This is a genomic window from Streptomyces sp. ADI95-16 (genome assembly GCF_003721495.1).
Classification (GTDB): domain Bacteria; phylum Actinomycetota; class Actinomycetes; order Streptomycetales; family Streptomycetaceae; genus Streptomyces; species Streptomyces goshikiensis.
In genome coordinates, this window is record NZ_CP033581.1 from 6494362 (window position 1) to 6552032 (window position 57671).

Consider the following 57671-nt stretch of genomic DNA (forward strand, 5'->3'; position numbering starts at 1 on the left):
CGGTTTCGGCGGCAACCTCTCGTACGCGGGCCAGGTCATCCGCTGCCCGTAGCGGCGGACCGCACCACCAGGCGAGACGCCCCGTCTCGCGATGGCATACGACGCATGCGTGCAGGTCAGCGCGGCCGCGTCGAAGCCCCCCGGCCCGATTACCTGGTCGGAACCACCCCCAACCTTTGCTATTGTTGTCCATGTCGCCGCGGGAAACCGGGGCCGACCACCTGGTCCGGGTGGCGGAATGGCAGACGCGCTAGCTTGAGGTGCTAGTGCCCTTTATCGGGCGTGGGGGTTCAAGTCCCCCCTCGGACACAAAAGCGAGAACCCCACTTCGGTGGGGTTCTTTGCGTTTCCGGGCCCGGCCCCGCGACTGCTGCGCGATGCCGGGCCCCCAGCTGTTGTCATTCCACGGTCTGTCAGGTGCTGACCTCCGAGTGCGCCGGCGCCGGTGGCCGAACGCCCGTGAGCGACTCCGCGCGAGCGAGTAGGCGCGGGGCCAGGTCCGGATACCAGCCACGGGCGACGGCTTGCAGCATCTCCGCCAGGGCCGCGAGTTCTCCGATTCGGCCGGCAGGCGTGTCCAGGACCGAAGCGAACTCCTTCCGGATGCGCTCCGCCACCTCGGGAACGAGCAGGCTGTTGGCATGGAGGAGACCCGCGTCGTAGCCGTAGGGCACCAGGCCCCACCGTTCCCAGTCCAGCAGGGTCAGGGGCACGGTCGTGAGGTTGCCCCAGTGCAGGTCACCGTGACCGGTCACCCGCTTCACCTTGGCCGGGGCCGGGATGCCGAGGAATTGGGGGAAGGCATGTTCGATCCACCCGTCCCGGACAGTGACCTTCACTCCCTCCGCCTCAGTGAGCAGGGCCAGGGCTCGGCGCAGGTCGGCCCACCACTCGTCAGGCAACTGGGGATCGTGGTCCAGGTCGGCCCGCTCTGGAGATACGACGGGGTGCGTCACGTGGTCGAGGACCTCGGCCTCGAAGGCCCACTCGCCGTCAGCCCAGTCGTGTACCTCGTACAGGCGCGGTCGCGGGACAGCGTCAGGCACCAGCAAGGAGGCCCCCACGATGCCCTCCCCCTGTTTCCTGCCCGCGTTCCTCTTGGCGGTCCGGCCGACCCGTAGCCACCGGTCCCCTGCCTGCCGACCGAGGGTGACACCCTGGAACCCCCATGTCGGCGGACCCGTGCACGTGAGACCCAGCGCATTGGCCGCCCGGTCGTGAGCGGCCTCCATCAGGGTCTGTACGTCCTCATTCGGCGGCGAGTTCATCGGTCACCCTTCTCAGTTCCTCGGCCGTCAGGGGAGCAGCCAGAGCCTTCGCCGCATCGTCCCAGTGCTCGCGCGTGCTCGCGGAAGTCAGTACGACATCGAGACCGGGGCACGATCCGGCAGCCAGCAGGGCAGCGGCGGCGGCCGACAGGCCGGGGCGGATGAAGTCCACCAGTTCGGGTGTCATGGCCTCCAGCAGTTCGCCACCGTGCAGAGGAGCGGAGCCGAACGTGATCAGCCCCGCGTCCTTCGCCTGCACCAGCGGTCCGCCGCCGTCGAGCGCCTGTCTGATCAGGTCGTCCATGACCAGGCTGACGGGCATCTGCAACGCCGTGAAGTGGTGCTCGGCGGAGCCCGCCGCCTGTCGGGCGAGCGCGAGCAACTCGGGAACCGTGAACGCTTCGGAGGTCAGGCCCGTCCAGGTGGCGACGCCGTACCCGCCGATCCTGCCCGCATGGGCGAACTCTTCCAACGCCGTGAAGGCTTCCCGCACACGCCAGTGCAGAGCGGCATGGTCAAGGCCGTGCGAGTGGTGCTCGGGGTTGTGCACGAACATCAGGTCCACGCGGCCGAGTGTGGTCAACGAACGCTCCGTCTGCCAGCGAACGAAGCCCGGTTCGAGGCTGTGTCGACTAGCCGTCTCTTCCCGGGTGAGCGTGCCCTCAGCCAGGGCGGTGCGGCCTTGCTCTTCCGTGAAGAACCCCGTCTTCGTAGCCACGCGCACGCTCGGGTACTCCCCAAGAACCGGGCGCAGTTCCTCATGCGCGCGGCCATGGGCGTAGTTGGGTGCCGTGTCCACCCAGGGGCTACCGGCAGCCAGGGCGGTGCGTGCCGCCTGGCTGACGGCACGCACGCGGTATGTCCCCAGGGAGAGAAAGGCGCTCACAGCGCGGTCCCTACGACTGCGACGGCATGGCCCTCGATGAGGGCGGAGACCAACTCGGCCACGTCTTTGATCTCCAGTCCGGCGGAGCCGGCCATCTCGCCGAGAGTGGTCGGCTGACCGGTCAGCAGCGTGCCGAGGACGGGCGCGGCCGACTCGGCGAAGTCCCAGGCGGTACCGGCCGCCGAGAACGTAACCGTGCTGTGGGCACGGTTCACGGTCAGACGGCCCCGAGGGGCGGTCAACTTCACCGTGATCTCCGGACGTGCGGGCAGCCCGTCCACGTAGGGCAGCGAGGGGATCGCGTGCCCCAAGTCGGTCGTGTCGATCGACTCAGCCCACCGCTCCACCAACCGGGGATCGGCCAGCTCGTTCAGCACCTCACCACGTAGCGCGGCGATGAAGTGGGAGTGCTCGCTCAGTGAGGCGAACCGCGGGATGTCCCTGCGCAGTGCGAGGGACGATCGGAGCTGATCGACGACCCAGAGCATGAGGTCCGCGCCCGTGTGCGGGACCATGCCGAACGTCAGGTGCAGCGACTCCGTCCCCTGGTCGGCTGTGACCGCGTGCCACCAGCCGCGCGGTAGGTAGAGCACATCACCGGGAGCGAGAATGATGTCCGCCACCGGGTCGCCCTCGGGCCTCTCCGGCGACTCCACGTCCCGGAAGGTCGGAGCCTCACGGGTGGAGCCGTGCAAGCGCCAGCGCTTCGAGCCGTGAACCTGCACTACCACCACATCGTGGTCGTCCCAGTGCAGGCCGAAGCCCTCGCGATCAGTCCAGGACGCGTACGCGTTGGCCTGTACGGACGTGCCGAGGAACCGTTCAAGACCTTCGGCAGCCGAACCCACCGCCGGGTGGATCTTCTCGACCGCGTCGAGGACCAGCGACGCACCGTCCTTGAGCTGGGCGTGGAAGTCGGCCGGCTGGATGCGGGACCAGGTCACCGCGCGGCGGTTCGTGGTCGGGATCGCGTAGCGGTGAAGGGGGACCATCTCGCCGTCGGCCGACAGGCGCAGCCGGGGCGGCTCCAGTCGCTGCGTGGCGATGATCCGGTTGAGGTCGCCCCAGGAGAACAGGCCCGCCGTGTCGGCGGTGCCGGGGAAGTGCGCGTAGGAGCGGTGGTACGTCTGGGCGAGGAACGTGTCCCCGCCCAGACGCCCCGCCCACGAGGCTGCATCAAGCATCGTGGGCAGCCCCGCTAGTCGTTGCCGTCGGAACGGCCGCTACTGACGTCGGACTCCTGCTCGGCGCGGGTGCGCGCGGCGACGATCTTCCGCTTCGCGACGAGCAGGCCACCCCCCTCGGGGGCCGCCGAACCGATGTTCTCTTCCACCATCGGACATACCTCTCTACTCGGGAACACCCGCCGGGAATCCGGCGGGAGGAACGGGAGGGCGGCAGCCTTCGAGGCAGCTACCGCGTCGCAAGGGCTCCGGCGAGGAACACGGCCGAGCCGCCGAGGACCATGGCCAGGTAGAGCGGGCCTGAGTACCGGCCGAAGCGGCGCAGCACCCGGTTCCGTAAGCCAGACCTCACGCCGTCCTCGGCTCGATGTCAGCCGGGCGGAGCGACGTGGCGGACAGCGACTGGTGGCCCGTGCAGCGGGCGCACCCGCAGGGCGGGTATCGCCCCGGGTCGGACAGGATGACGAATGCGTCACCCTCCTGGACGCTGGTGCTCTGCTGCCAGGTGCGACCCGAGTCGCGGGATACCCGAAGGGTCATGAGAACGCGGCGGTCAGCTCCGAGGTCATGAGACTGGGCGGAACCGAAACCATCGCGCGCCATGCCGTTCTCCGTTGCCACGTCCGCACCCTTCCGCAGGTTTGCCCCGTGCCCGTTTGCGACAACACCAAGGAAAGCGCGGGGAGTCCGAGCCCTCCACGGCATCAATGCGGCACTCTTGACGCACATCCGTGCACGGGAGCGCCGTGGGTTCAGGCCAGGGGAAGCGGGGCGTCATGGGACTGGCGGAACGGCGCAAGACCCTGGGTTACAGTCAGGAGAAATTGGCCGAGTTACTTGGCGTGGACCGCACAACGGTCGGACGCTGGGAGAGCGGCAAGATCGCACCGCAGCCGCCTCAGCGGCCAGGCTTGGCAGCCGCCCTCGAAGTGAGCCTTCAAGAGCTGGACGCCCTTCTGACACAGCCGCGAGCCGCAAGCCGGACGGCCAGATGCCAGCAGCCCAGTGACCACCCGAGTGCGGGAGACCCAGACGAAGTGATCCGCCGCGAATTCCTCCGCATCCTCACCGTCAGCGGGGCGCTGACCGCCTTGCCGCTGGACGAGGCGGAAGCCCTCTCCGACGGGGTCTTCAGGGGCGCACCCGGTGACTTCGCGCGGATGAACGGTCACCTCTGGCAGGTCTACCAACTGGCCCGGTCAAAGGGGTCCGTCTACCCCGTCGTCCGCGACCAACTGACCACCCTGAACGAAGCCCTCGCGGCCGACACCCGAGGCAACTCCCGCCCGCTCCTGAGCGCGGCAGCCGACCTCTTCCAACTGGCCGGGGAAGTTGCGTTCGACGCGAACCGGTACACCGACGCTGCTGCCTCCTATGCCCTCGCGGCATCCGTCAGCAGGGACGCCGGAGCCTACGACCTGTGGGCGTGCGCACTCGTCCGGCACGCCTACGTGGACATGTCGCAACGGCGCTACCGGCAGGCGGCCCAGGTCCTGGGAGCCGCGGAGCGGCTGGCCGAGCGAGGTGACGGCGCCCTCGCCACGCGGTACTGGGTCGCCGCCGTCCAGGCGGAGGCGTACGCCGGCCTGGGCGACCTCACCGCATGCGAGCGCGCCTTGGACCAGGCGGAGCACGTCATGGGCCTGAGCGCGGGCAGCACCAACGGCGGGTGGCTGCGGTTCGACGGGACGCGGCTGGCCGAGGAACGGGGAGCACGCTACGTCCAGCTCGGACGGCTCGACCTGGCGGAGGAAGCCTTGAGGCGGGCACTGGAGCAGACCGCCCTTGCCTCCAGGCAGTCCTACCGACGGCGCGGCGCCGTCCTTGCCGACCTCGCCGTCATCGGCGCCAAACGGCGCGACCCCGAACACGTCGTCGCGTACGGCCGGGAAGCCCTCCGCCTGGCCCAAGCCTCTTCCTCCGGATACGTCGCCCGTAGACTCCGGACCCTGTGCGACGAGTTCGGCCCCCTGAGCAGGGACCACCGCGTAGCGGAGCTGGGGGCGGAGATCGCCGCGCTCAGCACGCCATGACGAGAGGGGTTGGCATGTCGCAGACCGAGGGCGCCCGGGTGTTCCGCGAAGCCTGGATCGCGGGAGTGCACCAGCACTTCCCGGGGGAGCCGAAGGCCGGGTACGTGACGCCTTGGGACGACACCCCGCATTGGGAGCGCGAGGCCGCTGGCTCGGTCTACGACCAGGTCCGGCAGTTCATCGAGATCAGCGGCGGGCACGCATCGAGGCTGTCCCGCGAGCAGAAGAGCCGGTTCGTCGCGACGTGCTGGACCGCTCAGATGTTCAAGCACTTCGAGGACCCCAAGCCGGGGTACGTGGCCGACTGGCCCGACCTGCCGAAGTGGCAGCAGGAGACCGACGCCGACATCTTCGAGGCCATCGAGAAAGCCTGACCGAGCGGGCGAGGTCGCCAGGCTGGTGCCCGAGTGGAGAGTTCAAGTCCCCCCTCGGACACAAAAGCGAGAACCCCACTTCGGTGGGGTTCTTTGCGTTGGGGCGCTGCGCCGGTCAGTGGAGGACGTGTACGTCCACGGTGGAGGGCATGGCGTCCTTCCCGTGGACACGGTCGGTTCCCACCATGACGCGCGCCCGCCGGAGGTCCCGCAGTCCGGCCAGCGGGGTGATGTCGAGGTCCGTGTCCGGCGCCAGCTGACCCGCCATATTGACGGACCGCAGCTTGGGGAAGGCGCGGGGGAGCAGGTGGAGGGCCGCTTGTGCGGTCCGGCCGTCGTCGGTCAGGAGGGCCAGTTCGGTGACCTCCGTGAACACCGCGGTGGCGGGCAGGGTCGCGAACACGGTGGTTTGCATCGTCATCGCGCAGAGCGCGGGCAGGGCGCACAGCCTCTGCCAGTCATCGGCCGAGGGGATGGAGGGGCTGACGAGCGCGAGGTATTCGAGGGCCCGCAGACGCGTCACCGGATCCAGGTCGATCTCGGCTCCGGTGTCGATCTCCATGGCCCAGATGGGCAGTGCGGAGAGGGCGGAGAGGTCCGTGAGGGCGGGGCAGCTGCGGAGCCTGAGTACCTCCAGTCCGGTCTGCTCCGCCAGGAATCCCAGGTCCGTCACCGTGTCGTGGGTGAGGGTGAGTTCGCACAGGCTGGTGCGGGAGACGAAGGAGGCGAGCGCCGGGAGGGAGACGCCGGGCCTGACGTCCAGGCGGCCCGGCCGTAGTCCGAGGCGGTCCAGGTGGTGCAGCTGGGCATCGGCCGTGACCGTGTAGTCCAGACCGGACGGGTCCAGGAGCGCGATGATCTCGTCGGCGTACCGGGCGGTGTCGAAGCGGGACCAGGACCAGAGCAGCTGGGAGCGGACGTCCAGCGAGGCGTGCCTGGCGAAGCGGGACAGGAAGGACAGCGCGCCTTCCGACTTCACGTGCGAGGCGGCGATGGTCACCTGGAGGGCCGTGGCGTCGTCGAGACCCTCCGGGCCCGGCAGCAGGTCCAGGACCAGCGGGCCGACCTCCGCCAGGGCGCGGGCCTCCTCCTCGTCCCTCGGCGGGATCAGGGTGGCCGTGCGCTCCTCCACCGCCTCGCGCACGGCCGGGTCGAGGGTCGTCGCGTGTTCCAGGCAGGCCGCTGCCAGCAGGTAGACCCGGGCCTTCGTCCGCCCGCCCCCGTCGGCGTCGCCGATGGCCAGCAGGTCCCGCAGGATCGCCACGCGCTCCGCGGGGCGGGCGAGGGCGACCGCCATGCGGATGACGTCCTCCCACTGGTCGTCGGCCGCGTGCCGGCCGAGCAGCCCGAAGTCGCCCTCCTCCACGGCGGCCCGCGCCCCGAGGAAGTCCTGGAAAGTGCGGTGGACGAACTCCACCGTGCCGGGCACCGGCTCGCGGAGCAGCCCGCTGCGCTGGAGGAAGTGCTCGAACACGGCCGGCGCGGCGCCGAGGGCCGCCGCCTCGGGGACCGCGGGCAGCGCCCGGCCGACGATGTCCTGAGCCCGCGCCCGGTCCATCCCGGTACGGCCGTTCTTGATCAGCCAGTACGCGAGCCGTTGCAGCAGGTCGAGCTGCGGCTCCTCCCGGAGGTCCGGAACGGCCATGTCCCGCTCGCGGTCGCGACGGCTCAGCAGCATCGAGAGCGCGGCCTCGTACAGGTCCTTGCGGCCGTGCGGGAGGTAGCCCCGCCGGTCCCGGTGCAGCGCGCAGATCAGGCCGCACATCAGCGGGTTGGTCGCCAGCCGGCCGAGGTCCGGTTTGGTCCGGACCGCGCCGAGCAACTGGCCCTCGTACGCGTCGAGGCCGGCCGTGTCGCGGCCCTCGGCCCGCGCGGCGTCGTGCCAGCGCCTGATGAAGGTCGCGATGTCGGCGGGACCCATCGCGGACAGCGTCAGCTCGGCGAACCCGTCCTCCGCGAGCCAGTCCTGCCCCACGGCCGACGGGCGGGACGTCACCAGCCACCGGTTGTCGCCGTCGTACGTGTCGGTCAGCTCCCGCAGCCAGCGCCGGACCCGCGCCCGCTCCGGGTCGGGGATCTCGTCGATGCCGTCGATCAGGACCAGGCCGCGCCCCGCCGCGAGGACCCGGTGCTCCCAGCCCGCCGGCTGGGCGCCGGCGAGCGGGCAGTCGGTCGCGGCGAGGAAGTCCCTGGGGGCGGGCAGGCGTTCGCCGCCCCGCGTGAGCGTGCGCAGGGGGAGGACGAAGGGGACGCGGCCGTGCAGGTACGCCGGCTGCCCGGTCCCCGTCCCCGTCCTCGTCCGGCGGGCGGCCGTGACGGCCAGCCACTGCACGAGGGTGGTCTTCCCCGAGCCGGCCTCGCCCCGCAGGAGCACCCGGCGGTCGTGCGCCAGGACCTGGTCCGCGGCCCGGGGCCCGGCCGGACGCGGGTGCGCGTCCCGGTAGGGGGCGGTGGGATCGGGGCTCGGCCGGCGCGCCGTCGCCCGCGCGGGCACCGGCGGGGCCGCCTCCAGGCTCAGGTACGCCACGTCCAGCGGCCACCGGGTGGGGGAGTGGGCGAGGTCGATCCCGTAGATCGTGAGCGTGCCGTGCCTCCTGGCCAGGTAGGGCAGGTACTCGGCCTCGAACGCGGCGTCCGCGCCCTCGGGGAGCGGGCTGCGGCGGATCAGCTCGTCCGTCTTGGCCGTCAACTCGCCGATCCCGCGCGACTGTTCGACCAGCGCTCGGGCCACGAAGGTCGAGCGCTGCGTGAAGAAGTGCAGGATCTGGTCGGCGGCGGCGTCGAGCAGCCGCGCGTGGAAGTACGTGGCGTCGGCGCCGAGATGGCGCTCCGGGTTCCCGCTCGCGCGGCGCAGCTCGCGCACGAACTCGGCGCGCCCGAGGCGGACGGCGTCCACGTCCGTGAGCGTGAGGTCGCCGAGGGCGTGGAGCGTGGTGGCGAGGGCGTCGACGACGGCCTGTTCCTCGTCGGCCGGTACGGGGCGTTCGCCCGCGGCGACGGCCCGTCGGACGAGGGTGGCGGCGAGGCCGCGGACGTCCGCCTCGGTGAGCGAGCGCTTCTCGCCCCGGAACGAGACGTACGAGGAGATCCGGACCGGCTCGTCGACGAGCCCGGCGCCCGGGCCCTCGGCGGCGAAGACCTTCCTGATCAACGGGCCGATGACGGCCGAGGCCAGTCGGGTACCGATGGTGATGGGTTCCACGTCAGCCCCCCGGAGCCGTCAGCGATGCCCTCTAGATCCTAGGCCCCGGAGGCCCCGGAGGTTCGGGACGCCCCCGGCCGGTGGGCGGAGGCGTCCCAGCTCCTTCTTTCCTACTGCACCGCCCACTTCAGCGGTTCCTTGTAGTAGCCCCGCGAGAAGGTGACGAACGCGGCCGGCTTGCCCTCGGGCACCAGGTACGACGCGCACCGCGTGTGGTCGTCGCCCTTCTTCCACTCGGCGGCGGGGGCGTCGTCCTCGCAGCCGGCCGGCTTGCTGGTCAAGTCCTGGCCCATCATCAGCAGGCGGGTGACCGGTACGTCGTCGGCGGTGCGCACGCCCACGTCCGACATCACCATGGCGCCGGTCATCGGCGCGTCCCCGTCGACGAGCTTGGCGTTGACGTACACCCAGACCGGCACCCAGCCCTTGTACTTCTCGTCCTTCAGCTCGTCCAGGTCCGAGGCCTTGCCCACGACCACCCGCTGCGCGGTGATGGTGAACTTGCCCGTCTTTCCGTTGTGGGTGAGCTCCGTCGTCTGCGTGCTCGGCTCGCCGAGGCGCAGCGTCTTCACGGGAGCCTCGGAGGCCTTGGACGCCTTCGCCCCGTCCCCCTCGCCCGCGAATGGCCCGCACGCGGCCAGAAGCAGTGCGGCGAGCGCGATCGCGGCGGTGCGCGCGGAGCGTCGCATGGTCGTGGCCCTGGTGTGCGTCAGCACGTAAATCCCCTCGGTGATCTGTGTTTCCCGGGTCCCGGCGCGGCAGAAAAGCCGCCGGGGCCCGGACGAACACTCTCATGAGCCACCGACACGGCCCCTGACGTGTGCGGCATCATGGCCATGGAACGGGCCGAGGGGGAGCGAACGTGTCGCAGGACGAGCCGGGCAACAGCAAACTGATCGCCGGGCGTTACCGTCTGGGGAAGCGGCTGGGCAGGGGCGGCATGGGCACCGTCTGGCGCGCCACCGACGAACTCCTCGGACGCCCGGTCGCCGTCAAGGAGCTCCACGTCGACGGCGGTACGGAGGCCACCAAGGCGCTGCGGGAGGCGCGTACCGTCGCCCAGGTCAAGCATCCGCACGTCGTCGTCGTCCACGACGTCGTGGAGCACGAGGGGCACCCCTTCATCGTCATGGAGCTCGTGGAGGGCGGCTCGCTCGCCGACCGGCTCGCCACCGAGGGCCCGTTGAGCGTCGGCGACACCGCCCGTACCGGGCTCGCCCTGCTCGGCGCGCTGACCGCGGCCCACGACCGTGGGGTCCTGCACCGCGACGTCAAACCCGCCAACGTACTGATGGAGGCGGGCAGCGAACGCGTGGTGCTCACCGACTTCGGCATCGCCAGCCTCGTCGGATCCACCACCATCAGCGAGACCGGCGCCTTCGTCGGCTCGCCCGAGTACACCTCGCCCGAGCGCATGCAGGGCGCCGCCGCCGGACCCTCCTGCGACCTGTGGTCGCTCGGGGCGCTGCTGTGCGCCGCGCTGACCGGCGAGTCGCCCTTCCACCGGGACTCGCTCGGCGGGGTGCTGCACGCCGTCGTGTACGACGAGATCCGGCCGCCCGCGCAGGCGGGGCCGCTGGCCCCGGTCATCCGCGGCCTGCTGGAACGCGACCCGGAGCGGCGGCTGGCGGCGGCCGAGGCGGGGCGGCTGCTCACGGCGTACGTGACCACCGGGCGGGTCCCGCTGGTGGAACGCGCCCCCGGGCCGCCCCCGCCGCCCGTGTCGTCCGCTCCTACTCCGCCTACTCCGCCGACCCCGCCGCCCGGGCCGCTTCCGGCCGGCCGGACGCCTCCCGGGTACGCGCCGACCGAGCACTCGGTCCCGTCCACCGGACCCGCGGCGGCCGGACCCCGCCCTGCCCGCCCCGCCGCGCTGCGGGTGGGGCTGGTGGCCGCGCTGGTCGTCGCGGCCGTCGTCGGCGCCGTCGCCGTGACCTCCTACCTCGGCGACCGCCCGGCGGCCGGCCGGGCCGCCGGGACCGCCACCGCCCCGGCCACCCCCGGGACCCCCTCGGCCTCGGGCGCGGCGCCCGCCTCGCCGGCCGCCGCGACCCCCGGCGCGAGCGCCCCGCCCACCGCCGACGCCAAGCCCGCCGACACCCGCCCCCCGACGGCGGCCGCCCCGCCGCCCGCCGCCCGTACCGTCGCGGCCGAGCCCGCGCCCGCCGGGTACCGGAGCGTGACCGACCGCCAGGGCTTCCGCATCACCGTCCCCGTCGGCTACCAGCGCTCCACCGACGACCGGCGGGTCTTCTACGTGTCCCCGGACGGGGCCTTCCGCATCGGCATCAAGGTCGACCCGGCGGCGGCCGACGGCCCGCTCGGCGCGATGCGGCGCTCCGACGCGAACGGCGCGGACACCAACCCGGGCTTCCGCGACCACTCCGTCGTCGCGACGACGCACAACGGACGGCCCGCCGCCCTCTGGGAGTTCACCTGGAACGGTTTCAGCGCCGCCGAGGGCCCCCGGCACACCTTCGACGTCTGCTGGGACGAGAACGGCCGCATGTACGACGTCTGGGTGTCGGCGCCCGTCGGCCGGCTCGCCGAGGCCCGCAGCCACTTCGACACCGCCCTGGACTCCTTCGTACCGGCCGGCTGACCCGGCCGGGGTTCAGGTGGTGCCCAGGACCACCAGGCCGTCCGGGGTCGGCAGGCTCCCCGGGCGGAGCGGGGCGAAGGTGTGCGGCAGCGCGAGCCGGGGCTGCCCGCCGCCGGCCTCCGGGACGGCGTCGAACAGGTAGGCCGCCGCCGTCGCCGGGTCGCTGACCAGGTGCGGCCCCCCGGGCGCGGGGGCGCTCGCCCGGGTGAGGGGGGTACGGAACAGCCTGCGCAGATGCCGCAGGGTCTCCGGGGTGACCCCGGCCGGCCGGGGAACCGGTGCGGGCGCCGCCACCGGGGTGTCCGCGGGGGCCTTCGCCGGGCCCCCCGCCCCGACCTCCGGCGGGATCGTGCCCGTCAGCAGCAGTGCCAGCAGCACCGGCACGGCTTTTCGGCGCAGCGCTTCCGTGGCGTGCCGCAGGCGGTGCGCGTGCGGCACGGGCAGGGACAGCGCGAGACACGCGGCGGCGTTCCCGATGGTGAGGGGCACCGCCGAGCAGACGACGCCGGGGGAGTACTCCCGCAGGTCGAAGACGGGGGCGCCCGGAGCCACCGCGTCGAGGGCGCTGAACAGGGTCCGGCTGTCGGTGATCGTGCGCGGGGTGAGCCGGGCCGGGCGGTGCCGGGCCACGTGGTCGGCCCGGCCGTCGTGGTCGAGCTGCGTCAGCAGGCACTTCCCGACGGCGCTCGCGTGCGCGGCCGCCCGGAAGTCCACCCACTCCCGCACCGGCGGGGTCCCGGGCCCGTCGGCCATCTGGGTGATCAGCACCTCGCCCTCCGCGTACCGGCTGAGGTACACGGCTGCGCCCGCGCTGTCCCGGGCCAGGGCCAGGGTGCGCTGGAGCTGGCCCGCCAGACCCCGGCCGCCGGGAGCGGCGAGCCGGTCCAGGGCGGGCCCCCGGCCGAAGGCGCCCGCGCCCAGCGGGTCCGCGTACTCCTCCTCGCACAGCATCGCCAGCAACGGCCGTAACTCCGGCCCGGCGAGCCCCGCCTCCCGCCCCAGCTGGGCGGCCCGCACGCCCAGCGGGTGCCGTTCCAGTACGCGTACGACGGCCAGCGCGCGGCGTGCCTGCGCCAGCGCCTCGGTGCCGTGGGCCGGCGGGATGCACCCGCGCGCGGCGGCCGTCAGCGCCGGATGCCGCAGCGGGGCGAGGGCGAGGAGGAGGGGCAGGGGGCGGGGGAGGGCGGGCGCGGGCGCGGGGCGGCCCGGCCGCATCGCCGGGACCCCGACGGTCGCCGGCGGCCCGGCCGGCGGTGGTGGGGGGTGGAACGCGCCCAGCACCCCCGCCAGCCCCGGTCTCGGCAGCGGCACCGGTCCCACGTCGGGATCGTCGAGCTGGTCCACGTACCGCAGGACGGCGGCCTGCGCGCACAGCCGGACCTCCCGCAGGTCGCGCGGTCCGCCGGGCCGGAACCCGCGTCGGCCGAGCTCGCGCGCCCAGACGCCGGCGTCGTGGTGCTCGCCACGGCGGGAGTGGTCGAGGAAGAGGCAGTACGCGGCGTGCGCGGTCCGGGGGCCGCCCGACCCGGCGGCGAACTGCCACCAGAACCGGGAGCCCTCGCGCAGCCCCGCGAGGTGCAGGAGGCAGCCGAAGACCACGGCGCCGGCCAGGTCGGTGCGATCGCCGGCGGAGAACGACGCGAGCTCCGCCTCCGCCGCGGGCGCGCACACCGCGGCCAGGCAGGCGGCCTTGAGGTCGCGCCGGGCCCGCTCGGAGTCGAGCGGGCGGTCCCGGGCGGGGTCGCTCCACCCCGCCGACCGGCGGCGGGAGCGGCCGACGGCCGCGCCGAGCGCCCGCGGCACGCGCAGCAGGCGGGCCTCGGCGGCGCCGAGGTCGTAGTGCGGATACCGGTCGCGGACCCCCGCCCGCTCCAGGAACTCGGTCAGGGAACGGGGGGTTCCGTCGCTGTCGGGCCACTCGGGCCGCTCGCGCCGCCTCATGATTCGGCGGACGTGTCGAGCAGGCGGGCGAGCCGCCGGTGCGCCTGGCCGAGGTGCGTGCGGACGGTGGCCTCGTCGACGCCCATCACGGCGGCGGCCTCACCGGGGCTGCACTGGAGTCCGTAGCGCAGGACGACGGCGTCGCGCTGCCGCTCGGCGAGGCGGGAGACGGCCGAGTAGAAGCGGATGGTGTCGGTCAGCACCTCGTACCGGTCGGCGTGGGCCTCCTTGAGCGCGGCCTCGAAGGCGCTGATGTCCATCGGCCGGGGCCAGGGGCTGCGGCGCTGCTGCCGGTCGGCGAGGCGCTGCTTGAGCACCGTCCAGGCGTAGGCGTCGAGGCGGTCCATGTGCAGCATCCGCAGCCACTCGCTCATCAACGCGTCGAAGGTGGCGTCCACGGCGTCCTCGGCGGCGGCGTCGGAGCCGAGCTGCAGGTACGCGAAGCGCATGTAGGAGGGCCGCCGGTTGGCGTGGAACGCCCAGTAGGACAGGCGCGCGGCCGGGCCCCACTGGCTCATCGGAGTCGGCCGCCGCCGTCGGCTGGGCAGCCCGACCGCCCCACCGGACTCCTCCGGTCCGCCATCGTTCACCGTTCCACCTCATCCCCTGTGCGCCGCACCGCCAGCCTGTCAGCGCGGGCACGCCCGGGGGCGCAGAGAGGAAACCTGGAAATATTACGTTCGGTGATGATCGACTCTTGACCGACTTCGACCGGTCGGGCCGGTAACCAGCGCGGATGCATATGCCGCTCGGCGGAGGTCGGTGCACCGCGTGTGACCATCGCACGATTCACTCGTTTGTCGGATACGTGAGCACATCACCGCGCTTCCGCTCCACCGCCGTCGAACAGGCCGAGGCGGTCCTCGTCGAGCAGTACCCCCGACTCGTACGGCTCGCCTACCTCACCCTCCCCGATTCCCTCGGGCGGCACGGCCGGGTGCTGCTGGCCCACAGGGCGGTGCAGCGCGCGCTGCCGCGGCGGGGCGCGGCCGCCGGCCCGGGCGGGCCAGGCGGTCTCGATGGCTCCGGCGGCCCGCTCGCCGAGGTGCGGGTACGGGTCCTGCGCGGCTGCCTCGCCCCCGCCGGGCGGACCGGTGCCGCGCTGGCCCGGGCGGGCTGGCCGCCGGTCCCGCCGTTCGTGTGGGGGCTGCGGCTGTGGCCGCCGGCAGGCGGCATCGAGGAAGTCGCCCGGCTGCTGGCGGGGGCGCCCGCGCCGGTCCGGGCGGCCTTCGTCCTGCACCGCGTGGACGGGCTCCCCGAGGAGACGGCCGCCCGGCTGCTCGGCGCGGCCGGCGCGCCCGCCGACGCCATGGCGCAGGCCCTCGCCCTGGGGGTCGGTGAAACGCTCCTGCGGGAGCTGCGGCGCCCGGAGTTCGACGCCGGCGTGGTCAGCACCCGCCCCACCGACCTGCTCCGCCGGCGCCGCCGGGTCCGGGCCGGGTGGGCCGCGGCGGCCGCGCTCGCCGTCGTCGCCGGGGCGCTCGCCGTCGACGGCGCGGCCCGGCCCCACGCTTCCCGGCCCGTGGCCGTCGACGTCCTGGACCCGGCCCGGCTGGAGCGGGTCCCGGCGCAGGCCTGGGCCGACACGGCCCGCGTCGACTTCACCGCCTGGCCAGCCCGAGGCGGCCGCACCACCGACCGCGCACTCCTCAGCCGGGCCCTGGGCGCCTGGTCCACCGCGAGCCCGCCGCACGCCCCCGCCCCACCCCAACCCACCCCGGGCCCACCCGCCGTGGGCCGGGCCACCCCGGGCCCACCCGCCGTGGGCCGGGCCACCCCGGGCCGGGCCACCCCGGGCCGGGCTGCATTGGGCTCGGCTGCCTTGGGCTCGCCCGTCTCGGGCCGGGCCGCCGTGGGTCGGGCCGCCCTGGGCTCGGCGGTCTCGGGCTCGGCCGTCTGGGGCCGGGTCGCCCAAGGCCGGGCCACCCGGGGCTCGGCTCCCTCGGACCCGGCTGCCCTGGGCTCGCCCGTCTTGGGCCCGGCCGTCTTGGGCCCGGCCGTCTTGGGACGGGCCGCCCTGGTTCCGGCCGCCCTGGGCTCGGCGGTCTCGGGCTCGGCCGCTCTGGGCTCGGCGGTCTCGGGCCGGGACGCCCCGGGCCGGGACGCTGCGGGCGGGGTGTACCAGGGCCCGGGGCCGCTGGTTTCGGGCGGTCGGCGTGGGGTCGTGCCGGTCGGGGCCGTCGGCGGCGGGGTGGTGGTCCGTGCCGCGCCGGGGGTGGGTACGGATCCGCCCCGCAGGGCGCCGCAGCTGTTGTACGCGGGGGACAGTGACGGGCGGGCCGTGGTGCTCCTGCTCGACGGCGACCGGGTGGTCCGGTACGCCGAGGCCGTCGCCGGGCGCGGGGCGCGGGAGCTCGACTTCGCCCGTACCGACGAGGCCGGCGTCACCACCGCCGCCGCGCTCACCCTGGTCCGCGGCCACGACGGCGGCCGGGCCCGCTACCTCCTCGCCCCCTGGATCGCCGCCGCCGGCACCCGCGACCTGCTCCGGGCCGGGGAGGACGCGAAGCCGCTGGCCTTCGCCGCCGACGGGGTCACCGCCCCGGTCGAGGTGCCCCGTACCGCCGGTGCCTGCGCGGCCTGGCCCGCCCTCGAAGTCACCTCCTCCGCCCGCATCGTGGAGAAGCACTCCTTCGTCCTCGCCGACCTGGGCACGCTGACCCCCGTCCACCTCACCTACACCCCGCTGCCCGACGGTCCCGGCGCCGTCGCCGCGCGCCAGCCCCGCGAGGCCACCGGAGCGGCCGCCCGGGCGGCCTGGGCCGCCACCGCCTGCCGGCTGCCCGAGATGCGCGGCATGCGCGACGGCGGCGTGCGCGCCGTCAACATCTGGGAGTTCGCCTCCTCGGAGCTGCCCGACGGCGGCGGCCGGGCCGTCTGGTCCTGTACCCGGGCCTCCTCCTGGGCCGGGCCCGGCGACGTACTGGTCCGGCTCAGCCCGGCGGCCGGGCCGCCGCAGGACGTGGCGCGGGCCCCGGACACGGCGGCCTGCGGCCGGTTCGGCCAGCACCTGCTCGCGGGCACCCGGTGGCGGTCGCCGGCCGGCCGCTGGTACCTGCTCGCCGCAGGCAGCCGCGAGATCACGGGGATCACCGCGAGCGGCGCGGTCCGGGCCGAGGCGCGGGGCCGGACCCTCGCCGCACCGGCCGGACCGGAGGCCGCCGCGGTCGAGCTGACCGGCCGGCTCGCGAGCGGCGGCCGCGTCACCGCCCTCGACGGCGGCGGCGGGGGCCGGGACTGACGGGTCGGTGTCACCGCCCGCCACCTGTAGCATTGGCCCATTGCGAGGGCCGTGACGGAGAGGTCACTGCCCTCGCTTTCGCGTATGTCCACCCAGTGAAAAAGCGGGACGCGGCCTTTGGCCGGTTCGATACGATGAACCGCATCATCGCCCGACAGGCCACGTGATACCGCAGATATGAAATGGAGCATCCGAGGATGGCTCGACACCTGATCACCAGCGCGCTTCCCTACATCAACGGGATCAAGCACCTGGGCAACATGGTCGGGTCGATGCTTCCGGCGGATGTGTACTCCCGGTACCTCCGCCAGCGCGGCCACGACGTCCTCTACATCTGCGCCACCGACGAGCACGGCACCCCCGCCGAACTCGCCGCCAAGGAGGCCGGACTCTCGGTCGCCGAGTTCTGCGCGCAGGCGCACGACGCCCAGAAGGCGGTCTACGACGGCTTCGAGCTGTCCTTCGACTACTTCGGCCGCAGCTCCTCGCGGCAGAACGCCGAGATCACGCAGCACTTCGCGCGCCGCCTGCAGGAGAACGGCTTCATCGAGGAGCGCGCGATCCGGCAGGTCTACTCGCCGGTCGACGGCCGCTTCCTGCCGGACCGCTACGTCGAGGGCACCTGCCCGCACTGCGGCTACGACAAGGCACGCGGCGACCAGTGCGAGAACTGCACCCGCGTCCTGGACCCCACGGACCTGATCGAGCCGCGCTCGGCCATCTCCGGCTCCACCGAGCTGGAGGTCCGCGAGACCAAGCACCTCTTCCTCCTCCAGTCCAAGCTCCAGGTCGAGGTGGAGGCCTGGGTCGCGGAGCACGAGGAGGAGTGGCCGCAGCTGGCGTCCTCGATCGCCCGCAAGTGGCTGACCGAGGGCCTGCACGACCGCGCCATCACCCGTGACCTCGACTGGGGCGTGCCGGTCCCGGCCGACACCTGGCCCGAACTGGCCGCCGAGGGCAAGGTCTTCTACGTCTGGTTCGACGCGCCGATCGAGTACATCGCCTCCACCAAGGAGTGGGCGGACGCCGACCCGGCGAACCGCGACTACAAGTCCTGGTGGTACGAGGCCGAGGACGTGCGCTACACGCAGTTCATGGCCAAGGACAACGTCCCGTTCCACACGGTGATGTTCCCGGCCACCGAGCTCGGCACCCGCGAGCCGTGGAAGAAGGTCGACTACGTCAAGGCCTTCAACTGGCTGACGTACTACGGCGGCAAGTTCTCCACCTCGCAGAAGCGCGGCGTCTTCACCGACCAGGCCCTCGCGACCCTGCCGGCCGACTTCTGGCGCTACTTCCTCATCGCCAACGCGCCCGAGTCCGACGACTCCTCCTTCACGTGGGAGCACTTCGCCGCCACGGTCAACAAGGACCTCGGCGGCACCCTCGGCAACTTCGTCAACCGCGTGCTGACCTTCTCCCGCAAGAAGTTCGGCGACGAGGTCCCGGCGGGCAGCCCGGCGGGCGAGGCCGAGGCCAGGCTCGGCGAGCAGATCGCGGAGCTGCTGGCCGAGTACGAGGGCCACATGGAGTCCCTCCAGTACCGCAAGGCCGCGGCCGCGCTGCGCGCGCTGTGGTCGGCCGGCAACGCCTACCTCGACGAGAAGGCGCCCTGGCTGGAGGTCAAGACCGACCTGGAGGGCGCGGCGCTCACGCTGCGCACCGCGATGAACCTGATCCACCTCTACTCGGTGGTCTCGGAGCCGTTCATCCCGGCCTCGGCGCGCGCCATGCGCTCCTCGTTCGCGCTCGCCGACGACACGGCGACGTGGATCACCCCCGAGCAGGCGAAGTCGCTGGACGCGGTCCCGGCGGGCACGCCGTTCACCGTGCCGCCCGTGCTGTTCGCTCGGGTCACGGAAGAGGACCTGGAGTCGTACCGGGAGCGCTTCGGCGGTTCCGAGGCGGGCTGACGCCCGGCTGAGCGGCCGAGAGAACCGGACGGAGGGGCGCGATCCCGCGGGGTCGCGCCCCTCCGGCGTACCCGGAACCCGCGGCGTACCCGGGCAGGCGTACCCGGGACGCGCGGCCCCCGGTCAGGGCGACACCGTCGCGCCCACCACCAGGAAGCCGCAGATCAGCACGGCGAGGATCGCGAGCAACGGCCAGACGAAGCGCAGGTACTTGTCGTAGCCGACCTTGGCGAGCGCCACGCCGCCGATGGTGACGGCGGTGGTCGGCACCCAGAGGTTCATCCAGCCGCTCGCCGCCTGCCAGGCCGTCACCACCAGCGCGCGCGAGACCCCGGCGAAGTCCGCCAGCGGGGCCAGGATCGGCATGGCGAGGGTGGCGTGCCCGGAGGTCGAGGGGATCAGGAACGCCAGCGGCAGGTTGACCACGAACACCATCACCGCGAAGACCCCGGACGAGGTGCCCTCGACCACGCCCTCGATCGAGTGGAGGATGGTGTCGGTGATCTTCGAGTTGTTCATGATGACCGTGACCCCGCGGGCCAGCATGATGACCAGGGCCGGCGAGATGAAGTCGGCGGCGCCCTGGATGATCGTGGAGCTCAGCTTCGCCTCGCCCATCCGCGCCACCAGGCCCACCAGCACGGACGCGCACATGAACAGCGCCGACAGCTCCGGGAACGACCAGTCCAGCTCCCAGGAGTACGCGGCCGCGTCCGCCCGGCCGGTGAGCGCGCCCGCCCAGGGCACCACCGAGAAGATCATGAAACCGAAGACCAGGACGAGCACCACCAGCACCGTCTTGTGCAGGCGGGTCAGTTCCGGTTCCACCACGTCGGCGCCGGTCGCCTTCTGCTCCCGGTCGCCGGGCAGGAACCCGCACAGGGACTTCGCCGGGTCCTTCTCGACGCGGCGCGCGTACCGGGTGACGTAGAGGATCGTGACGGGGGTGAGCACCACCCACATCGCCGCGCGCAGCGCGATGCCGTCGCCGAGGGAGATGCCGGCGGCCGAGGAGGCCACGCCGGTGGCGAAGGGGTTCACCGTCGAGCACAGCACGCCGATGCCCGCGCCGAGGATGGCGGTGCCGGCGGCGACGAGCCGGTCGTAGCCGAGGGCCAGCATCATCGGCACCAGCAGGCCGTAGAAGCCGAGGGTCTCCTCCGCGAAGCCCTCCACCGTGCCGAGGACGGAGAAGACCAGCATCACGGCGGCGATCAGCAGCGCGCCCCGGTCGCGGAGCCGGTGCGCCAGGAGGGCGATCCCCCGGTCGAGGGCGCCGGTGGCGAAGACGACGGTGATGAACGCGCCGATGGCGAGGACGAAGAGGAAGACGCCCGCGCTGCCGTACAGGGCTCCGGTGAAGGTCGGGCCGACCTCCTGGGTGACGGGGTCCCGGATGCCGTACAGGCCGTTGACGGGGGCGAGGAAGAGGTCGTTCAGGCGCTCGGTGAAGCTCCGGCTGCCGGGGACCCGGTGGTAGGTGCCGGCGACGGGCGCGCCGTCCGCGTCGCGGTCGTACTCGCCGGCCGGGACGAGGAAGGCCAGCAGCCAGACCGCCACCGTGACCAGGGCGAGGATCGTCAGCGCGCTCGGGAAGGCGAACTTCCTCGCCGCGGGGGCCGGCTCACCCTCCCCGGGCACGGGAGGCACCGGCGCCGCCGGGGGCGCGGCGGGCGGGCCCGGCGGACTCGTCATGACCTGCCTCCTCCCGGGCCGACCCGGCCGGCGGCTTGCGGTTCGCTGCTTCGAGCATGGGACCGGGGGGAGGAAGGCGCCGTGGGGGATGAGCCGTGCGGGTGAAGGGTGCGGCTGAGCTGGGAAGACGTGCCGGAGGCCGCGCTGGGGCGGACCGCGTGAAGGATCAAAGTACGGTGGGGTTAGCATATGAGCGCCGCCTAGCTCGAAAGATAAACCTGTGACTGTCAACGAGGACTCGTTCACCAACTGGAAGAACCGCGAAGAGATCGCGGAGTCGATGATCCCGATCATCGGGAAGCTGCACCGCGAGCGGGACGTCACAGTCCTGCTGCACAGCCGCTCCTTGGTGAACAAGTCGGTGGTCAGCATTCTCAAGACCCACCGGTTCGCCCGGCAGATGCCCGGCGGTGAGCTCTCGGTCACCGAGACGCTGCCGTTCCTGGAGGCGCTGACCGCACTGGACCTCGGCCCTTCCCAGATCGACCTGGGCATGCTGGCCGCCGAGTACAAGACCGACGACCGCGGTCTGTCGGTCGCGGAGTTCACCGCGGAGGCCGTCGCCGGCGCCACGGGTGAGAACAAGATCGAGCGGTGCAAGCCCCGCGACGTCGTCCTCTACGGCTTCGGCCGCATCGGCCGCCTCGTCGCCCGCCTGCTCATCGAGAAGGCCGGCTCCGGCAACGGACTGCGGCTGCGCGCCATCGTCGTGCGCGGCGGTGGCGAGGCGGACCTCGTCAAGCGCGCCTCGCTGCTGCGGCGCGACTCCATCCACGGCCAGTTCCAGGGCACCATCACCGTGGACGAGGCGACGAGCACGATCATCGCCAACGGCAACGCCATCAAGGTGATCTACGCGAACGACCCGTCGGAGATCGACTACACGGCGTACGGCATCAACGACGCCATCCTCATCGACAACACCGGCAAGTGGCGCGACCGCGAGGGCCTGTCGACGCACCTGCGTCCGGGCATCGACAAGGTCGTCCTGACCGCTCCCGGCAAGGGCGACGTCCCGAACATCGTGCACGGCGTCAACCACGACACGATCAAGCCGGACGAGCGGATCCTGTCCTGCGCGTCCTGCACCACCAACGCGATCGTCCCGCCGCTGAAGGCCATGGACGACGAGTACGGCGTCCTGCGCGGGCACGTCGAGACCGTCCACTCGTTCACGAACGACCAGAACCTGCTGGACAACTACCACAAGGCCGACCGCCGTGGCCGCAGCGCGCCGCTGAACATGGTCATCACGGAGACCGGTGCCGCCTCCGCGGTCGCCAAGGCGCTCCCCGACCTCAAGGCGCCCATCACCGGCAGCTCGATCCGCGTCCCCGTCCCGGACGTCTCGATCGCCATCCTCAGCCTGCGCCTGGGCCGCGAGACCACCCGCGAGGAGGTCCTCGACTACCTCCGCGAGGTCTCGCTGCACTCGCCGCTGAAGCGCCAGATCGACTTCACGACCGCCCCCGACGCCGTCTCCATGGACTTCGTCGGCTCGCGGCACGCCTCGATCGTCGACGCCGGCGCCACCAAGGTCGACGGCGACAACGCCATCCTCTACCTCTGGTACGACAACGAGTTCGGCTACTCCTGCCAGGTCATCCGGGTCGTCCAGCACGTCTCCGGCGTGGAGTACCCGACCTACCCGGCCGCCGTCTGACCCAGCGCGCCTCCTGCGCGTCCCGCACGACCGACCGACCGACCCGGCGCCCCGGCGGGCGGGCCGGCGGTGGGGCGGCGACCGGTCCCCGACGGGACCCGGCCGCCCGCCCGCCGCCGCCCGTCACCGGCGGCGCCGGTCCGGTTTCCGGAGCCGTTCCCGGCCCCGGGGAACGGCCCCGGCGCGGGCGCGCACCGGCAGCCGCGCGTACGAGGGGACCAGCACCCCCCGCGCCGGACGCCGCCCGGCTATCGACAGCTCCGGGAAGCCCCGCAGCGCCCCGACCACCGCCCGGACCTCCGCCATCGCCAGCGGCATCCCCAGGCAGAAGTGCGGCCCCGCCCCGAACCAGAGCCGGCGCAGCTCGGCCGTTTCCGCCGCGTTCCGCTCCGGCGCGAACGGCCCGTACGCCCGCGCGCACAGCAGCGTGGCGATCACCACCCGCTCCCCGGCCGCCACCCGGACACCCCCGATCCGGCCCGCCCGGGCCGCGCTGCGCAGCATCACCGGCGTCGGTGACGTCACCCGCAGCGCCTCCTCCACCAGCGCGTCCGTGATCCGGTCCGGCCCGCGCCCCGTGTCATGGGCCAGCGCCACCAGCCGCGGCACGAAGGAGACCAGCGTCTCCGTGCCGGTCAGCAGGAACAGCCCGACCGCGCCCCGCGCCTCCGCCTCGTCCAGCCCCAGCGCGCGCAGCCGCCCCGCCGCCGTGGACTCGTCCCCGGCCCGGTACGCGGCCACCGCCGCCTCGGTGAGCCGGGCCAGCGCCGCCCGGGCCCGCTCCGTCTGACGCCCGGTCAGCGTCGTCCGCCACAGCCGTACGGCCGACACCGCCGCCGAGGCCTCGGCGAAACCGGCCCCGCCGGGCGGCATCCCGACCAGCTCGCGGATCACCCCGGCGGCCCCGTCCCGGACGACCCGTACGAGGTCCACCTCCGCGCCCGCCGCCAGCCGCCGCTCCAGGTCCGCGAGCGGGGCGCGCAGCACCCGCTCGCACACCGCCGCCACGTACCCCGGTGTGAACAGGCCGCCCAGCCGCCGGCGCAGCTCCGCGTGCTCGGCGCCCTCCAGGGTGATCAGCGTGCGCGGGCCCAGCACCGGGGTCCACAGCCCGGCCGCCGCCCCCGGCCCGGTCTTCGTGTACGCCCCGGTGTCCAGGAGCACCTCCCGGGCCACCCGGGCGTCGCTCACCACCACCCCGACCCGGGGCACCCGCACCACCGGGCCGCGGGCCGCGACCGCCCGCACCAGCCGGTACGCCACGGGATGCGCGGCCGTCTGCACCCGCCGCTCCCAGCGCTCCCACTCCTCCATCCCGGCAACCTAGCTCCACCGGTGGCCGAAAGTGACCCCTCGGACCAGGGATCTTGACCTGTCTGACGCGTATCGAAGGGCTGCCGTGATCGTTTCTTCAGACGTAACCCCACCATCTGCGGCGGAAACGGGAGGACGTGTGGCGACCGCTTGGCAGTACCTCGCCGGGGCGGGCCTGGTGGCGGCGCTCTGCCCGCTGCAGGCCCAGGTGGCGGTCGCGGGCGAGGGGTACGGCGCCGCGGCCGGTGGCGGTACCGGCGGCAGCACGTTCGCCGGCGCGGCCCCCGCCGGCGCGGCCCCCGCCGACGCCTGCGTGCCGACCCCGCCGCCGACGCCCGTACCGCCGCCGGCGCCCTCCGCGCCCCCCGCCGGGCCGCCGCCACCCGCCCGGCCTCCGGTACGGGTGACCGTGCCCGCCGCCGCGCGGCCGACCGTCCACCACCCCGGGCGCGCGGCCGTGGCCGCCCGGCCGGGCGGGGCCAAGGCGCCGGCACCCGCGGCGGAACCCCGGGCGGTGCCCGCACCGGAGGCCGCGGAGATCACCGCCCCGCCCGCGCCGGCCGTCGCCAGGGTGGCGCGGTTCCACGTGCGCCCGTACCACGCGACGGCCCTGGAGCGGCGCGGCCCGGGCGGTCTGTCCACCGTGATGCTCATGACCGTCGTCACCACCCCGGCCGTCCTCGCGGCCGCCGCGCTCCGCCCCCGCGGCAAGAGCCGGCGCTGACGCCGCACACCACCGATCCACAAACGGGAGAACCCTCGTGTCCCAATGGCTGGTCCTGGCCATCGCCATGGCGCTCGTCTGCGCCCTCGTCCTCACCTTCACCGCGATCCGGCACCGCCGCGTCGCCGAAGACGAGGACACCAGCGAAACGCCCGACGTCATCGAGTACATGACGATGATGGTCGGCGTGGTCTACGCGATCGTGCTGGGCCTCGCCATCGCCGGAGTCTGGGAGGCGCGCGGCACCGCCGAGGACGACGTGCGCCGCGAGGCCCAGGCGCTGTACGAGGTCACCCAGCGCGCCGACGTCTACCCGGCCCCCGTCCGCGACCGGATGCGGGACGAGGTGAGCGCCTACGTCTCCCACACCGTCAACGTGGACTGGCCGCGGCTGACCGCCGGCGAGGCCGCCTCCGCCGAAGGCGGCGTGCTGCTGTCCAAACTGCGCACCGACGTCACCCACCAGAGCCCCACGAGCGAGATCCAGGCCCAGGCCTACCAGCCGCTGCTGGACCACATCGCCGTCGCCGACGACGCCCGGCACTCACGGACGCAGAGCTCGGAGTCCACCCTGCCGAGCGTGGTGTGGGTGGGGCTGCTGGTGGGCGGGGTGGTGACCGTCGGGCTGATCTTCACGCTGCAGATCCGCCGCTCCGGCCGGGAGCTGCTGCTCGCCGGTCTGTTCAGCGCCCTGATCGTGTTCCTGCTGTTCATGGTGTGGAGCTTCGACGCACCCTACGGCCGGAACGGACTCGATTCGGCGGGGCCGTTCGAAGAACTGTTCCCGGCGGTGACGGTGACCGCCGCCCGCTGACGCACCGCCGCCACCAGCGGCGAATGCCGCAGCGCGTGGGAGATCCGGACGAGATCGCGCGCCCCGGCGGCGGTTTCCGGCGCCTCGCCGCCGCCCTCGCCGGCCTCGATCGCCTCGCCCTCCGGGTCCGCGGAGCGCGCCTTCACGGCGGCCGCGACCATCGCGGCGTCGGCGATCGCGCGGGCCGTCTCCTCGTCCGCGCCGTCGGCGAGGGCGCGCCCGTAGGCACCGTCCCGGTGGTCCGTGTCGAAGTACGGGCCCAGGTGCAGGAACCCGTCGTGGATGTCCGACTCCCGCTGGATCACCCGGATCTCGGCCGGCGTCCACCAGGACATCCGCACGGCGGGCGCGACGGCGGGCGCGGCGCCGTGCACCTCCTGCCAGAGCGCGCCGAGCCTGCGGTACGTCGCCCAGGTCTGCCAGCTGTCCGAGAGCCGCTGGCAGACCAGCGGGAGCACGAAGCCGACGGCGCTGACGAGCGCGCCCGCCGAGGCGAGCGGCGGGGCGACGAAGGTGCTCAGGTCGTCCAGGTCGTTCCCGGTCCAGCGGGCGACGACCGCGGTGAACTTGGTGGCGTCGTAGGCGAGGCTGAACCCGTACCCGCACACGATGATCATCAGGCCGACGCGCAGCCAGCCGTGCACCTGGAGGGACCAGCGCCAGCACATCGCCGACATCGTCAGCGCCGCGACGCTGTGGGCGAGCAGGTAGAGGGCGATCAGGGTCCGGATGTACGGGGTGTTCGCGTAGTACGTGTCGAAGTCGCGCAGCCGCTCCCGCGGGGCGTCCCCGAGGACGAACAGGACGACGAGCACGGCGGCGACGGCGGAGTAGCCGAGGATCCAGCGGCGGGAGGTCCGCCGGGTCTCCTCCGGCGGCCCGCCCCGCCAGTTGACGATCAGCACCAGGCAGGAGGCGCTGAACAGGGTCATCAGGCAGTAGACGAGCGGGGCCGAGACGTTGGGGATCCCGGTCAGGCGGTTGACGGCGTGGATCGTGGGCGGAGCGGCGAACGTGAAGACCGCCGTGGCGAGGACGAGCAGGACACACACCGAACGCTGGAGCGGATCGCGCCAGCTGTTGCGGAGCGCCGGCAGCTTGCACGCGAGTGACACCGCCATCGCGGCCGCCGGGATGTAGTAGTCCTGTCCGTTCAACGTTCGGTCCTGTGCCCCCGGTAGCCGAGTGAGGTTTCGATCCGGCCGGCCAGCTGGTCGCGTTGGGCCGGCGCCCGATGGCCGGCGGATCCGGCCAGCCAGCTCCGGCACCGGCTGCCCAGCAGTAAGCCGAAGGACTCGGCCTCGGTCTCCTCCGAGACGTCGGCGCGGGTGCGCGCGGCGACCCGGCGGACCGTCTCGCCGAGGTCGGCCCCGTCGGAGAGCAGCCGGGCGGCGACGGCGGCGCCGTCGACGTGGTGGCTGCAGTGGCCGGCCTTCATGTGCCACAGCTCGTGTCCGAGGATGACCAGTTGGTGGTCCGGTGCCGTGCGCTCCTCGATGACCACGAGATCGCGGTCCGCCATGTCGAGCCACAGACCGCTGGCCGTTCCGGGTGGGAACGCGGCCATCCGGAAGTCCACCCGGCGGCCGCGGTGTCTGCTCATGCCCTCGCAGAGGGCGGCGTAGAGGTCCACTGGCTCCACGGGGGCGGCCAGCTTGATGCCGGCCACCAGCTCCCCGCACAACCGCCGCTGCGCTCTGCCTATGCTCACCGTTCTCCCCGTCGGCGCGGATCCGGATCAGGATTCAAGGATCAGACCCAGACTTTCGACTGGGTCCCTATTCGTTCGGTTTTACGCTTTCGAGCAGCATGTCCAGCCATTCGGTCACCTTGTCCCGGTGCTTGTCGCTGGGCAGTTGGGCGGCGCGCCAGGCGATGCCCCGTACACCGTGGTTCTGGAGGAGTCTTGCCAGTGGATCGCCCGTCGAAGCGGGCGCGGCGGGTGCGGTTTGCCGCTCGCGCCCCGCGAAGTCCTGGAGCAGCTGCTGCTCGGTGCGCTGGAGGGCGTCGGTGAGGGCGTCGGCGTCGTGGGCGGTGAGGAAGCCCGCGTGCACTCCGAAGAAGCGCTGGATGGCGTCGCAGTGCTCCATGGTGGGGCGGCGGTCGCCGTTGATCAGGGCGCCTGCCTGCTGCCGGGACATGCCGGCGCCGTCCGCGATCTCCTGCTGCGTGTAGCGGCGGCCGTTGGGCTTGACCCGGGTGCGCCGCAGCAGGTCGAGGCGCTGGAGGAAGCGGGTCTGGAGATCGGGTTCGCCGGCCGGGCGGCCGTCCAGCAGGGTTTTGACCACGTCCGTGGGGACCCCGGAGGCGTCGGAGAGCCGTCGCAGGTCGAAGACCTGGTTCAGGTCGCGGCCCATCTTGCCCGCGAGTTCGGCGACGCGCGTGACGGTGGCTGCCAGGGGCGCGTTGGCCGCCGCGACGGGAGCCGGGAAGCCGTCTGTCACCAGTGGTTCTCCTAGATCGCGCGAGGTCGGTACGGGCACATGGTCGGCCCATGGAATCTATCCGGTCTGCATCCGGAGGGCCAGAAGTTGCCACAGCTGTGGCGCGAATAAGCTGTCAAGAGGCTTGAATTGCCACAATAGTTGACACTCGAATGAGGTCGGTAGCAGGATCGCCACACGGAAATGAAGATCCAGACCGTGAGGAGGGGGAGCTCTCGGTGCCATATCTCGCAGCGGTGGGCCCGTCCGATGACCTCGCCCAAGCCGGTGAGGAACGCCTGGCGGGCGAGGAGTCCGTACGAGGCGCAGTGCGGTCGGAGCGACGCAAGGAGATTTTGCGCCAGCGCCGCGAAGAGCTGGGGCTGAGCCAGGAAGACGTCGCCGCACGCCTGCGCATCAGCGTGCGCGCCTACGGAAACTGGGAACGCGGCCTGGTCAAGGAGTGGACGGACCGCAAACTGCTCGCCCTGGCCGAGGCGTTGGAGATGAGCGAGCGGCAGTGCTTCTGGCTCTTCCGCGTCATGGTCGATCGCGACCCCCCGCCGACCTGGCGCGCGGCCGAGGAGAGCCGGCTGCCCGAGGACCCCGCCCAGCGGGACTACCTGTGCGACTACGCGGCCCTGATGGAAGCCGTTCCGTACCCGAGCTTCCTGGTGGACCACCGCTGGGACGTCGCCCTCACCAACTCGGCGTTCGACCGGCTCTTCCAGACGGTGCGCCCGCACCCGACCGCCCTCCCGGACGACAACTTCCTGCGCTTCGTGCTGTTCCACCCGGACGCGGCCGCCGTGCTGGAGGACCACGAACCGGCCTGGTGCGTCCCGCTCCTGGCCCAGTTCGCGACCGCGCTCGCGGCCTCCCCGGACGACGAGGGCCTGCGCAGCATCCGCCAGGAGGTGGCCCGGGACCCGTTCATGGAGGCGGCCTACCGCTACGGGGTGCCGCACTGGCTGACCACCCACGGGTCCGAGGCCGCGGAGCAGGACGGGGCGGTGCGCAGCGTCCGCCACCCCGACCCGCGCTGGGGTCTGGTGCGCTGCCGGATGGTGGCCGAATCCAGCCGCATGCTGGAGGGCATGGGGTTCACCCGGGTCACCCTGATCCTCTCGGCGCCGCAGGGCGTACCGGCCGGACCGGTGCACGGCGGGGCCGGCATCGAGAACCGGCCGCAGGGCCGGCTGCGCGCCGTGCCGCCGCTGGGGGAGTGACCCGGCGGGGGACACTGGAGCCCTGAGGGAAGGTGCCGCGCGGGCCGGCCGCCGAGGGTCGGCTGTCGCGGATCGTGGCACCGGTCGACGTCGCGGATCGTGACGCCGATCGTGGCACTGGTGAAAGGGCGGTAGGGGCGTGCGGCTGACCATCCTCGGCGGGGGCGGATTCCGGGTACCGCTCGTGTACGGAGCACTGCTCGGCGACCGGGCCGAGGGCCGGGTGTCGCATGTGACGCTCTACGACGAGGATCCCGGCCGCCTCACCACCATGGCCCGGGTGCTCGCCGACCAGGCCGACGGCGTCGCGGACGCCCCGGCCGTCACCGCCACCACCGACCTCGACGAGGCCTTGCGCGGGGCCGACTTCGTCTTCTCCGCCATCCGCGTCGGCGGCCTGGAGGGGCGCGCCGCGGACGAGCGCATCGCCCTGGCCGAGGGAGTGCTGGGCCAGGAGACGGTCGGCGCCGGTGGCATCGCCTACGGCCTGCGGACCGTGCCGGTCGCCCGGGCGATCGCCCGGACCATCGCGCGCGTCGCACCCGAGGCGTGGGTCATCAACTTCACGAACCCGGCCGGGCTGGTCACCGAGGCGATGGCCGGGGAACTGGGCGACCGGGTGATCGGGATCTGCGACTCGCCGGTCGGGCTCGGGCGGCGCGTCGCCCGGCTGCTCGGCGCCCGCCCCGAGGAGGCCTGGATCGACTACGTCGGCCTCAACCACCTGGGCTGGCTGCGCGGGCTGCGCGTCGGCGGCCACGACCAGCTGCCCCGGCTGCTGGCCGACCCGGTGGCGCTGGAGTCCTTCGAGGAGGGGCGGCTCTTCGGGGCGGACTGGCTGCGGTCGCTGGGCGCCATCCCGAACGAGTACCTGCACTACTACTACTTCAACCGCGACACCGTACGGGCGTACCAGGAGGTCAAGCAGACCCGCGGCGCCTTCCTGCGCGAACAGCAGCGCGGCTTCTACGCCGAGGCCGGACGGCCGGGGCGCCCCGCCGGGGCGGCGCTGGCCGCCTGGGACCGGACCCGGGCCGAGCGCGAAGCCACGTACATGGCCGAGAACCGCGAGGTGGCGGGCGTCGGCGCACGCGAGGAGAGCGACCTGGAGCCGGGCGGCTACGAACAGGTCGCCCTCGCGCTGATGCGGGCCATCGCCCGCGACGAGCGGGCCACCCTGATCCTCAACGTGCGCAACGGCCCGACCCTGTCCGTGCTCGACGCGGAGGCGGTGATCGAGGTGCCGTGCCTGGTCGACGCCAACGGCGCCCACCCGGTGGGGGTCGCTCCGCTCCCGCTGCACGCGGTGGGGCTGGTGACGTCCGTCAAGGCCGTCGAGCGGGAGGTCCTCGCGGCCGCGGCGAGCGGCTCCCGCGCGGACGCCGTCAAGGCCTTCGCGCTGCACCCGCTGGTCGACTCGGTCGCCGTGGCCCGACGGCTCCTCGACGCGTACGCCGCCGACCACCCGGGCCTCGCCTACCTGCGCTGATCGCGGCCACGGGTCACTCGTACGGTCCCGCGCGGCATGCGGGGCCGCAGGGGCGCTGTGAGAGTGCCAGATGTGACCACAGCGACCGCGGCAGCCCCTGCGCCACCCGTGATCGACCGACGGCGGCGCAACGTCATCTTCGGCACGATCATGCTGGGCGTGCTGCTCGCGGCGCTCGACCAGACGATCGTGGGCACCGCGCTGCCCACGATCGTGGCCGACCTCGGCGGCGGCGACCACATGTCGTGGGTGGTGACCTCCTACCTGCTCGCCGAGACCGTGTCGACGGCGCTGGTGGGCAAGTTCGGTGACCTCTTCGGCCGGAAACTGATCTTCCAGATCTCGGCGATCGTCTTCATCAGCGGCTCGTTCCTGTGCGGGCTGTCCCCCAACATGACCTTCCTCATCGTGTGGCGGGGCGTGCAGGGCGTCGGCGCCGGCGGTCTGATGGTCACCGCGATGGCGCTGATCGCCGACGTGGTGCCGCTGCGCGAACGCGGCAAGTACCAGGGCCTGATCGGCGCCGTCTTCGGCGTGGCCACCGTGATCGGGCCGCTGCTGGGCGGACTGTTCACCGACCAGCTGACCTGGCGCTGGTGCTTCTACGTCAACGTACCCATCGCCATCCTCGTCGTCATCGCGGCCGCCCGGACCATCCCGTCGGTGCGGGCCGAGGGCAAGCCGGTCATCGACTACCTGGGCATCACCATGGTCGCGATCGGCGCCAGCGCGCTGATCCTGGCCACCAGCTGGGGCGGGAACGCGTACGCCTGGGGCTCGCCGGTGATCATCGGCCTGTTCGTGGCCGGAGTGCTCGCGCTGGCACTGTTCTGCCTGGTCGAAACGCGGGCCGAGCAGCCCATGCTGCCGATGCGGCTCTTCGGGACCCCGGTCTTCGGGGTGTGCTCCGTCCTGAGCTTCGTCGTCGGGTTCGCGATGCTCGGCGCGATGACCTTCCTGCCGACCTACCTCCAGTACGTGGACGGGGATTCGGCCACCGTCTCGGGCGTACGGACCCTGCCGCTGGTCTTCGGGCTGCTGATCGCCTCGGTGTTCAGCGGCACCGTCACCAGCAGGACCGGCCGGTACCGGATCTTCCCCGTCGTGGGCTGCGCGGTCATGGCCGCCGGCCTGTTCCTGCTGTCGACGATGCGGCCGGGGACGAGCGCGTGGCTGGAGTCCCTGTACATGTTCGTGCTGGGCACGGGCATCGGCCTGTCCATGCAGGTGCTGACGATCGCCGTGCAGAACACCGTGGACTACGCCGACCTCGGCACGGCCACCTCCGGGGTCACCTTCTTCCGTACGCTCGGCAGCGCTTTCGGGACCGCGGTGTTCGGGACGATCTACGCCAACAGCCTGGGGCCCGCGCTGAAGGCGGGCGTGGCGGAGGCGGCGCGCCGCACCGGACAGGACCCGGCGCTGCTGGCGAAGGCGGCGTCGAGCCCGGACGGGGTGCACCGCCTCGGCCCGGAGGCGGCGGGACCGATCATCGACGCGTACGCGCACGCGCTGCACACGGTGTTCCTCTGGACCGTGCCGGTGGCGCTGTTCGGGTTCGTCGTCGGGCTGTTCCTCAAGCAGGTCAAGCTGCGCGACAGCGCGCGCGCCGGGTCGACGGACATCGACGGCTTCACCTCGCCGGCCACCACCTCGGCGGACTCGGCGAAGCTGCTGGAACTGGCGGTGGGCAAGCTCGTACGGAACATGGGGCCGCAAGAGGCGCGGGCGATCGTGAACGGCTCGGACACCCGGCTGGACATCGGGGGCGCGTGGGCGGTGATGCAGGTCGACCAGCTGATCCGGACCGTCGGGCACGCGAGCCTCGTCGCGATCGCCGCGCGCCGGTCGGTGCCGCCGGAGGTGCTGCTCCCGGTGTTCGACCGGATGGCGGAGGAGGGGTACCTGACCTGGGAGAACGGCTACGTGGCGCTCACCGCGGCGGGGCAGCGGGAGGCGGGGGTCATCTCGCGGGCGTGGGCGACGTGGCTGGGGGACAGGCTGGAGAAGGACCGGGGCCGCCCGAGCGGCGCGCAACTGCGGGTGGCGGCCGACGCGATCGCGAAGCGCCTCCTGGCGGAAGACCTCCGCGAGGGCCACTTCGCCAACGCCCCGGCCCCGCGGTCGTAGGGCCGGCGGGGGTCGGGGCGGGGGCCCTACGGCCGAGGGGGCGGGCGGGGTCGGCGGGTGTCGGGGCCGGCGGGCGTGGCGGGGGCGGCGGGGGTCAGGGGCCGGCGGGCGTGGCGGGGGCGGCGGGGGTCAGGCCGTGCCGTCGGTGCGGTAGTCGTACGACGGCGCCTCCGGCAGGCCCGGCAGTCCCGGCCGCCAGGCGCGCAGTACCGCCGCCGACGGGGCGTACAGCTCCGGCGGCAGTCCGGCCGGGCCGAACCACTCCCACCGCGCGATCTTGTGCGGCTCGGTGACGGCCGGCCGGCCCTCCGCGGCGTGGGTGACCGCGCCCGCCGTCAGCCGGGTCACCGCGTCGGAGTCCGGGGCGAGCTGGACGGTGAAGACCTCGACGGCCTCCGGCGCCACCCGGAGGTCCGTCTCCTCGGTCAGCTCGCGGGCCGCGGCCTGCTCGAAGCCCTCCCCGGGGTCCACCTTGCCGCCGGGCAGCTCCCAGCGGCCGTCGTGGGCCTGGCCGAGCAGGATCCGGCCGTCCGCACCGACCACGATCAGCCCGACGCCGACCACGGCGTTCGGCTGCGGGACGGCGCGCACGGCGGGGCGGCCGGGGTGGTCGTAGGAGTGGTCGTCGGCGCTGCTGGTCATCAGGGTCCTTCCGTGGAGGATTCGGGCAGGGCGGCTTCGGACGGGGATTCGGATGCCGCGGCACCGCCCGGGGTGTCGGCGGCGCCGCCGCGGGGCCTCGCCCGTACGTGGATCCGCTCGCCCTGCGGCCCGAACAGGCTGAGGAACTCCGCCGTCCGGGGTCCCGGGTTGAAGAACGCGTGCGGGGTCCGCGTGTCGAACTCGGCCACCTCCCCGGCGCTGAGCACCAGGTCGTGCTCGCCCAGCAGCAGCCGTACCCGCCCGGACAGCACGTACAGCCACTCGTAGCCCTCGTGCACCCGCAGTTCGGGCAGCGGCGCCGAGCCGTCGACGGGCGGCATGATCGTCTTGAAGGCGTGCACCCCGCCGAAGTGCCGGGTCAGCGGCACGTACGTGCTGCCGTGCCGGACGAAGGGCCGCGGCCGGATCCTGGGATCGCCCGTCTCCGGCGCGCCGACGAGCTCGTCGAGCGCCACCCGGTGCGCCTTCGCGAGCGGAAGCAGCAGCTCCAGGGTCGGGCGGCGCTGTCCGGACTCCAGCCGGGACAGGGTGGAGAGCGAGATTCCGGTGATCTCGCTGAGCTGCGCCAGTGTCGTGCCGCGCTGCTGGCGCAGCGCGCGCAGTCGCGGGCCCACGGCGGTGAGTACGTCCGCCAGCTCTTCGTCCTGCTCGGGGGTGGCCATGACTCCATTTGCCGGTTCGGCAAGTCCATTTGTCAAGAGGCGCCTCTCCGGCACACCCTCGGGGCCATGGACAACGCGATGACGAGGTACTTCGACGTAGTGGTCGTGGGCGGCGGCGCCGCCGGGCTGGCCGGGGCGCTGACCCTGGCCCGGGCCCGCCGCTCGGTGCTGGTGCTCGACTCCGGCAGCCCCCGCAACGCCCCCGCCGCGCACCTGCACGGCTACCTCGGCCATGACGGCGCGAGCCCAGCGGATCTGCTGGCTCGGGGGCGGGCGGAGGTGGCCGGGTACGGCGCCGAGATCCGCTCCGGGGCGGCCGGTACGGCCATCGCCGCCGACCGGCTGCCGGACGGGGGCTTCCTGGTCCGCTGCGGGGACGCCTCCACGGTCCGGGCGGGGCGGCTGCTGGTCGCCACCGGTCTGGTGGACGAGCTTCCCGCCCTGCCCGGCCTCGGGGCGCGCTGGGGGCGGGACGTGCTGCACTGCCCGTACTGCCACGGCTGGGAGGTCCGGGACCAGCCGCTCGCCGTACTGGCCACCGGGCCGGTGTCGGTGCATCAGGCGCAGCTCTGGCGGCAGTGGAGCGCACACGTCACCTTGCTGGCTCACACCTGGCACCTCACCGACGAGGACCGGGAGCTGCTGGCCGCCCGGGGCGTCGAGGTGGTGGAGGGTGAGGTCACCGGCCTGACGGTCGCCGAGGACCGGCTCACCGGGGTCACCCTCGCCGGCGGCGCGACCGCCGGGTGCCGGGCGCTGGTCGTGGCCCCCCGCTTCACCGCCCGCTCCGGGGTGCTGACCGGCCTCGGCCTGCCCACCACCGACCTGGTGCGGGAGGGCCAGGTGATCGGCACCTGTGTGGATTCCGATCCGGCGACGGGCGCCACCGCCCTCGCCGGGGTGTGGGCGGCGGGCAATGTGACGGCCCCGCTGGAGCAGCTGGCCGGCGCGGCTGCCCAGGGCGTGCACGCGGCGGCGGCGATCAACACCGACCTGGTCGCGGCGGATACGCGGAGCGCGCTCGAAGCGCACCGCGCCGGGGGACGGGCGGTCTAGGAGCCCGGTCCTCGGACGGGTGTGCGGGTTTCGGCCGGGCCGCGCCCGTGCAGGCTCTGAGCGGTGCGATCGTCGTACGGCGCGAATGGGTATCTGCGTATCTGCGTATCTGCGTATCTGCGCATCTACGTATCGACGCGGCGGCGGCTTGTCGGCTCAAGGGGGCGCAATGGCACATGTGCTGGTTGTCGGCGGAGGAGTCGGAGGCCTGGCCACCGCGCTGCTCGCGGTCCGCCAGGGACACACCGCCGAGCTCTTCGAGCGGGACACCCGCGCCCCCGGCACCGCCCTGGACCGCGACTTCTTCGGCTGGCGCCGTCCGGCCGTACCGCAGGCCACCCAGCCCCACGCGCTGCTCGGCGCCGCGCGCAACGTGCTGCGTGACGATCTGCCCGACGTCCACGCGGAGATGCTCCGGCTCGGGGCCCGCGAGCGGCACGAGCTGGACTGGTTCGACGTACGGCCGCCCGCGCGCCCGGGCGACGAGGACCTCGTCATGCTCCAGGCGCGGCGGATCGTACTGGAGAGCGCGCTGGCCACCGCCCTGCGCGGCGAACCGGGCGTGGTCACGCGGTACGGGGAGCCGGTCACCGGGCTCACCACCGCCCCCGGCGTCCGGGTGACCGGGGTGACCACCTCGTCCGGCGCCCACCAGGGCGACCTCGTCGTGGACGCGGGCGGCCGGCGCGGCGGCGTCGAGCGCTGGCTGACCGCGGCGGGCTGCCGGCCGCCCGTCGTGGAGCGGCACCGGACCGGGCTCGCCTACTTCTGCCGCTGGTACCGGCTGCCGGCCGGACTGACGGAGGGCCCGCGCCGGCCGTGGACGGTCACCGGCGGCGCCTTCGCCGGCTGCGCGGTCTTCCCGGCGGACAACCGGGTGTTCGCGGTGACCCTGTTCGTGCACACGGAGGACACCACCCGCTCCGCACTGCGCGACCCGGCCGTGTTCGAGGCCGCCGCCCGGGCCTTCCCGCCCGGTGCGGCCTGGCTGGCGCTGGACGCCGAGCCGCTGTCCGACGTACTGGCCACCGCGAGCCTCGACAATCGCTGGAGTTCCCTGGTCGACGAGCGGGGCCCGGTCGTGACCGGTCTGGTGCCCGTGGGGGACGCCATCGCCCACACCAACCCGACGCTGGGCCAGGGCACCTCGCTCGCGCTGTGGGCCGCGCGCAGGGTGGCCCGTACGGCGGGGAACGACCCGGGGTCGGCGCGGTTCGCCGCCGAGTACCACGACTGGGCGGTGCGCACCCTGAAGCCCTGGTTCGACTACCAGGTCGTCGCCGACGGGGCCATCGGCGATCGCTTCGCGACCCGCGCCGGGCGGGCGGGGACGGCGCGCGAGGTGGCCGCGCTCTTCGAGTGCGCGCTGGAGGACCCGGAGGTGATGCGGGCGCGGGCCAGGGTCCGGCACCTGGCCGACCCGCCGGCGCGGGCGTACGCGGATCCGCAGGTCAGGGCCCGGGTGGCGCGCTGGCTGGCAGCGCGGCCGGACTACGAGCCGAACGCGGTGGGCCCGGAGCGGGCGGAGTGGGAGAAGCTGACGGCGGGCTGACCGCGGGCGCCGGCCGGTTGCCGTCCGCCGGCCGGTCGCTGTCCGCCGTCCGCCGTCCGCGGCCGCCGCGTCAGCCCGTCGGTGGGCCGGGCCGGCCGAGCACGTCGGCGAGGTCGTAGCCGACGACCTCCTCCAGCTGGGCGTACGTACAGCTCTCCGGCGCCCGGTCGGGCCGCCACCGGCGGAACTGGGCCGTGTGCCGGAAGCGGTCGCCCTCCATGTGGTCGTACGCGACCTCGCAGACCCGCTCGGGCCGCAGCGGCACCCACGACAGGTCCTTCTTGCCGGTCCAGCGGCTCTGCGCGCCCGGCAGCCTGGCGCTCTCGTGCGCGGACTCCTCGGCCCAGGCCGCCCACGGATGGCCCTCGGGATCCGGCATCCGCAGCGGTTCGAGCTCGGCCACCAGCTCGGCTCGGCGCTTCATGGGGAAGGCGGCGCAGACGCCCACGTGCTGGAGCGCGCCGTGCGTGTCGTGCAGCCCGAGCAGCAGCGATCCGACAATCGGACCGCTCTTGTGGAAACGGAAACCCGCGATGACGACGTCGGCCGTACGCTCGTGCTTGATCTTGAACATGAGACGGGCATCGGGTCGGTAGGGGAGATCGAGGGGTTTGGCGATCACCCCGTCGAGCCCGGCGCCCTCGAACCGCTCGAACCACTCCCGCGCGAGCGCGGGGTCGGTGGTCGCGGGCGCGAGATGAACGGGGGGCCGAGCGGTGGAAAGGGCTTGGGAGAGCGCGTTGCGGCGGTCCGCGAGCGGGGTGTCGAGGAGTGCCTCGTCGCCGAGCGCGAGCAGATCGAAGGCGACGAAGCTGGCCGGGGTCGTCTCGGCGAGCATGTTCACGCGGGAGGCGGCGGGATGGATCCGCTCGGTCAGCCGGTCGAAGTCGAGCCGCCCGCCCCGCACGATGACGATCTCGCCGTCCACGACGCAGCGGGCGGGCAGGTTCTCCTTCAGCGCCACCACCAGCTCGGGAAAGTACCGGGTCAGGCTCTTCCCGGTGCGGCTGCCGATCTCGACCTCGTCGCCGTCGCGGTGGACGATGGCCCGGAAGCCGTCCCACTTGGCCTCGTACTGCATGCCCGGCGGGATCTTGGTCACGGACTTGGCGAGCATCGGCTTCACAGGGGGCATCACCGGCAGATCCATACCTGAGATTCTGCGGCGGTACGTCCGGACCCGCCCGGTATGCGCGCCACGCCGGGCGCGCCTAACGTGGCGCACATGGGTGCTGCCGGTAATGCGATCGAGCTCGACGCCGGAGGGCGGGCGGTACGACTGTCCAACCCGGACAAGGTCTACTTCCCCGAGCGCGGGCTCACCAAGAGGGACGTGGCCGAGTACTACCTGGCGGTCGCGCCGGGCATCACCCGCGCCCTGCGCGACCGCCCCACGACCCTGGAACGCTATCCGGACGGGGTGGAGGGCGAGTCCTTCTTCCAGAAGCGCGCTCCCAAGAACCTGCCCGACTGGATTCCGACCGCCCACATCGCCTTCCCGAGCGGGCGAACGGCCGATGAGATCTGCCCGACCGAACCGGCCGCCGTCCTGTGGGCCGCCAACCTCGGGTGCCTCACCTTCCACCCCTGGCCGGTGCGGCGCGAGGACACCGACCGGCCGGACGAGCTGCGCATCGACCTGGACCCGCAACCGGGCACCGACTACCACCACGCGGTGGCGGCCGCCCACGAACTGCGGACGGTGCTGGAGGAGTTGGGCCTGCGCGGCTGGCCCAAGACCTCCGGCGGCCGGGGGCTGCACGTGTTCGTGCCGATCGCCCCGCGCTGGACCTTCACCGAGGTCCGGCGGTGCGCGATCACCCTGGGCCGGGAACTGGAGCGCCGGATGCCGGGCAAGGTCACCACGGCCTGGTGGAAGGAGGAGCGCGGCGAGCGGATCTTCGTCGACTACAACCAGACCGCGCGCGACCGCACCATCGCCTCCGCCTACTCGGTCCGGCCCCGCCCGCACGCGCCGGTGTCGGCCCCACTGCGCTGGGAAGAGGTCGACGACGCGGAGCCGCGGGACTTCGACATCGTCACGATGCCGGCCCGCTTCGCCGAACTGGGCGATCTGCACGCGGACATGGACGAGCACGCCTTCGCGCTGGACGCCGTACTGGAACTCGCCGACCGGCACGAACACGACCACGGCCTGGGCGACATGCCCTATCCGCCGGACTACCCGAAGATGCCGGGCGAACCCAAACGGGTCCAGCCCAGCCGAGCCAAACACAAGGACTGAGCCCTGAGCACCCTTCTCTTCCTGGACGTGGACGGACCACTCATCCCCTTCGGAGCCAGCCCGCGCCGACTCCCCGACGGGTACCCGACGTACCGAACGACCCCACCTCACCCGGCGTCAACCCCGCCCACGGGCCACGCCTGGCGGCGCTGGGGTGCGATCTCGTATGGGCCACGACGTGGACGGATGACGCGAACGACAGCGTCGCACCCCGACTCGGCCTCCCGGCCCTCCCCGTGGTCCACTGGCCGGACTCCGATGAGCCGCGCCCCCACCCCGGGCTGCACTGGAAGACCCCGTCCCTGATCACCTGGGCCGCGGGCCGCCCGTTCGTCTGGCTCGACGACGAACTCACCGAGGCCGACCGCGCCTGGGTCTCGGCAACCCACCCCGCACCGGCCCTCCTCCACCGGGTCGATGCCCACCACGGCCTGACGGAAGCGGACTTCGCAGCCGTGGAGGAGTGGCTGGGCGAGGTGTAAGACACCCCACTGTCAGTGGCGGGTGCGATGCTCGGAGGGGTCGAACGGAGGGCGGGCGAGGCGCCGCGCGTGAACGCGTGTTGATCAGGTGTTGATAGGACGTCCATCGGCGGCGGACAGGCTCGCCGCATGTCGATGAACACGAGTGAGCGGCCGACGACCAGCGCCGCCCCCGCTTGGTACGAACTCGCCCTGTGCGCCCAGACCGGCCCGGGGTTCTTCTTCCCGGAGCCGGGCTCCTCGCTGCGCGACGCGAAGCGGCTGTGCGGCGCGTGCGAGGGGCGGGCGGCGTGCCTGGAGTACGCCCTGACGAACGACGAGCGCTTCGGCGTCTGGGGCGGCCTGTCGGAATCCGAACGCCTGGCGCTGCGCCCGCGCGACTGATCAGGTCTGCGTGGCCTTCCCGCTCCGCCGCATCAACCCGACCCTCAGCGCGAGCGCGTCATCCCCGCCACCCCACTCCCGCCCGGCCCCCTTGTCGAGCACGACCCGCACGGGCCGATGCCCCCCGACGGGCGAAACCACCCCACCGAACCGAGGATCCCCCGCGAACCAGATGAGACCGGGGTGGTCGTTCTCCCGGTCCGCGAGCAGGACGGGGAAGGGGATGATCCGGAACAGCGGGGCGAAGTCCTCGCGGAAGACGATGACGACGGTCGCGGGACTTCCCGTCGCGCGAGTCGGATGCAGGCAGGGCAGCTCCGTCCAGGGGTAGGACCTCAGCACGGCTGCGACGCGATGACGCCGGAAGTAGGCGACAACAGCCCAGGGGAGCCAGGGAAGGAAGCCGATCGTGCTCAAGAGGAACACGACCGCGGCCTTCTGCGCGAGGTGGAAATTCAGGCAGGCGCAGGCACACAGGAAAGGGACGCCAAGGCCCACCACCGTGGCCACCCGGCGGTGGACCAGTCGCTTGTATCCGATGACGGTAGGGGGGTGGTCCCATGCCACCTTGGCGAGCAGGAGCGTCACAAGAGCACCTCCGAAATGCGCGAAGGCCGTGCCGCGCGATGGGGGCTGGAGCCGGGGTCGGTGAAGCCGACGGTGTGGGTGACCGCTTCGAGGATGTCGGTATACGCCTCCGCGTGCTGAAGTGACGCGCTGGTGAGGCCAAGGACGACGATGTACGGACTCTCCGCATGGGCCACGGCGACCCTGGCTTGAAATACCGGCTGCTCCGATCCTGGGGCGGCGATGGTTCCGGTAATCAGGCAGCAGGGAAGCGACGAGGGCAGGTCCAGGAACCGGCGGGTCGACCCCGGGCGTGGCTCGGGCCCGGCCATGGCCAGGGCGGTCCGTGCCACCGCGACCCGAGGGTTGTCGTGATCCGTCCGGTGGACGGCCAGGGAGAACAACGACGCGCAAACACCGACTGGTTCGTCGGGATGCAGTCCGATCGCAGTGTGAACGACGTGGTGCTCGGCGAGCTCATCGAGGCGATCCATGAGCCAGCTCAGCTGCTCCTGGGCCTCGGTACTGCCCAGGGCGTCGGTGACTTCGTCCATCGCGGTCCGGTCACCTGGCCCGATGTCGTGGAAGCCTGGCGGGAGCCGGAACCAGACAGGGGGCATCACGGCCTCATCACCGACCAGAGGTGGGACGTCTTCGCACCGGCGGAAGGGGCGTCGTCCAGCGCGCCGCGCACGCCATCAACCGCTGTGGAGGCGTGCTCCACCGTTTCGTCGTCGGTGATGTAGTCGCCGGTGGCTGTCGCGGCGCCAACGGTCGCGATCCCCACGCCGACCCGGTCTCTCACGTCTTGACTCGACGTTCGCAGCGTCCACGCGGTGAGGGGGTTCTCGACCTGGCGTAAATCGTCGGCCGTCGACCAGGTGGTGCGGCCGAAGGTGGTGGCGCCTTCGGTGAGGCCCGAGAGGGCGCTGGCTTCGGGGGCGGCGGTCAGGGCCGCGCGGGCGGCCAGGGTGCCGGCCTTCGCGCCCGCGGCGACCGCCGCCACGCCCGGGACGGTGCCCGCGGTGTCGCCGAGGAGCGTGACCCCCGCCTTCCAGAAGTCCGCGTCGAACTCGCCCTTGGTGACCCCGTCCGTCAGGGACTTCCGGAACTTCGGGTCGGCGACGTGCGTCCCCAGGGCCGCCAGGGACAGCCCGCCGGCCACCAGCATCACCGCCAGGCCCGCCGGCGGGCAGAACAGGGACAGGCCCGCCCCGGCCGCGCCCAGGATGGCCGAGGCGTTCGACAGGGCGTCCGCCGGGTCTTCCGTGATCTTCTGCCAGAGCGAGGCGAAGACGCCCGGCTCCTTCGGGGCCAGGCGGTCCGCCGCCGCGTTCAGCGTCTTCGCGACGCGGCCCGCGGCCGCCGCGTGTTCCGCGGCCAGTTCCCGCGCCAGCCGCCGCGCGTCGGCCAGGGCGGGCTCCGTCGTGGCCGCGGCGGCCTGGGACTCGTAGCGGGCGGCCAGCGCGCGGTGCGCGACCAGGGTGTCGTGCCACGCGGTGAGCCGGCGGGCCGCCTCCGCGAGGGAGGTGTGCGCCGAGCGCAGGTAGCGCGGCAGGTCCCGCGACAGCGAGGCCCGGAAGGCGGTGGCGGCCTCGCCCTGCCAGCCGCTGCTGTTCGAGGCGAGGGCGTCGACCACGCGGGAGGCCTCCCCGAGGGAGTTCGCCGAGGCCAGGAGCTTCTTCGCCAGGGTGAGGACGGCGGCCGGGTTGCCGGGGGCCGGGTCGAAGCCCAGTGCGGGGGAGTGGGTCACGTACGCCCGCCGCCCGCCTTGAGGAAGGCCGCGCGGATGGCCGCCTCCAGCTCCGCGTGCTCGACGGCACTGGTCTTCACGCCCTCGCGCACCGTCTTGATGCGTTTGGCCAGCTCACTCGTGCCGTACGACCATCTCTCCTGGAAGCCGTCGCAGGCCGCGTCGAGGTCGGCCGTGCCCAGCTGGTCGGCCCGTACGTGGCTCAGCGCGCTCCGCGCCTCCCGCAGGGAGGTCAGCGAGGAGTCGAGGGCGCGCGAGAAACGGGCCAGCTGGTCGATGTCCACCTGGAGGAACGTCATGACGCGAAACCCTGGCAGAGCGGGGCTCTGCCAGGGCAATCGTCGTCACCCGCCCGGGGGAGCGGAATCCGGTCAGGGCGTCAGGCGACGCTCAGCCCTTGCGGGCCGCGATGCGCGCCGCGCGGGCGGCGAGGCGCTCGTCGAACTTGCTGGCCTCGGAGTCCAGGCCGTTCATGAACAGGCCGAGCTCCTCCTGGGCCTTCAGACCCTCGGGGCCCAGGCCGTCGATGTCCATGATCTTCAGGAAGCGGATCACGGGGCTCAGCACGTCGTCGTGGTGGATCCGCAGGTTGTAGACCCCGCCGATCGCCATCTGCGCCGCCATGCGCTCGAAGCCGGGCATGCCGTGTCCGGGCATCCGGAAGTTGACCACGACGTCGCGCACGGCCTCCATGGTGAGGTCCGGGGCGAGCTCGAAGGCCGCGCCCAGCAGGTTGCGGTAGAAGACCATGTGCAGGTTCTCGTCCTGCGCGATGCGGGCGAGCATCCGGTCGCAGACCGGGTCACCGGACTGGTGGCCGGTGTTGCGGTGCGAGATGCGGGTCGCGAGCTCCTGGAAGGCCACGTACGCGACCGAGTGCAGCATCGAGTGCCGGTTGTCGGACTCGAAGCCCTCCGACATGTGCTGCATCCGGAACGCTTCCAGCTTGTCCGGGTCCACGGCGCGCGAGGCGAGGAGGTAGTCGCGCATCACGATGCCGTGACGGCCCTCCTCGGCGGTCCAGCGGTGCACCCAGGTGCCCCAGGCGCCGTTGCGCCCGAAGAGCGTCGCGATCTCGTGGTGGTAGCTGGGGAGGTTGTCCTCGGTCAGGAGGTTCACGACCAGCGCGATCTTGCCGATCTCGGTGACCTTGGACTGCTCCGGGTCCCAGGCCTCACCGTCCTCGAAGAAGCCCGGGAAGTTCCGGCCGTCGCTCCACGGGACGTACTCGTGGGGCATCCAGTCCTTGGTGATCTTCAGGTGCCGGTTGAGCTCCTTTTCGACCACCTCTTCCAGCGCGAACAGCAGCCTGGCGTCGGTCCACGCCTCCGAGCTGCCGAGGGAGGGAGAGGTGATCGTCACGGGTGCTCCTGGGGGACAAAGCGAATTACCTACGGTTCCGTAGCCTACGAACCCGTAGGTTAAGCGCGCCGTGAAGGCCAGCCAAGCCCCAGCGGTACCTATGTCCGGTTACATCCGGTTATCCATGCAGTTTGAGACCCCGTTTGCGGGCATGGCGAAGCCGAAAGTCATACGTGAAGGTGGCTCGGCTTTGCCGGATTGACGCCTAATCGATGCCTGGGGAGGGGGTGGGGAGCCCGTCCGTCCTTCGTCCCTCGGTCCCCCCGTCCCTCGTCCTCCGTCCTCCGTCCCTCGTCCTCCGTCCCCGTCCGTCCGTCTGGCCCGTCCCCGCCCCCGCGTCACTCGTGCCAGAGTGAGTCCCGGACCTCCTCCGCCGTCGTCGGTCGCAGCTCGCCGTCGAGCAGCAGCCACCGCGTGATGCCGATCGACTCCAGGAACGGCACGTCGTGGCTCGCCACGATGAGCGCGCCCTCGTACGACTCCAGCGCGCCGGTCAGCTGCCGTACGCTCGCCAGGTCCAGGTTGTTCGTCGGCTCGTCCAGCATCAGCAGCTGCGGAGCCGGCTCCGCCAGCAGCAGGGCCGCCAGCGCCGCCCGGAAGCGTTCGCCGCCCGACAGGGTGCCGGCCGGCCGGTCCGCCCGGGCGCCCCGGAACAGGAAGTGCGCGAGCCGCGCCCGGATCAGGTTGTTCGTGGCCTGCGGGGCGAACCGCGCCACGTTCTCCACCACCGAACGGCTGTCGTCCAGTACGTCCGCGTCCAGCCGCTGCGGCAGGAAGCGCGTCGGCACGTGCGTGACGGCCTCGCCGGACTCCGCCGGTACGAGCCCGGCCACCGTGCGCAGCAGGGTGGTCTTGCCCGAGCCGTTGCGGCCGACCAGCGCGATCCGCTCCGGACCGCGCAGCTCCCACTCGCCCGGGACCGAAGCCCCGTGCGCCAGGTGCAGATCGCTCAGGGTCAGCACCCGCCGGCCCGGATGGACCTGCGTGGCGGGCAGCTCGATACGGATCTCCGCATCGTCGCGGACCGCCTCCACCGCCTGGTCGAGCCGCTCGCGGGCGTCCGCGAGCTTCTCGGTGTGCATGATGCGGTGCTTGCCGGCCGACTCCTGCGCCGCGCGTTTGCGGGCGCCCATGACGATCTTCGGCTCGCGCTTGGTGTCGTTCATCTTCTGGCCGTACCGCTTGCGGCGGGCCAATTTGACCTGTGCGTCGGCCAGTTCCCGCTTCTGCCGCTGTACGTCGGCCTCCGCGACCCGGACCATCCGCTCGGCCGCGTCCTGCTCGGCGGCGAGCATCGCCTCGTAGTCGGTGAAGTTCCCTCCGTACCAGCGCACTTCGCCGTCGCGCAGGTCCGCGATCTGGTCGACCCGGTCGAGCAGCTCCCGGTCGTGGCTGACCAGGATCATCACCCCGGACCAGGACTCCACGGCCGCGTAGAGGCGGCGACGGGCGCGCAGGTCCAGGTTGTTGGTCGGCTCGTCGAGCAGCAGGACGTCCGGCCGCGCCAGCAGCAGGGCCGCCAGCCGGAGCAGGACGGACTCCCCGCCGGACAGCTCCCCGACGGTGCGGTCCAGGCCGATCCGGGAGAGACCGAGCTGGTCGAGCGTGGCCAGGGCCCGTTCCTCCACGTCCCAGTCGTCCCCGACGGCGGCGAAGTTCGCCTCGGTGGCCTCGCCCGCCTCGATGGCGTGCAGGGCGGCGCGGGCGGTGTCGATGCCGAGCGCCTGGTCCACGCGGAGTGCGGTGTCGAGCGTGACGTTCTGCGGGAGGTAGCCGACCGTGCCGGCGACTGCGCGATGGCCGTCGGTGGGGGTCAGTTCACCGGCGATGAGCTTCAACAGGGTTGATTTGCCGCAGCCGTTGAGGCCGATCAGGCCGGTGCGGCCGGGGCCCACGGCCAAGTGGAACCCGTCGAACACGACGGTTCCGTCGGGCCAGTCGAAGGACAGGGCGGAGCAGGTGACAAAGGTAGGGGCGTTACTCATAGAGGCCTCCAGGTTGCGTGAATGGTGCGTGCAACGCGGGGAGACAGCCGTACCGGACCGCGGCCGTCGGCTCATGGCGACGGTGGTGGCGGTGGTGATCGGTGTCTCGAACCTCAGACGAGCAATGTCCTACTCCGTTCGGCGGCAATGGGGCGAGAACGAAGTTACGGGCGGCCGGGGCCGCCCGCAATCGGATTAAAGGAGGGTGGGTGGGAGGGGAGGGAGAGTCAGCAGGAGTCGCGCATCAGTTCGGCCAGGCCGTGGTCCACGTCGAGGTACAGGTGCTCCAGGCCCGGCGGTACGACGGCGGCGGCGCGCTCCAGGAAGCGGTCCAGGTCGGCGGTGAGCATCAGGACGATCGCGACGCCCTCGGGAGCGTGGAACTCGACGGTGGTCCGGTCGGCGTCGTACGGGCGCACGCGCACGTCTCCGCTGCCCGTCGGGCGGTCCAGGCCGGACTCCAGCAGTTCGCGCGCGAAGGTCCACGAGATCTCGATGCCCTCCAGCGTGGCCGGGGCGGGGAAGGCCATGCGGATGGCGAACGGATCCGCGCGGTCGTAGCTGAGCGTGACAGGCACGGTCTCGACCTTCGGGGCGGTGGCGACCAGACGGGCCTGCACGGCCTGCTCGATGACAGTGATCAAGGCTCGCTCCCTTGCGGCGGATCTGCTGACGGGCCTGGGGTGGAGCCCGACAACGGGATAGACGCCGGAACCGGCAATTCCGTGCATGCCGAGTTGCGTGAGCTGTGTCACCGATTGGCTGGAACGCATCCGTGCGATCGCACAGAGTAGTGGTGGGTGCGGGATGGGGGAAGGGGTCTTTGGGCGGGCCGCGGCTTTGGGGTGGGCGGAATAAGGCTGGTTCCGTCTCACTCCACAGGCGCAAGGTGTCGTTCCGGGAGTTCGGAGAGGCCGTCACGCTCAGTTCGTCGTGCGGGATCAATTGGCCGACGGGCGACCTTTTGGCAGGGCGCGCCGGTGGCGGGACGCACCCTGGACGGTGGTTCCGGGGTGCGTTAGCTTCCGGCGCCATGAGACTTCTGGGAGTTGGGCGTGGGGCGTGGGCCGGGGCGTGGGCCGGGGCGTGCGCGGTGGCTTTGGTGGTGGGGGCGCTGGGGGTGCCGGCCGTTGCCGCCGGGGCGGGTGGGGCGAGCGGGTCGGGTGGGGGGCCTGGTGATGCTGCGGCTGAGGCAGCGGCGGCGGCTGTGGCTGCGGGGTCTGGTGCGGGTGCGGGTGATGTTGGTGGTGTGGTGCGTGGGCTGCGTGGGGTGGGGTGGGCGGTGAAGGGGACCGGGAAGGACTCCCGGTTCCGGGGGCTGGCCGCCGTCAGTCGCAGTACGGCCTGGGTGGCCGGGTCCAAGGGGACGGTGCTGCGCACCGTGGACGGCGGCCGGAGCTGGCGTGACGTTTCCCCGCCGGGGGCGGTCGCGGAGGGGCTGGAGCTGCGCGACATCGAGGCCTTCGACGCGCGGCGCGCGGTGGCGCTGTCCATCGGCGAGGGCGAGGCCTCCCGGGTGCTGCGGACCGACGACGGCGGGGCGACATGGAGCGAGGCCTTCCGGAATCCCGACCCGCGGGCCTTCTACGACTGCCTGACGTTCTTCGACTCCCGGCACGGGCTCGCGATGAGCGACCCGGTGGACGGCAAGTTCCGCATCCTCTCCACGGACGACGGCGGGCGTAGCTGGGAGGTGCTGCCGGCCACCGGGATGCCGGACGCGCTGCCGGGCGAGGCCGGCTTCGCCGCGAGCGGCCAGTGCCTGGTCAGCGCCGGCTCGCGGGACGTCTGGCTCGCCACGGGCGGCGGAGCCGTCTCGCGGGTCCTGCACTCGGGGGACCGGGGGCGGACCTGGAAGGTGGCCGAATCCGTGATCCCGGCCGGTGACCCGGCCAGGGGGGTCTTCGCCCTCGCCTTCCGCGACCGTACGACGGGCCTCGCCGTCGGCGGTGACTACCGCGCCGGGCAGGCCTCCCCGCGGGCAGCGGCGGTCTCGTCCGACGCGGGCCGCACCTGGCGCCCGGCGACGACCCCGCCGCCGGGGTACCGGTCGGGCGCGGCCTGGCACCCGTACGGCCGGGGCGTGGCGCTGGCGGTGGGGCCGACGGGCACCGACGTGACGGCGGACGGGGGCCGCACCTGGCGGGCGCTGGACGCGGGGTCGTTCGACACCGTCGACTGCGCGGGCGACGGGGGTTGCTGGGCCGCGGGGGAGAAGGGGCGGGTGGGGAGGCTGGAGATGCTGGAGAGGTCCTGATCAGCTGGTGGCCGTGTCCGTGCCCGTTCCAGTGATGAGGTCCATGGCTGGGTAGCGGCCCGGGGTGAAGCCCGCTGCCGTGTAGACGGGCTCGCCGTCGGCGCTGGCGTGCAGCTGGATGTAGTGGATGCCGCTGTCGTTCAGCCAGGAGACGAGCCCGTCGACGATCCGGCGGCCGTGGCCGCGGCCGCGGGCGGTCTCGTCGGTGACGATGCCGTCGAGGTAGCCGCGGCGGCCGTCGGTCCACCGGGGGCTGGGGAGGTGGTACGTCACCCAGGCCATGCCGGTGGCCAGCAGCGGTTCGCCGGGAGCGCCGCCGACGACCAGGCAGCGCAGATCGGTTCGGGCGGTGATGCGCTCGCGGAACCAGCCGTCCGCGGTCTCGCGCCAGGGGGAGTCGGCGGGTCCGGCGTCGACGCCGAGGCTGGCCAGGGCGACGGCGCGCAGGCGTATCAGCTCGGGGATGTCGGCGGGGGTCGCGGGGCGGGGGGCGTGGGTGGGAGGCAGAGGGAGAGGCAGAGGGAGAGGGCGAGGGGTCAACGCGGTCTCCAAGAAAGGGGTGCCCAAGGGGAGGGAGGGGTTTCCCGGCAGTCTCACTGTCCTTCCGGGGCGGGCCGGTCCCTCAAGGGCGCTCCTTCGTCGCGTCGCTGCGCGATGGCCTTCGGCCACCCTTGACCGACCGGCCCGCCCCGGAACGCCAAAGACCGTCGGGAAACCCCGGAGGAACGGTCACGGGGGATCGGTCCCGGTGCGCGCCACAACCCCCGGGCCGTGCCGGTCCAGGGGGTCGCTCGCCCCAGGTCGCCACGCGCTTCGTCCGGTTGGCGGCCGCGGGTCGTCCTGATCCGAAGGACAGGTCCTAGGTGAGGGGGGATTCGCGGACCGGCGCCAGGTCCGAGGAGGTCTTCGTCGCGATGAACTCGGTGATGCGGTACTCGCAGACGCCGGCCATCGTGAAGGGGTCGCCCGCCGCGATCTTCTCGATCTCCGCACGGGAGACCCCGCCGGCCAGGACGACACCGCCGTCGCGGGGGACCTTGCGGCCCGACGCGAGGAAGACGCCCGCCGCGTAGTGGCCGTCCAGCCAGGCGATGTGGGCGTCCATCTGCTCTTCGACGGCTTCGATGGGCGCGGTGTAGGTGAGCTCCATGACGAACATGATCGTCAGGCTACCCTCGCACCATCATGACGAGTGTGAAGACCCCCGCCGACGAGGCCGAGGCCCGGGCGGTACAGGACGAACTGCGGACGCGCGTGGTGCTGGACGAGGCCGGGCCGGCCGTCGGGCGCGGGCTGATCGCGGGTGTGGACGTCGCGTACGACGACGAGCGCGATCTGGTGGCCGCGGCGGCCGTGGTGCTCGATGCCGCCACCCTGGAGGTGGTGGAGGAGGCGACCGCGGTCGGGCACGTGAGCTTTCCGTACGTGCCCGGGCTGCTGGCGTTCCGGGAGCTGCCGACGGTGCTGGCCGCGCTCGACGCGCTGAGCGCCGCTCCGGGGCTGGTGGTGTGCGACGGGTACGGGCTCGCGCATCCGCGCGGCTTCGGGCTCGCCTGCCACCTCGGGGTGGTGACCGGGCTGCCCAGCATCGGCGTCGCGAAGAATCCGTTCACCTTCACGTACGAGGAACCGGGCGCCCGGCGTGGTGACGCCGCCCCGCTCGTGGCGGCGGACGGCGCGGTGGTGGGGCGGGCGCTGCGGACGCAGGACGGGATCAAGCCGGTCTACGTGTCGGTGGGCCACCGGGTGTCGTTGGACAACGCCTGTGCGCAGACGCTGGCATTGAGTCCGCGGTTCAGGATTCCGGAGACCACGCGGCACGCCGACTCGTTGTGCCGGCGTGCCCTGCGCGAGGCGTCCTGATCAGCGGGCGTCGGCGACGCGGAAGCGGATGCCCGCCTTCTGGAGGCGGTCCAGGAGGGCGTCGCCCATGGCCACCGCGGTGGTGAGCTGGCCCGCCCGGTCGGGGAGGGCGTCGTACGCGAGGCAGAGGGCGGATTCCGCCAGCATCTTGGCCGTCTCGCCGTAGCCCGGGTCGCCGCCCGAGACCTCGGTGAAGACCCGGCGGCCGCCGCCCTCGCCCACGAAGCGGACGGTGAACCAGCTGCGCGCCCGGCGCGCCGCGTCGGGGCCCCGGCCCGGCTCCCAGCGGCTCATCAGCCAGCGCCGCGCGGGCGGGAGCTGGGCCACGGCGGCGGTCGCGCCGAGGGCCGCCGTACCGCCCAGGGCCATGGGCAGGTGCTGGACGGAGGCGTAGTGCCGGTAGCGGAAGTCCGGGCCGTAGCGGTCCAGGGCGGCCGCGGAGCGGGCGACGATCCGGGGGTCCAGTACGGGTAGCGGCAGGGCCCAGGTGCCGGTCTCGCGGCTGAAGCGCGGGGCGCCCAGGGGGCCTCGCGCGCGGCGCCCCAGGAGGCGCGGCTCGTGCAGCCGGCGGGTGTGGGCGGCGGCCAGGGTCTGGGGGCCGCGGCCGATCGCGGTGAGGGCGGAGGCCAGGGTGCCGCCGGAGAAGAGGGCGTTGGAGCGGAGGAAGCCGTCCACGCGGAGCGGGACGCCTTCGGGGAGCTGGTTCACCGTGTAGTACGTGCCGAGGTCGGCCGGGATGGAATCGAAGCCGCAGGCGTGGACGATGCGGGCTCCGGTCTCGCGGGCCCGCGCGTCGTGCTCGACGTACGTCCGGTCGACGAACTCGGGCTCGCCGGTGAGGTCCAGGTAGTCGGTGCCGGCCTCGGCGCAGGCGGCGACGAGTTCCGCGCCGTACCAGATGTACGGGCCGACGGTGGTGGCCAGTACCCGGGTGGAGGCGGCCAGTTCGCGCAGCGCCCCGGAGTCGCGGGCGTCGGCCCGCAGGAGGGGCAGGTCCGCGCAGGCCGGGTCGAGGACGGTGAGGCGTTCGCGCAGCCGTTCGAGCTTTCCGAGGTCCCGGCCCGCCAGGGCCCATCGGCAGTCGGTGGGGGCGTGCTCGGCGAGATACTCGGCGGTGAGTGCTCCGACGAATCCGGTCGCGCCGAAGAGCACCACGTCGTAGGCCCGTTCAGGATCGCCTTGCCGAACCTCTGCGTTCATGTGACCGCTCCTCCCAGCTGTTGTCGGTGGCTGAGGCTAGCGTGAGTCTCGGCTGTCCGTGCGAGCAGGCGTGACCTGCGGTAAGTGGAGGCGTCGATGAAGGCTGCGGTGCGCAAGTGGGAGGCGGTGCGGGAGTTCGCCCTGAGCCTTCCGGAGGCGGTCGAGGAGTTTCCCTGGGGTCCCGAGGACTGCGTGGTGAAGGTCAACAAGAAGATCTTCGTGTTCCTCGGCAACACGGACGGGCCGCCGGGGCTGTCGGTCAAGCTCAAGGACGAGGCCCTGCACGGGCACGCGATGACGGCGCCGGGCGCGGCGCCCAGCGGGTACGGGCTGGGGAAGGCGGGCTGGGTCTCGGTGCCGATGGCGCAGAAGGGCGCGCCGTCGGCCGAGGTGCTGTGCGAGTGGGTGGAGGAGAGCTACCGGACCGTGTGTCTGAAGCGGCATCTGAGGGAATTGGACGCCCGGATCGGGACAACCGGCTAAGCGCTTGCTTGTTTGGGGCTTGTGCTGAGTGGAACGCGTTCCTAGCATCACTGGTGTTACATCGGTTGTGTCACACCGTGCGCTAACAATGCTGGGGGCTCGATGGCAGTGACAGGGAACGGCCCGCTCGCCGGGGTGCGCGTAGTCGAGCTGGCGGGCATCGGCCCGGGTCCGTTCGCCGCCATGCTCCTCGCAGACCTGGGAGCCGATGTCGTACGGGTGGACCGGCCCGGCGGGGGCGGGCTCGCGATCGACCCGGCGTACGACGTCACCAACCGGAACAAGCGGTCCGTGCTGATCGACCTGAAGTCCGCCGAGGGCCCCGAGCGGGTGCTGGAGCTGGTGGAGCGCGCCGACGTGCTCATCGAGGGGTTCCGCCCCGGGGTCGCCGAGCGGCTCGGCGTCGGACCGGCCGACTGCCACGCCCGGAACCCGAAGCTGGTGTACGGCCGGATGACCGGCTGGGGCCAGGAGGGCCCGCTCGCGCACTCCGCGGGGCACGACATCGCGTACATCGCCGTCACCGGCGCCCTCGGCATGATCGGGAACCCGGGTGAGCCCCCGGCCGTTCCCGCCAACCTCGTCGGGGACTACGCGGGCGGTTCGCTCTATCTGGTGATCGGCGTCCTCGCGGCGCTCCAGCACGCCCGCACTCCGGGCGGCGCGGGCCAGGTCGTGGACGCGGCCATCGTCGACGGCACCGCCCACCTCACCGCCATGATCCACGGCATGGTCGCGGCCGGCGGCTGGCAGGACCGGCGCGGGGCCAACCTCCTCGACGGCGGCTGCCCCTTCTACGGCACGTACGAGACCTCCGACGGGCAGTACATGGCGGTCGGGGCGCTGGAGCAGCAGTTCTACGACGAGTTCGTCCGGCTGCTGGGGATCGCGGAGCAAGCGCCCGCGCGCAAGGACACGGCGCGGTGGGGGGAGCTGCGCGAGGCCGTCGCCGCGCGGTTCAAGGCGCGCACCCGCGCGCAGTGGACGGAGGTCTTCGAGGGGACCGACGCCTGCGTGGCGCCCGTGCTCTCGCTGCGCGAGGCGCCCGAGCACCCGCACCTCGCCGCCCGCGGCACCTTCACCGACTTCGGCGGGATCACCCAGCCCGCGCCCGCGCCCCGGTTCTCCGCGACCCCGACCGCCGTCACCGGCGGACCCGCCCGGCCGGGGGCCGACACCGACGCCGTGGCCGCCGACTGGGGCGTGCCGGGCCTGACCGGGAAGGGCGCCTGATGGAACTGTCCATGATGCTCGACTACGCCGGGGACCCGCGCCGGGCCGCCGACGAGGCCGCAGCGCTGGAGTCGGCCGGTCTGGACGCCGTCTGGGTCGCCGAGGCCTGGGGCTTCGACGCGGCGACGATCATGGGCTACCTCGCCGCCCGCACCGAGCGGATGAAGATCGGCTCGGCCATCGTCAACGTCTACTCCCGCACCCCCGCCCTGATCGCCCAGACGGCCGCCGGGCTGGACGCGCTCTCCGGCGGGCGGGCCCTGCTCGGTCTCGGCGCCTCCGGCCCGCAGGTGGTCGAGGGCTGGCACGGGAAGCCGTACGACAGGCCGCTCGGCCGGACCCGCGAGACGGTCGGGCTCTGCCGCCGGATCTGGCGCCGCGAGACCATCGACCACCACGGCATCACCGACATGCCGCTGCCGCCCGAGAAGGGCGGCCGGCACGGCAAGCCGCTGAAGATGCTCACCCGGCCGGTGCGCGACTCCATCCCCGTCTACATCGCGTCGCTGGGGCCCGCGAACGTGCGGATGACCGCCGAGATCGCCGACGGCTGGCTGCCCACCCTGTTCCTGCCCGAGAAGGCCGGCGCCGTCTGGGGGAGCTCCCTCGCCGAGGGCGCGGCCCTGCGCGCCCCGGAGCTCGGGCCCCTGGAGACCGTCGCGGGCGGACTGCTCGCCATCGGTGAGGACGCGGCCGCCGCGCGGGACCTGGCGCGCCCGCAGATCGCCCTGTACGTCGGCGGCATGGGCGCGCCCGGCAAGAACTTCTACAACGACCTCGCCGTCGCCTACGGGTACGAGGAGGAAGCCCGGAAGATCCAGGAGCTCTACCTCTCCGGGCGCAAGCGCGACGCCGCGGCCGCCGTGCCGGACGAGTTCTGCGAGCTCATGACCCTGTGCGGGCCGGAGGGTTACGTACGCGAGCGGGTCGAGGCCTTCCGGGAGGCAGGCGTCACGATGCTCAACGTCAGCCCGGTCGGCCCCGAGCCGGCCCGGCTGATCGAAACCGTCAAGAACTGGCTGTGAGGAGCCGCATCCATGAAACGCCAGATCTTCGACGCCGACCACGAGGCGTTCCGCGAGACCGTCCGCGCCTTCCTCGCCAAGGAGGTGCTGCCGCACTACGACCAGTGGGAGAAGGACGGCATCGTCAGCCGTGAGGCCTGGCTGGCGGCCGGCCGCCAGGGACTGCTGGGCCTGGCCGTCCCGGAGGAGTACGGCGGCGGCGGGAACGCCGATTTCCGCTACGCCGCCGTGATAGCCGAGGAGTTCACCCGGGCGGGCGCCGCCGGGCTCGCGATCGGCCTGCACAACGACATCATCGGCCCGTACCTGACCTCGCTGGCCACAGAGGAGCAAAAGCGCCGCTGGCTGCCCGGCTTCTGCTCCGGCGAGACGATCACCGCCATCGCGATGACCGAGCCGGGCGCGGGCTCGGACCTCCAGGGGATCCGCACCACCGCCGAGGACCGGGGCGACCACTGGGTCCTCAACGGCTCCAAGACCTTCATCTCCAACGGCATCCTCGCCGACCTGGTCATCGTCGTCGCGAAGACCACCCCCGAGGGCGGGGCGCACGGGCTGTCCCTGCTGGTCGTCGAGCGCGGCGCGGAGGGCTTCGAACGCGGCCGCAACCTGGACAAGATCGGCCAGAAGTCCCAGGACACCGCCGAACTCTTCTTCCACGACGTCCGCGTCCCGAAGGAGAACCTGCTCGGCGAGCCGGACGGCGCCTTCGTCCACCTGATGACCAACCTCGCGCAGGAGCGGATGGGCATCGCGATGGCCGGCATCGCCGCCGCCGAGTACCTGCTGGAGATCACCACCCGGTACGTGAAGGAGCGCGAGGCCTTCGGGCGCCCGCTCTCCAAGCTCCAGCACATCCGCTTCGAGATCGCGGAGATGGCCACCGAGTGCGCCGTCACCCGCACCTTCCTCGACCGCTGCATCACCGACCACTCCAACGGGGAGCTGGACCACGTCCACGCCTCGATGGCCAAGTGGTGGGCGACCGAGCTCCAGAAGCGGGTCGCCGACCGCTGTCTGCAACTGCACGGCGGCTACGGCTACATGACCGAATACCAGGTCGCGCGGGCCTTCGTCGACGGCCGCATCCAGACCATCTACGGCGGCACGACCGAGATCATGAAAGAGATCATCGGACGTTCCCTGCTCGGCTGACCTCCCCCTCGCACACCTCCGAAAGGCTTGACCAGTGAGCACCGAAGCTTACGTATACGACGCGATCCGCACCCCGCGCGGCCGCGGCAAGGCCAATGGCTCCCTGCACGGCACCAAGCCGATCGACCTGGTCGTCGGCCTCATCGACGCCCTGCGCGAGCGCAACCCCGGGCTGGACCCGGCCACCATCGACGACATCGTGCTCGGCGTCGTCGGCCCCGTCGGCGACCAGGGCTCCGACATCGCCCGGATCGCGGCCATCGCCGCCGGACTCCCCGACACCGTGGCAGGCGTCCAGGAGAACCGCTTCTGCGCCTCGGGCCTGGAGGCCGTCAACCTGGCTGCCGCGAAGGTCCGCTCCGGCTGGGAGGACCTGGTCCTCGCGGGCGGCGTGGAGTCCATGTCCCGCGTCCCGATGGCCTCCGACGGCGGCGCCTGGTTCGCCGACCCGATGACCAACTGGGACACCGGCTTCGTCCCGCAGGGCATCGGCGCCGACCTGATCGCCACCATCGAGGGCTTCTCCCGGCGCGACGTCGACGAGTACGCGGCCCTGTCGCAGGAGCGCGCGGCCGCCGCCATCAAGGACGGCCGCTTCGCCAAGTCCGTCGTCCCGGTCACCGACCGCAACGGCCTGATCGTCCTGGACCACGACGAGTTCGTCCGTCCCGGCACGACCGCCGACACCCTCGCCAAGCTCAAGCCGTCCTTCGCGGACATCGGCGAACTCGGCGGATTCGACGCCGTCGCGCTGCAGAAGTACCACTGGGTCGAGAAGATCGACCACGTCCACCACGCGGGCAACTCCTCCGGCATCGTCGACGGCGCCTCGCTCGTCGCCATCGGCTCCCGCGAGGCGGGCGAGCGGGGCGGACTGACCCCGCGCGCCCGGATCGTCTCGGCGGCCGTCTCCGGCTCCGAGCCCACCATCATGCTCACCGGCCCCGCCCCGGCCACCCGCAAGGCCCTCGCCAAGGCCGGTCTGACCATCGACGACATCGACCTCGTCGAGATCAACGAGGCCTTCGCGGGCGTCGTGCTGCGCTTCGTCAAGGACATGGGCCTGTCCCTCGACAAGGTCAACGTCAACGGCGGCGCCATCGCGCTCGGCCACCCGCTCGGCGCCACCGGCGCGATGATCCTCGGCACGATCGTCGACGAGCTGGAGCGCCAGGACAAGCGCTACGGCCTCGTCACCCTCTGCGTCGGCGGCGGCATGGGCGTCGCCACCATCGTCGAGCGCCTCTGACCTCGTCCTGCATCCCCTGCCCCCCGGACCTTCCGAAACGAAAGCAGTGACCATGAGCGAGTCCACCACGATCCGCTGGGAACAGGACGAGACCGGCGTCGTCACCCTGATCCTCGACGACCCCAACCAGTCCGCCAACACGATGAACCAGGCCTTCAAGGACTCCATCGCGGTGATCGCCGACCGCGCCGAGGCCGAGAAGGACTCCATCCGGGGCATCATCTACACCTCCGCCAAGAAGACCTTCTTCGCGGGCGGCGACCTCAAGGACATGATCCGGCTCCGCCCGGCGGACGCCCGGATCGCCTTCGACACCGGCACCGAGATCAAGCGCTCCCTGCGCCGGATCGAGACCCTCGGCAAGCCCGTCGTCGCCGCCGTCAACGGCGCGGCCCTCGGCGGGGGTTACGAGATCGCCCTCGCCTCCCACCACCGCATCGCCCTCGATGCCCCCGGCTCCAAGATCGGCCTCCCCGAGGTCACCCTCGGCCTGCTGCCGGCCGGCGGCGGCGTCACCCGTACCGTCCGCCTGATGGGCATCGCCGACGCGCTGCTCAAGGTGCTGCTCCAGGGCACCCAGTACACCCCGCAGCGCGCCCTGGACAACGGCCTCGTGCACGAACTGGCCGCCACGCCCGAGGAGATGCTGGCCAAGGCCCGCGCCTTCATCGACGCCAACCCGGAGTCGAAGCAGCCCTGGGACGTCCCCGGCTACCGCATCCCGGGCGGCACGCCGTCGAACCCCAAGTTCGCCGCCAACCTCCCGGCGTTCCCCGCCAGCCTGAAGAAGCAGCTGAACGGGGCCCCCTACCCGGCGCCGCGCAACATCCTGGCCTGTGCCGTCGAGGGCTCCCAGGTGGACTTCGAGACCGCGCTGACCATCGAGGCCCGCTACTTCACCGAGCTGGTCACCGGACAGACCGCCAAGAACATGATCCAGGCGTTCTTCTTCGACCTCCAGGCCGTCAACGCCGGCCGCAGCCGCCCGCAGGGCACCGAGCCCCGCACCGTCCGCAAGGTCGCCGTCCTCGGCGCCGGGATGATGGGCGCCGGCATCGCGTACTCCTGCGCCCGCGCGGGCATCGAGGTGGTGCTCAAGGACGTCACCCCCGAGGCCGCCGCGAAGGGCAAGGCGTACTCCGAGAAGCTGCTCGACAAGGCGCTCTCCCGGGGCCGTACCACCGAGGCCAAGCGCGCCGAGCTGCTCGCCCGGATCACCCCGACCGCCGAGGCCGCCGACCTCGCGGGCTGCGACGCCGTGATCGAGGCCGTCTTCGAGGACACCGCCCTCAAGCACAAGGTGTTCCAGGAGATCCAGGACGTCATCGAGCCGGACGCGCTGCTCTGCTCCAACACCTCCACGCTGCCCATCACCGGGCTGGCGGAGGGGGTTTCGCGCCCCGTCGACTTCATCGGTCTGCACTTCTTCTCGCCCGTCGACAAGATGCCGCTGGTGGAGATCATCAAGGGCGAGCGCACCGGCGACGAGGCGATCGCCCGCGCCTTCGACCTGGTCCGCCAGATCAACAAGACCCCGATCGTGGTCAACGACTCGCGCGGCTTCTTCACCTCGCGCGTCATCGGCCAGTTCATCAACGAGGGCGTGGCGATGGTCGGCGAGGGCATCGAGCCCGCCTCCATCGAGCAGGCCGCGGCGCAGGCCGGTTACCCGGCCAAGGTGCTCTCGCTGATGGACGAACTGACCCTGACGCTGCCCCGCAAGATCCGCAACGAGACCCGCAAGGCCTTCGAGGCCGAGGGCAAGGCATGGAGCGAGCACCCCGCCGACGCGGTCATCGACCGCATGGTGGACGAGTTCGGACGCCCCGGGCGCAGCGGCGGGGCCGGCTTCTACGCGTACGACGACAGCGGCAAGCGCGCCGGCATCTGGCCGGGCCTGCGCGAGCACTTCGCCAAGCCGGGGTACGAGATCCCGTTCGAGGACATGAAGGAGCGGATGCTCTTCTCCGAGGCCCTGGACAGCGTCCGCTGCCTCGACGAGGGCGTGCTGACCTCCATCGCCGACGCCAACATCGGCTCCATCATGGGCATCGGCTTCCCGGCCTGGACCGGCGGCGTGATCCAGTACGTCAACGGCTACGAGGGCGGCCTCGCGGGCTTCGTCGCCCGGGCGCGGGAGCTGGCCGAGAAGTACGGCGAGCGCTTCACCCCGCCGGCCTCGCTGGTCGCGAAGGCCGAGCGCGGCGAGACGTACGCCGACTGACCTCCGGCGGCCGGGCGCCGGCGGCCGGGTGTCACCGGCCGGGCACGCGGCGCCCGACCGCGGTCCCGGGGGCGGGCCCTGCCCCCGGGACCGCCCGGCGTGGCGGGGTCAGCGCGCGGCGAGGGACGCGAACACGCCCCGGTGCG

At 72.8% G+C, this 57671-nt stretch carries 51 protein-coding genes, 1 tRNA gene and 2 pseudogenes (2 of these 54 only partly in view); 26 read left to right on the forward strand and 28 right to left on the reverse strand.

Annotation, left to right across the window (positions count from 1 at the left end):
• Both EES41_RS28990 and EES41_RS28995 read left to right on the forward strand, forming a co-directional pair.
• A protein-coding gene (locus tag EES41_RS28990) for a beta-ketoacyl-ACP synthase III (RefSeq protein ID WP_123080970.1) crosses the window boundary here: on the forward strand, positions 1–52 show its end. 890 nt of this gene lie to the left of the window's left edge; only the last 52 of its 942 coding nucleotides appear in the window; the start codon falls outside the window, past its left edge; the stop codon is at positions 50–52.
• A gap of 172 nt (positions 53–224) precedes the next feature.
• Positions 225–309: transfer RNA gene (locus EES41_RS28995), tRNA-Leu, on the forward strand.
• 104 nt (positions 310–413) lie between these two features.
• On the opposite strand, the gene EES41_RS29000 is transcribed toward EES41_RS28995, so the two are convergent.
• From EES41_RS29000 to EES41_RS43890, 5 genes are all read right to left on the reverse strand, one after another.
• Positions 414–1064, reverse strand: coding sequence for a hypothetical protein (locus tag EES41_RS29000; protein WP_254211596.1), 651 nt, complete (start codon positions 1062–1064; stop codon positions 414–416).
• Between the two features lie 184 nt (positions 1065–1248).
• Positions 1249–2154, reverse strand: a complete 906-nt coding sequence (locus EES41_RS29005; protein ID WP_123080972.1) for an aldo/keto reductase — start codon at positions 2152–2154, stop codon at positions 1249–1251.
• Positions 2151–3338, reverse strand: coding sequence for a cupin domain-containing protein (locus tag EES41_RS29010; RefSeq protein WP_123080973.1), 1188 nt, complete (start codon positions 3336–3338; stop codon positions 2151–2153). Before EES41_RS29010 ends, EES41_RS29005 begins: the two co-directional genes overlap by 4 nt.
• A 14-nt stretch (positions 3339–3352) precedes the next feature.
• A complete protein-coding gene (locus EES41_RS41620; RefSeq protein ID WP_164495966.1) occupies positions 3353–3490 on the reverse strand; it encodes a hypothetical protein in 138 nt (45 codons plus the stop codon).
• Positions 3491–3567: 77 nt separating this feature from the next.
• On the reverse strand, positions 3568–3690 hold the full coding sequence (locus EES41_RS43890; protein ID WP_302186170.1) for a hypothetical protein: 123 nt from the start codon (positions 3688–3690) through the stop codon (positions 3568–3570).
• A gap of 424 nt (positions 3691–4114) precedes the next feature.
• Between EES41_RS43890 and EES41_RS29020 the strand changes: the two genes are divergently transcribed.
• Together EES41_RS29020 and EES41_RS29025 are read left to right on the forward strand one after the other, a co-directional pair.
• Positions 4115–5371, forward strand: a complete 1257-nt coding sequence (locus EES41_RS29020) for a helix-turn-helix domain-containing protein (RefSeq protein WP_123080974.1) — start codon at positions 4115–4117, stop codon at positions 5369–5371.
• 14 nt (positions 5372–5385) lie between these two features.
• Complete coding sequence (locus EES41_RS29025; RefSeq protein ID WP_123080975.1) at positions 5386–5745, forward strand: hypothetical protein; 360 nt, start codon at positions 5386–5388, stop codon at positions 5743–5745.
• Positions 5746–5860: 115 nt separating this feature from the next.
• Here EES41_RS29025 and EES41_RS29030 read toward each other — a convergent pair whose 3' ends face one another.
• Both EES41_RS29030 and EES41_RS29035 read right to left on the reverse strand, forming a co-directional pair.
• Positions 5861–8947 (reverse strand): NACHT domain-containing NTPase, encoded by a 3087-nt coding sequence (locus EES41_RS29030; protein WP_123080976.1) that lies wholly within the window; start codon positions 8945–8947, stop codon positions 5861–5863.
• 110 nt (positions 8948–9057) lie between these two features.
• Complete coding sequence (locus EES41_RS29035) at positions 9058–9663, reverse strand: hypothetical protein (RefSeq protein WP_123080977.1); 606 nt, start codon at positions 9661–9663, stop codon at positions 9058–9060.
• Positions 9664–9809: 146 nt separating this feature from the next.
• On the opposite strand from EES41_RS29035, the gene EES41_RS29040 reads away from it, so the two are divergent.
• On the forward strand, positions 9810–11549 hold the full coding sequence (locus tag EES41_RS29040) for a serine/threonine-protein kinase (RefSeq protein ID WP_302186171.1): 1740 nt from the start codon (positions 9810–9812) through the stop codon (positions 11547–11549).
• A 357-nt stretch (positions 11550–11906) separates the two neighbouring features.
• Here EES41_RS29040 and EES41_RS43195 read toward each other — a convergent pair.
• Positions 11907–12653: pseudogene (locus EES41_RS43195) on the reverse strand (IclR family transcriptional regulator C-terminal domain-containing protein); the annotation flags it as partial.
• An 833-nt stretch (positions 12654–13486) separates the two neighbouring features.
• Positions 13487–14080 (reverse strand): sigma-70 family RNA polymerase sigma factor, encoded by a 594-nt coding sequence (locus tag EES41_RS29050; RefSeq protein WP_254211597.1) that lies wholly within the window; start codon positions 14078–14080, stop codon positions 13487–13489.
• A gap of 218 nt (positions 14081–14298) precedes the next feature.
• On the opposite strand from EES41_RS29050, the gene EES41_RS29055 reads away from it, so the two are divergent.
• Entirely contained in the window at positions 14299–16731 is a 2433-nt protein-coding gene (locus EES41_RS29055) for a hypothetical protein (RefSeq protein ID WP_123080978.1), read from the forward strand.
• Positions 16732–16928: 197 nt separating this feature from the next.
• Positions 16929–18644 (forward strand): methionine--tRNA ligase, encoded by a 1716-nt coding sequence (gene metG, locus EES41_RS29060; RefSeq protein ID WP_123080979.1) that lies wholly within the window; start codon positions 16929–16931, stop codon positions 18642–18644.
• A 123-nt stretch (positions 18645–18767) separates the two neighbouring features.
• Here metG and EES41_RS29065 read toward each other — a convergent pair whose 3' ends face one another.
• Positions 18768–20339, reverse strand: a complete 1572-nt coding sequence (locus EES41_RS29065) for a YfcC family protein (protein ID WP_123080980.1) — start codon at positions 20337–20339, stop codon at positions 18768–18770.
• Positions 20340–20559: 220 nt separating this feature from the next.
• On the opposite strand from EES41_RS29065, the gene EES41_RS29070 reads away from it, so the two are divergent.
• Positions 20560–22002, forward strand: a complete 1443-nt coding sequence (locus EES41_RS29070; RefSeq protein ID WP_123080981.1) for a glyceraldehyde-3-phosphate dehydrogenase — start codon at positions 20560–20562, stop codon at positions 22000–22002.
• A gap of 123 nt (positions 22003–22125) precedes the next feature.
• On the opposite strand, the gene EES41_RS29075 is transcribed toward EES41_RS29070, so the two are convergent.
• Complete coding sequence (locus EES41_RS29075) at positions 22126–23316, reverse strand: cytochrome P450 (RefSeq protein WP_123080982.1); 1191 nt, start codon at positions 23314–23316, stop codon at positions 22126–22128.
• 139 nt (positions 23317–23455) lie between these two features.
• Between EES41_RS29075 and EES41_RS29080 the strand changes: the two genes are divergently transcribed.
• Entirely contained in the window at positions 23456–24040 is a 585-nt protein-coding gene (locus EES41_RS29080; RefSeq protein ID WP_123080983.1) for a hypothetical protein, read from the forward strand.
• Between the two features lie 37 nt (positions 24041–24077).
• The gene (locus EES41_RS29085; RefSeq protein WP_123080984.1) at positions 24078–24854 is read left to right on the forward strand and encodes a DUF4239 domain-containing protein; all 777 of its coding nucleotides are present in this window, start codon (positions 24078–24080) and stop codon (positions 24852–24854) included.
• Here the strand turns inward: EES41_RS29085 and EES41_RS29090 are convergent.
• The 3 genes from EES41_RS29090 to EES41_RS29100 all read right to left on the reverse strand — a co-directional run bounded on the left by EES41_RS29090 (position 24776) and on the right by EES41_RS29100 (position 27298).
• Positions 24776–26011: an MAB_1171c family putative transporter gene (locus EES41_RS29090; protein WP_123080985.1), complete on the reverse strand. Its 1236-nt coding sequence runs from the start codon at positions 26009–26011 to the stop codon at positions 24776–24778. The two genes, EES41_RS29085 and EES41_RS29090, sit on opposite strands and share 79 nt — an antisense overlap.
• Positions 26008–26565: a toxin-antitoxin system, toxin component gene (locus EES41_RS29095; protein WP_174261759.1), complete on the reverse strand. Its 558-nt coding sequence runs from the start codon at positions 26563–26565 to the stop codon at positions 26008–26010. Before EES41_RS29095 ends, EES41_RS29090 begins: the two co-directional genes overlap by 4 nt.
• Positions 26566–26632: 67 nt before the next feature.
• Positions 26633–27298 carry a helix-turn-helix transcriptional regulator gene (locus EES41_RS29100; RefSeq protein ID WP_008743839.1) on the reverse strand — a complete coding sequence of 222 codons (666 nt, stop codon included), beginning with the start codon at positions 27296–27298 and terminating at the stop codon, positions 26633–26635.
• A 218-nt stretch (positions 27299–27516) separates the two neighbouring features.
• Between EES41_RS29100 and EES41_RS29105 the strand changes: the two genes are divergently transcribed.
• The 3 genes from EES41_RS29105 (at position 27517) to EES41_RS29115 (ending at position 32125) form a co-directional block, all read left to right on the forward strand.
• Complete coding sequence (locus tag EES41_RS29105; protein WP_254211598.1) at positions 27517–28506, forward strand: helix-turn-helix domain-containing protein; 990 nt, start codon at positions 27517–27519, stop codon at positions 28504–28506.
• 139 nt (positions 28507–28645) lie between these two features.
• Positions 28646–29995 (forward strand): 6-phospho-beta-glucosidase, encoded by a 1350-nt coding sequence (locus EES41_RS29110; protein ID WP_164495967.1) that lies wholly within the window; start codon positions 28646–28648, stop codon positions 29993–29995.
• Positions 29996–30031: 36 nt separating this feature from the next.
• A complete protein-coding gene (locus tag EES41_RS29115) occupies positions 30032–32125 on the forward strand; it encodes an MDR family MFS transporter (protein WP_254211599.1) in 2094 nt (697 codons plus the stop codon).
• A 129-nt stretch (positions 32126–32254) separates the two neighbouring features.
• Here EES41_RS29115 and EES41_RS29120 read toward each other — a convergent pair whose 3' ends face one another.
• Positions 32255–32767 carry an NUDIX hydrolase gene (locus tag EES41_RS29120; protein WP_302186172.1) on the reverse strand — a complete coding sequence of 171 codons (513 nt, stop codon included), beginning with the start codon at positions 32765–32767 and terminating at the stop codon, positions 32255–32257.
• On the reverse strand, positions 32767–33450 hold the full coding sequence (locus EES41_RS29125) for a helix-turn-helix domain-containing protein (RefSeq protein ID WP_123080988.1): 684 nt from the start codon (positions 33448–33450) through the stop codon (positions 32767–32769). Before EES41_RS29125 ends, EES41_RS29120 begins: the two co-directional genes overlap by 1 nt.
• A 66-nt stretch (positions 33451–33516) precedes the next feature.
• Here EES41_RS29125 and EES41_RS29130 point away from each other — a divergent pair, with 66 nt between their 5' ends.
• Both EES41_RS29130 and EES41_RS29135 read left to right on the forward strand, forming a co-directional pair.
• Positions 33517–34506: an NAD(P)/FAD-dependent oxidoreductase gene (locus EES41_RS29130; RefSeq protein ID WP_123080989.1), complete on the forward strand. Its 990-nt coding sequence runs from the start codon at positions 33517–33519 to the stop codon at positions 34504–34506.
• 169 nt (positions 34507–34675) lie between these two features.
• Positions 34676–36058, forward strand: a complete 1383-nt coding sequence (locus EES41_RS29135) for an NAD(P)/FAD-dependent oxidoreductase (RefSeq protein WP_123080990.1) — start codon at positions 34676–34678, stop codon at positions 36056–36058.
• A gap of 70 nt (positions 36059–36128) precedes the next feature.
• Here EES41_RS29135 and EES41_RS29140 read toward each other — a convergent pair whose 3' ends face one another.
• Positions 36129–37208 (reverse strand): ATP-dependent DNA ligase, encoded by a 1080-nt coding sequence (locus EES41_RS29140; protein ID WP_123080991.1) that lies wholly within the window; start codon positions 37206–37208, stop codon positions 36129–36131.
• 75 nt (positions 37209–37283) lie between these two features.
• On the opposite strand from EES41_RS29140, the gene ligD reads away from it, so the two are divergent.
• From ligD to EES41_RS29155, 3 genes and pseudogenes are all read left to right on the forward strand, one after another.
• Positions 37284–38303 carry a non-homologous end-joining DNA ligase gene (gene ligD, locus EES41_RS29145; RefSeq protein ID WP_174261760.1) on the forward strand — a complete coding sequence of 340 codons (1020 nt, stop codon included), beginning with the start codon at positions 37284–37286 and terminating at the stop codon, positions 38301–38303.
• A gap of 3 nt (positions 38304–38306) precedes the next feature.
• Positions 38307–38785: pseudogene (locus EES41_RS29150) on the forward strand (HAD domain-containing protein).
• 129 nt (positions 38786–38914) lie between these two features.
• Positions 38915–39169: a WhiB family transcriptional regulator gene (locus EES41_RS29155; protein WP_123080992.1), complete on the forward strand. Its 255-nt coding sequence runs from the start codon at positions 38915–38917 to the stop codon at positions 39167–39169.
• Here EES41_RS29155 and EES41_RS29160 read toward each other — a convergent pair whose 3' ends face one another.
• From EES41_RS29160 to EES41_RS29190, 7 genes are all read right to left on the reverse strand, one after another.
• Positions 39170–39757: a hypothetical protein gene (locus EES41_RS29160; protein WP_123080993.1), complete on the reverse strand. Its 588-nt coding sequence runs from the start codon at positions 39755–39757 to the stop codon at positions 39170–39172.
• On the reverse strand, positions 39754–40290 hold the full coding sequence (locus EES41_RS29165) for a hypothetical protein (RefSeq protein ID WP_164495968.1): 537 nt from the start codon (positions 40288–40290) through the stop codon (positions 39754–39756). Before EES41_RS29165 ends, EES41_RS29160 begins: the two co-directional genes overlap by 4 nt.
• Before the next feature lie 65 nt (positions 40291–40355).
• A complete protein-coding gene (locus EES41_RS29170; protein WP_123080995.1) occupies positions 40356–41489 on the reverse strand; it encodes a hypothetical protein in 1134 nt (377 codons plus the stop codon).
• Positions 41486–41788, reverse strand: coding sequence for a hypothetical protein (locus tag EES41_RS29175; protein ID WP_123080996.1), 303 nt, complete (start codon positions 41786–41788; stop codon positions 41486–41488). The genes EES41_RS29170 and EES41_RS29175 overlap by 4 nt, the downstream gene beginning before the upstream one ends.
• A 91-nt stretch (positions 41789–41879) precedes the next feature.
• Positions 41880–42851 carry an acyl-ACP desaturase gene (locus EES41_RS29180; RefSeq protein WP_123080997.1) on the reverse strand — a complete coding sequence of 324 codons (972 nt, stop codon included), beginning with the start codon at positions 42849–42851 and terminating at the stop codon, positions 41880–41882.
• A gap of 338 nt (positions 42852–43189) precedes the next feature.
• The gene (locus EES41_RS29185; protein ID WP_123080998.1) at positions 43190–44836 is read right to left on the reverse strand and encodes an ABC-F family ATP-binding cassette domain-containing protein; all 1647 of its coding nucleotides are present in this window, start codon (positions 44834–44836) and stop codon (positions 43190–43192) included.
• 227 nt (positions 44837–45063) lie between these two features.
• Positions 45064–45480 carry an SsgA family sporulation/cell division regulator gene (locus EES41_RS29190; RefSeq protein WP_123080999.1) on the reverse strand — a complete coding sequence of 139 codons (417 nt, stop codon included), beginning with the start codon at positions 45478–45480 and terminating at the stop codon, positions 45064–45066.
• Positions 45481–45929: 449 nt separating this feature from the next.
• Between EES41_RS29190 and EES41_RS29195 the strand changes: the two genes are divergently transcribed.
• Positions 45930–47093, forward strand: a complete 1164-nt coding sequence (locus EES41_RS29195; protein ID WP_123082762.1) for an oxidoreductase — start codon at positions 45930–45932, stop codon at positions 47091–47093.
• Here the strand turns inward: EES41_RS29195 and EES41_RS29200 are convergent, their stop codons facing one another.
• Both EES41_RS29200 and EES41_RS29210 read right to left on the reverse strand, forming a co-directional pair.
• Positions 47094–47633: a GNAT family N-acetyltransferase gene (locus tag EES41_RS29200; RefSeq protein ID WP_164495969.1), complete on the reverse strand. Its 540-nt coding sequence runs from the start codon at positions 47631–47633 to the stop codon at positions 47094–47096.
• A gap of 319 nt (positions 47634–47952) precedes the next feature.
• Positions 47953–48252, reverse strand: a complete 300-nt coding sequence (locus EES41_RS29210; RefSeq protein WP_037798523.1) for a YciI family protein — start codon at positions 48250–48252, stop codon at positions 47953–47955.
• Positions 48253–48278: 26 nt separating this feature from the next.
• Between EES41_RS29210 and EES41_RS29215 the strand changes: the two genes are divergently transcribed.
• On the forward strand, positions 48279–48956 hold the full coding sequence (locus tag EES41_RS29215; RefSeq protein WP_037798526.1) for an endonuclease V: 678 nt from the start codon (positions 48279–48281) through the stop codon (positions 48954–48956).
• Here EES41_RS29215 and EES41_RS29220 read toward each other — a convergent pair whose 3' ends face one another.
• Entirely contained in the window at positions 48957–50156 is a 1200-nt protein-coding gene (locus EES41_RS29220; RefSeq protein ID WP_123081002.1) for a trans-acting enoyl reductase family protein, read from the reverse strand.
• A 96-nt stretch (positions 50157–50252) separates the two neighbouring features.
• Between EES41_RS29220 and EES41_RS29225 the strand changes: the two genes are divergently transcribed.
• From EES41_RS29225 to EES41_RS29250, 6 genes are all read left to right on the forward strand, one after another.
• Positions 50253–50639, forward strand: coding sequence for an MmcQ/YjbR family DNA-binding protein (locus EES41_RS29225; protein ID WP_123081003.1), 387 nt, complete (start codon positions 50253–50255; stop codon positions 50637–50639).
• A gap of 102 nt (positions 50640–50741) precedes the next feature.
• A complete protein-coding gene (locus EES41_RS29230; protein ID WP_123081004.1) occupies positions 50742–51872 on the forward strand; it encodes a CaiB/BaiF CoA-transferase family protein in 1131 nt (376 codons plus the stop codon).
• Positions 51872–52897, forward strand: coding sequence for an LLM class F420-dependent oxidoreductase (locus EES41_RS29235; protein ID WP_073772541.1), 1026 nt, complete (start codon positions 51872–51874; stop codon positions 52895–52897). Before EES41_RS29230 ends, EES41_RS29235 begins: the two co-directional genes overlap by 1 nt.
• Positions 52898–52909: 12 nt before the next feature.
• On the forward strand, positions 52910–54052 hold the full coding sequence (locus tag EES41_RS29240) for an acyl-CoA dehydrogenase family protein (RefSeq protein ID WP_123081005.1): 1143 nt from the start codon (positions 52910–52912) through the stop codon (positions 54050–54052).
• Between the two features lie 34 nt (positions 54053–54086).
• Positions 54087–55301 (forward strand): acetyl-CoA C-acetyltransferase, encoded by a 1215-nt coding sequence (locus tag EES41_RS29245; protein WP_123081006.1) that lies wholly within the window; start codon positions 54087–54089, stop codon positions 55299–55301.
• 52 nt (positions 55302–55353) lie between these two features.
• Positions 55354–57525, forward strand: a complete 2172-nt coding sequence (locus EES41_RS29250) for a 3-hydroxyacyl-CoA dehydrogenase NAD-binding domain-containing protein (RefSeq protein ID WP_123082763.1) — start codon at positions 55354–55356, stop codon at positions 57523–57525.
• 108 nt (positions 57526–57633) lie between these two features.
• Here EES41_RS29250 and EES41_RS29255 read toward each other — a convergent pair whose 3' ends face one another.
• On the reverse strand, positions 57634–57671 hold the 3' portion of the coding sequence (locus tag EES41_RS29255; protein ID WP_123081007.1) for a 1,4-alpha-glucan branching protein. Its footprint extends 556 nt past the window's final position; the window shows 38 of its 594 coding nt (coding positions 557–594); the start codon falls outside the window, past its right edge — the gene reads right to left on this strand; the stop codon is at positions 57634–57636.

Coding starts and splice junctions, on each gene's coding strand:
- ligD (WP_174261760.1), top strand. CDS start 37,284: ATGGGTGCTGCCGGTAATGCGATCGAGCTCGACGCCGGAGGGCGGGCG.
- EES41_RS29115 (WP_254211599.1), top strand. CDS start 30,032: ATGCGGGGCCGCAGGGGCGCTGTGAGAGTGCCAGATGTGACCACAGCG.
- EES41_RS29235 (WP_073772541.1), top strand. CDS start 51,872: ATGGAACTGTCCATGATGCTCGACTACGCCGGGGACCCGCGCCGGGCC.
- EES41_RS29065 (WP_123080980.1), bottom strand. CDS start 20,339: ATGACGAGTCCGCCGGGCCCGCCCGCCGCGCCCCCGGCGGCGCCGGTG.
- EES41_RS29185 (WP_123080998.1), bottom strand. CDS start 44,836: ATGAGTAACGCCCCTACCTTTGTCACCTGCTCCGCCCTGTCCTTCGAC.
- EES41_RS29025 (WP_123080975.1), top strand. CDS start 5,386: ATGTCGCAGACCGAGGGCGCCCGGGTGTTCCGCGAAGCCTGGATCGCG.
- EES41_RS29140 (WP_123080991.1), bottom strand. CDS start 37,208: ATGGATCTGCCGGTGATGCCCCCTGTGAAGCCGATGCTCGCCAAGTCC.
- EES41_RS29250 (WP_123082763.1), top strand. CDS start 55,354: ATGAGCGAGTCCACCACGATCCGCTGGGAACAGGACGAGACCGGCGTC.
- EES41_RS29175 (WP_123080996.1), bottom strand. CDS start 41,788: ATGACGTTCCTCCAGGTGGACATCGACCAGCTGGCCCGTTTCTCGCGC.
- EES41_RS29075 (WP_123080982.1), bottom strand. CDS start 23,316: ATGGAGGAGTGGGAGCGCTGGGAGCGGCGGGTGCAGACGGCCGCGCAT.
- EES41_RS29135 (WP_123080990.1), top strand. CDS start 34,676: ATGGCACATGTGCTGGTTGTCGGCGGAGGAGTCGGAGGCCTGGCCACC.
- EES41_RS29165 (WP_164495968.1), bottom strand. CDS start 40,290: ATGGACGAAGTCACCGACGCCCTGGGCAGTACCGAGGCCCAGGAGCAG.
- EES41_RS29210 (WP_037798523.1), bottom strand. CDS start 48,252: ATGTTCGTCATGGAGCTCACCTACACCGCGCCCATCGAAGCCGTCGAA.
- metG (WP_123080979.1), top strand. CDS start 16,929: ATGGCTCGACACCTGATCACCAGCGCGCTTCCCTACATCAACGGGATC.
- EES41_RS29155 (WP_123080992.1), top strand. CDS start 38,915: ATGTCGATGAACACGAGTGAGCGGCCGACGACCAGCGCCGCCCCCGCT.
- EES41_RS29225 (WP_123081003.1), top strand. CDS start 50,253: ATGAAGGCTGCGGTGCGCAAGTGGGAGGCGGTGCGGGAGTTCGCCCTG.
- EES41_RS29130 (WP_123080989.1), top strand. CDS start 33,517: ATGGACAACGCGATGACGAGGTACTTCGACGTAGTGGTCGTGGGCGGC.
- EES41_RS29220 (WP_123081002.1), bottom strand. CDS start 50,156: ATGAACGCAGAGGTTCGGCAAGGCGATCCTGAACGGGCCTACGACGTG.
- EES41_RS29240 (WP_123081005.1), top strand. CDS start 52,910: ATGAAACGCCAGATCTTCGACGCCGACCACGAGGCGTTCCGCGAGACC.
- EES41_RS29125 (WP_123080988.1), bottom strand. CDS start 33,450: ATGGCCACCCCCGAGCAGGACGAAGAGCTGGCGGACGTACTCACCGCC.
- EES41_RS29230 (WP_123081004.1), top strand. CDS start 50,742: ATGGCAGTGACAGGGAACGGCCCGCTCGCCGGGGTGCGCGTAGTCGAG.
- EES41_RS29010 (WP_123080973.1), bottom strand. CDS start 3,338: ATGCTTGATGCAGCCTCGTGGGCGGGGCGTCTGGGCGGGGACACGTTC.
- EES41_RS41620 (WP_164495966.1), bottom strand. CDS start 3,490: ATGGTGGAAGAGAACATCGGTTCGGCGGCCCCCGAGGGGGGTGGCCTG.
- EES41_RS29215 (WP_037798526.1), top strand. CDS start 48,279: ATGACGAGTGTGAAGACCCCCGCCGACGAGGCCGAGGCCCGGGCGGTA.
- EES41_RS29020 (WP_123080974.1), top strand. CDS start 4,115: ATGGGACTGGCGGAACGGCGCAAGACCCTGGGTTACAGTCAGGAGAAA.
- EES41_RS29120 (WP_302186172.1), bottom strand. CDS start 32,767: ATGACCAGCAGCGCCGACGACCACTCCTACGACCACCCCGGCCGCCCC.